At 73.2% G+C, this 57671-nt stretch carries 49 protein-coding genes, 1 rRNA gene and 2 pseudogenes; 39 read left to right on the forward strand and 13 right to left on the reverse strand.

Going from position 1 to position 57671, the window contains the following annotated elements:
• Positions 1-96: ribosomal RNA gene (gene rrf, locus IE94_RS37245) — 5S ribosomal RNA — on the forward strand; the annotation flags it as partial.
• Positions 97-217: 121 nt separating this feature from the next.
• Here rrf and IE94_RS40655 read toward each other — a convergent pair.
• The gene (locus tag IE94_RS40655; protein ID WP_157849370.1) at positions 218-1261 is read right to left on the reverse strand and encodes a hypothetical protein; all 1044 of its coding nucleotides are present in this window, start codon (positions 1259-1261) and stop codon (positions 218-220) included.
• A 66-nt stretch (positions 1262-1327) separates the two neighbouring features.
• On the opposite strand from IE94_RS40655, the gene IE94_RS40660 reads away from it, so the two are divergent.
• Complete coding sequence (locus IE94_RS40660; protein WP_209441081.1) at positions 1328-2065, forward strand: tetratricopeptide repeat protein; 738 nt, start codon at positions 1328-1330, stop codon at positions 2063-2065.
• Between the two features lie 79 nt (positions 2066-2144).
• On the opposite strand, the gene IE94_RS0123060 is transcribed toward IE94_RS40660, so the two are convergent.
• On the reverse strand, positions 2145-3437 hold the full coding sequence (locus IE94_RS0123060) for a DUF1015 domain-containing protein (RefSeq protein WP_030187453.1): 1293 nt from the start codon (positions 3435-3437) through the stop codon (positions 2145-2147).
• A 72-nt stretch (positions 3438-3509) separates the two neighbouring features.
• On the opposite strand from IE94_RS0123060, the gene IE94_RS0123065 reads away from it, so the two are divergent.
• The 4 genes from IE94_RS0123065 to IE94_RS0123080 all read left to right on the forward strand — a co-directional run bounded on the left by IE94_RS0123065 (position 3510) and on the right by IE94_RS0123080 (position 7615).
• On the forward strand, positions 3510-4541 hold the full coding sequence (locus IE94_RS0123065; protein ID WP_030187455.1) for an HAD hydrolase-like protein: 1032 nt from the start codon (positions 3510-3512) through the stop codon (positions 4539-4541).
• Positions 4542-4653: 112 nt separating this feature from the next.
• Complete coding sequence (locus IE94_RS0123070; protein ID WP_030187457.1) at positions 4654-5700, forward strand: FecCD family ABC transporter permease; 1047 nt, start codon at positions 4654-4656, stop codon at positions 5698-5700.
• 5 nt (positions 5701-5705) lie between these two features.
• Entirely contained in the window at positions 5706-6743 is a 1038-nt protein-coding gene (locus IE94_RS0123075; RefSeq protein WP_030187460.1) for a FecCD family ABC transporter permease, read from the forward strand.
• Positions 6740-7615 (forward strand): ABC transporter ATP-binding protein, encoded by an 876-nt coding sequence (locus IE94_RS0123080; protein ID WP_078606568.1) that lies wholly within the window; start codon positions 6740-6742, stop codon positions 7613-7615. Before IE94_RS0123075 ends, IE94_RS0123080 begins: the two co-directional genes overlap by 4 nt.
• On the opposite strand, the gene IE94_RS0123085 is transcribed toward IE94_RS0123080, so the two are convergent.
• Complete coding sequence (locus IE94_RS0123085) at positions 7599-7946, reverse strand: sterol-binding protein (protein ID WP_030187469.1); 348 nt, start codon at positions 7944-7946, stop codon at positions 7599-7601. The two genes, IE94_RS0123080 and IE94_RS0123085, sit on opposite strands and share 17 nt — an antisense overlap.
• Positions 7947-7988: 42 nt before the next feature.
• Between IE94_RS0123085 and IE94_RS0123090 the strand changes: the two genes are divergently transcribed.
• The 5 genes from IE94_RS0123090 (at position 7989) to IE94_RS0123110 (ending at position 13344) form a co-directional block, all read left to right on the forward strand.
• On the forward strand, positions 7989-8303 hold the full coding sequence (locus IE94_RS0123090; protein ID WP_030187473.1) for a hypothetical protein: 315 nt from the start codon (positions 7989-7991) through the stop codon (positions 8301-8303).
• A gap of 7 nt (positions 8304-8310) precedes the next feature.
• A complete protein-coding gene (locus IE94_RS0123095; RefSeq protein ID WP_030187476.1) occupies positions 8311-9126 on the forward strand; it encodes a hemolysin in 816 nt (271 codons plus the stop codon).
• Positions 9123-10028 (forward strand): NAD kinase, encoded by a 906-nt coding sequence (locus IE94_RS0123100; RefSeq protein ID WP_030187478.1) that lies wholly within the window; start codon positions 9123-9125, stop codon positions 10026-10028. Before IE94_RS0123095 ends, IE94_RS0123100 begins: the two co-directional genes overlap by 4 nt.
• A 140-nt stretch (positions 10029-10168) precedes the next feature.
• Positions 10169-11911 carry a DNA repair protein RecN gene (gene recN, locus IE94_RS0123105; RefSeq protein ID WP_030187480.1) on the forward strand — a complete coding sequence of 581 codons (1743 nt, stop codon included), beginning with the start codon at positions 10169-10171 and terminating at the stop codon, positions 11909-11911.
• A 275-nt stretch (positions 11912-12186) separates the two neighbouring features.
• Positions 12187-13344: a glycosyltransferase family 4 protein gene (locus IE94_RS0123110; RefSeq protein WP_030187483.1), complete on the forward strand. Its 1158-nt coding sequence runs from the start codon at positions 12187-12189 to the stop codon at positions 13342-13344.
• 24 nt (positions 13345-13368) lie between these two features.
• Here IE94_RS0123110 and IE94_RS0123115 read toward each other — a convergent pair whose 3' ends face one another.
• Both IE94_RS0123115 and IE94_RS0123120 read right to left on the reverse strand, forming a co-directional pair.
• Positions 13369-15015, reverse strand: coding sequence for a PucR family transcriptional regulator (locus IE94_RS0123115; RefSeq protein WP_030187485.1), 1647 nt, complete (start codon positions 15013-15015; stop codon positions 13369-13371).
• 101 nt (positions 15016-15116) lie between these two features.
• On the reverse strand, positions 15117-16919 hold the full coding sequence (locus IE94_RS0123120) for a glycoside hydrolase family 15 protein (protein WP_030187488.1): 1803 nt from the start codon (positions 16917-16919) through the stop codon (positions 15117-15119).
• A 582-nt stretch (positions 16920-17501) separates the two neighbouring features.
• Here IE94_RS0123120 and IE94_RS0123125 point away from each other — a divergent pair.
• The 12 genes from IE94_RS0123125 to IE94_RS0123180 all read left to right on the forward strand — a co-directional run bounded on the left by IE94_RS0123125 (position 17502) and on the right by IE94_RS0123180 (position 30940).
• Positions 17502-19151, forward strand: a complete 1650-nt coding sequence (locus tag IE94_RS0123125; RefSeq protein ID WP_030187490.1) for a CTP synthase — start codon at positions 17502-17504, stop codon at positions 19149-19151.
• 86 nt (positions 19152-19237) lie between these two features.
• Positions 19238-19873 carry an NUDIX domain-containing protein gene (locus IE94_RS0123130; protein WP_030187492.1) on the forward strand — a complete coding sequence of 212 codons (636 nt, stop codon included), beginning with the start codon at positions 19238-19240 and terminating at the stop codon, positions 19871-19873.
• 165 nt (positions 19874-20038) lie between these two features.
• The gene (locus IE94_RS0123135; RefSeq protein WP_030187493.1) at positions 20039-22066 is read left to right on the forward strand and encodes a tetratricopeptide repeat protein; all 2028 of its coding nucleotides are present in this window, start codon (positions 20039-20041) and stop codon (positions 22064-22066) included.
• A 141-nt stretch (positions 22067-22207) separates the two neighbouring features.
• A complete protein-coding gene (ald, locus tag IE94_RS0123140) occupies positions 22208-23323 on the forward strand; it encodes an alanine dehydrogenase (RefSeq protein WP_106977976.1) in 1116 nt (371 codons plus the stop codon).
• A gap of 387 nt (positions 23324-23710) precedes the next feature.
• Entirely contained in the window at positions 23711-24841 is a 1131-nt protein-coding gene (locus tag IE94_RS0123145) for a ParA family protein (RefSeq protein ID WP_078606569.1), read from the forward strand.
• Positions 24826-25395, forward strand: a complete 570-nt coding sequence (locus IE94_RS0123150) for a hypothetical protein (protein WP_078606570.1) — start codon at positions 24826-24828, stop codon at positions 25393-25395. Before IE94_RS0123145 ends, IE94_RS0123150 begins: the two co-directional genes overlap by 16 nt.
• 18 nt (positions 25396-25413) lie before the next feature.
• Complete coding sequence (locus IE94_RS0123155) at positions 25414-26592, forward strand: segregation and condensation protein A (RefSeq protein WP_030187503.1); 1179 nt, start codon at positions 25414-25416, stop codon at positions 26590-26592.
• Entirely contained in the window at positions 26589-27260 is a 672-nt protein-coding gene (gene scpB / locus IE94_RS0123160) for an SMC-Scp complex subunit ScpB (protein ID WP_030187506.1), read from the forward strand. Before IE94_RS0123155 ends, scpB begins: the two co-directional genes overlap by 4 nt.
• Positions 27260-28375, forward strand: coding sequence for a pseudouridine synthase (locus IE94_RS0123165; RefSeq protein ID WP_030187509.1), 1116 nt, complete (start codon positions 27260-27262; stop codon positions 28373-28375). Before scpB ends, IE94_RS0123165 begins: the two co-directional genes overlap by 1 nt.
• Positions 28376-28444: 69 nt before the next feature.
• Positions 28445-29164 carry an NUDIX hydrolase gene (locus tag IE94_RS0123170; protein WP_030187512.1) on the forward strand — a complete coding sequence of 240 codons (720 nt, stop codon included), beginning with the start codon at positions 28445-28447 and terminating at the stop codon, positions 29162-29164.
• Positions 29161-30183, forward strand: a complete 1023-nt coding sequence (locus IE94_RS0123175; protein ID WP_030187513.1) for an ADP-ribosylglycohydrolase family protein — start codon at positions 29161-29163, stop codon at positions 30181-30183. Before IE94_RS0123170 ends, IE94_RS0123175 begins: the two co-directional genes overlap by 4 nt.
• A gap of 4 nt (positions 30184-30187) precedes the next feature.
• Positions 30188-30940 (forward strand): nucleotidyltransferase domain-containing protein, encoded by a 753-nt coding sequence (locus IE94_RS0123180; RefSeq protein ID WP_030187515.1) that lies wholly within the window; start codon positions 30188-30190, stop codon positions 30938-30940.
• Here the strand turns inward: IE94_RS0123180 and IE94_RS0123185 are convergent.
• Positions 30866-31609 (reverse strand): nucleotidyltransferase domain-containing protein, encoded by a 744-nt coding sequence (locus IE94_RS0123185; protein WP_030187518.1) that lies wholly within the window; start codon positions 31607-31609, stop codon positions 30866-30868. The two genes, IE94_RS0123180 and IE94_RS0123185, sit on opposite strands and share 75 nt — an antisense overlap.
• A gap of 22 nt (positions 31610-31631) precedes the next feature.
• Positions 31632-32024, reverse strand: a complete 393-nt coding sequence (locus IE94_RS0123190) for a Rieske (2Fe-2S) protein (RefSeq protein ID WP_030187521.1) — start codon at positions 32022-32024, stop codon at positions 31632-31634.
• Positions 32025-32167: 143 nt separating this feature from the next.
• Here IE94_RS0123190 and aroH point away from each other — a divergent pair, with 143 nt between their 5' ends.
• The 5 genes from aroH (at position 32168) to der (ending at position 36820) form a co-directional block, all read left to right on the forward strand.
• On the forward strand, positions 32168-32530 hold the full coding sequence (gene aroH, locus IE94_RS0123195) for a chorismate mutase (protein WP_030187523.1): 363 nt from the start codon (positions 32168-32170) through the stop codon (positions 32528-32530).
• Positions 32527-33612: a prephenate dehydrogenase gene (locus IE94_RS0123200; RefSeq protein WP_030187525.1), complete on the forward strand. Its 1086-nt coding sequence runs from the start codon at positions 32527-32529 to the stop codon at positions 33610-33612. Before aroH ends, IE94_RS0123200 begins: the two co-directional genes overlap by 4 nt.
• 301 nt (positions 33613-33913) lie before the next feature.
• Positions 33914-34609: a (d)CMP kinase gene (cmk, locus tag IE94_RS0123205; RefSeq protein WP_030187526.1), complete on the forward strand. Its 696-nt coding sequence runs from the start codon at positions 33914-33916 to the stop codon at positions 34607-34609.
• Positions 34606-35268 (forward strand): lysophospholipid acyltransferase family protein, encoded by a 663-nt coding sequence (locus IE94_RS0123210; RefSeq protein ID WP_030187528.1) that lies wholly within the window; start codon positions 34606-34608, stop codon positions 35266-35268. The genes cmk and IE94_RS0123210 overlap by 4 nt, the downstream gene beginning before the upstream one ends.
• Positions 35269-35341: 73 nt before the next feature.
• Complete coding sequence (gene der, locus IE94_RS0123215) at positions 35342-36820, forward strand: ribosome biogenesis GTPase Der (RefSeq protein ID WP_030187531.1); 1479 nt, start codon at positions 35342-35344, stop codon at positions 36818-36820.
• A 67-nt stretch (positions 36821-36887) separates the two neighbouring features.
• Here der and IE94_RS0123220 read toward each other — a convergent pair whose 3' ends face one another.
• A complete protein-coding gene (locus tag IE94_RS0123220; RefSeq protein WP_030187534.1) occupies positions 36888-37181 on the reverse strand; it encodes a hypothetical protein in 294 nt (97 codons plus the stop codon).
• Positions 37182-37254: 73 nt separating this feature from the next.
• Entirely contained in the window at positions 37255-38052 is a 798-nt protein-coding gene (locus IE94_RS0123225) for a hypothetical protein (protein ID WP_030187545.1), read from the reverse strand.
• A gap of 409 nt (positions 38053-38461) precedes the next feature.
• On the opposite strand from IE94_RS0123225, the gene IE94_RS0123230 reads away from it, so the two are divergent.
• Together IE94_RS0123230 and IE94_RS0123235 are read left to right on the forward strand one after the other, a co-directional pair.
• Positions 38462-39307, forward strand: coding sequence for a hypothetical protein (locus IE94_RS0123230; protein ID WP_030187548.1), 846 nt, complete (start codon positions 38462-38464; stop codon positions 39305-39307).
• Between the two features lie 333 nt (positions 39308-39640).
• The gene (locus IE94_RS0123235; RefSeq protein WP_030187549.1) at positions 39641-39856 is read left to right on the forward strand and encodes an I78 family peptidase inhibitor; all 216 of its coding nucleotides are present in this window, start codon (positions 39641-39643) and stop codon (positions 39854-39856) included.
• A 12-nt stretch (positions 39857-39868) separates the two neighbouring features.
• On the opposite strand, the gene IE94_RS0123240 is transcribed toward IE94_RS0123235, so the two are convergent.
• Together IE94_RS0123240 and IE94_RS0123245 are read right to left on the reverse strand one after the other, a co-directional pair.
• Positions 39869-40888: a phosphatase PAP2 family protein gene (locus IE94_RS0123240; protein ID WP_030187552.1), complete on the reverse strand. Its 1020-nt coding sequence runs from the start codon at positions 40886-40888 to the stop codon at positions 39869-39871.
• Positions 40889-41126: 238 nt separating this feature from the next.
• Positions 41127-42308, reverse strand: coding sequence for a glycosyltransferase family 39 protein (locus IE94_RS0123245; RefSeq protein ID WP_030187555.1), 1182 nt, complete (start codon positions 42306-42308; stop codon positions 41127-41129).
• Positions 42309-42565: 257 nt separating this feature from the next.
• Here IE94_RS0123245 and IE94_RS0123250 point away from each other — a divergent pair, with 257 nt between their 5' ends.
• Both IE94_RS0123250 and IE94_RS0123255 read left to right on the forward strand, forming a co-directional pair.
• Positions 42566-44170: an MFS transporter gene (locus IE94_RS0123250; protein ID WP_030187557.1), complete on the forward strand. Its 1605-nt coding sequence runs from the start codon at positions 42566-42568 to the stop codon at positions 44168-44170.
• 305 nt (positions 44171-44475) lie between these two features.
• The gene (locus tag IE94_RS0123255) at positions 44476-45669 is read left to right on the forward strand and encodes an acyl-CoA dehydrogenase family protein (protein WP_030187559.1); all 1194 of its coding nucleotides are present in this window, start codon (positions 44476-44478) and stop codon (positions 45667-45669) included.
• Between the two features lie 48 nt (positions 45670-45717).
• Here the strand turns inward: IE94_RS0123255 and IE94_RS0123260 are convergent, their stop codons facing one another.
• Positions 45718-46155 carry a cell division protein SepF gene (locus IE94_RS0123260; protein ID WP_030187563.1) on the reverse strand — a complete coding sequence of 146 codons (438 nt, stop codon included), beginning with the start codon at positions 46153-46155 and terminating at the stop codon, positions 45718-45720.
• Positions 46156-46444: 289 nt separating this feature from the next.
• Here IE94_RS0123260 and IE94_RS0123265 point away from each other — a divergent pair, with 289 nt between their 5' ends.
• From IE94_RS0123265 to IE94_RS0123285, 5 genes and pseudogenes are all read left to right on the forward strand, one after another.
• On the forward strand, positions 46445-47635 hold the full coding sequence (locus IE94_RS0123265) for a DUF5685 family protein (protein ID WP_030187566.1): 1191 nt from the start codon (positions 46445-46447) through the stop codon (positions 47633-47635).
• 490 nt (positions 47636-48125) lie between these two features.
• A pseudogene (locus tag IE94_RS0123270) lies at positions 48126-48350 on the forward strand (F420-dependent methylene-tetrahydromethanopterin reductase); the annotation flags it as partial.
• A 3-nt stretch (positions 48351-48353) separates the two neighbouring features.
• Positions 48354-49200: pseudogene (locus tag IE94_RS35950) on the forward strand (DUF1684 domain-containing protein).
• Positions 49201-49407: 207 nt separating this feature from the next.
• Positions 49408-50310, forward strand: a complete 903-nt coding sequence (locus IE94_RS0123280) for a S1 family peptidase (RefSeq protein WP_030187571.1) — start codon at positions 49408-49410, stop codon at positions 50308-50310.
• A gap of 336 nt (positions 50311-50646) precedes the next feature.
• Positions 50647-51729, forward strand: coding sequence for a S1 family peptidase (locus IE94_RS0123285; RefSeq protein WP_030187574.1), 1083 nt, complete (start codon positions 50647-50649; stop codon positions 51727-51729).
• A 149-nt stretch (positions 51730-51878) separates the two neighbouring features.
• On the opposite strand, the gene IE94_RS0123290 is transcribed toward IE94_RS0123285, so the two are convergent.
• Positions 51879-52955, reverse strand: coding sequence for an ABC-2 transporter permease (locus tag IE94_RS0123290; RefSeq protein ID WP_030187576.1), 1077 nt, complete (start codon positions 52953-52955; stop codon positions 51879-51881).
• Positions 52956-53128: 173 nt separating this feature from the next.
• Here IE94_RS0123290 and IE94_RS0123295 point away from each other — a divergent pair, with 173 nt between their 5' ends.
• Complete coding sequence (locus tag IE94_RS0123295; protein ID WP_030187579.1) at positions 53129-56674, forward strand: DNA polymerase III subunit alpha; 3546 nt, start codon at positions 53129-53131, stop codon at positions 56672-56674.
• Positions 56671-57639, forward strand: a complete 969-nt coding sequence (locus IE94_RS0123300; protein WP_030187581.1) for a DNA polymerase Y family protein — start codon at positions 56671-56673, stop codon at positions 57637-57639. Before IE94_RS0123295 ends, IE94_RS0123300 begins: the two co-directional genes overlap by 4 nt.
• The last annotated feature ends 32 nt before the right edge of the window (positions 57640-57671 follow it).

Here is a 57671-nt window from a genome sequence, read left to right on the forward strand (position 1 = left end):
GAAACGCCCGGTTACATTTCGAACCCGGAAGCTAAGCCTTACAGCGCCGATGGTACTGCAGGGGGGACCCTGTGGGAGAGTAGGACGCCGCCGAACAATCTTTGGGAAGGACCCCTGGTCCCCAGCGTTCAGCTGGGGACCAGGGGTCCTTTCGTTTTTCCAGGGCGCACCGGGTAGCCGGCTGCGCGAGAATGACTTGCGGTACCGAAGACAGGAGTCACCGATGTCGACCAACTCTCCCGACGACCGACCGGAGCGCGATCAGCGGCGACGGGACAGTGGTGACCGCGGTGACCGCAGAGGTCAGCGCGGTGACCGTGACGGATTCCGTCGTGACGATCGCCGAGGCGATGCTCGTGGCGGCCAGGGTGGCGGCTTCCGCCGGGACGACCGGGACCGTGGGCCTCGCCGGGACGACCGCGACCGTGGTGGCGACCGGGGCTTCCGCCGTGATGACCGGGGCGGTGACCGTCCTCCCTTCCGGCGTGACGATCGCGGGGACCGTGGTGACCGTCCCTCGTACCGCCGGGATGACCGTCGTGACGACCGCCGTGATGACCGGGGTGGCGACCGTCCCCCCTTCCGGCGTGACGACCGTCGGGATGACCGCGGTGGCGAGCGCGCTCCCTTCCGGCGTGACGACCGTGGTGGGCAGCGCGGTGGTTTCCGTCGTGACGACCGCCGGGATGACCGCCGTGACGATCGCCGTGACGGTCGTCGTGAGGACAGCCGTGGCGGTGGCTACGGGCGTCGGGACGACCGGGATCGTGGGGGCGACCGTCCCTCGTTCCGGCGTGACGATCGCGGGGACCGTGGTGACCGTCCCTCGTACCGCCGGGATGACCGTCATGACGACCGCCGTGATGACCGGGGCGGTGACCGGCCGTCCTTCCGGCGTGACGATCGCGGGGACCGTCCCTCGTACCGCCGGGATGACCGTCGTGACGACCGCCGTGATGACCGGGGTGGCGACCGTCCCCCCTTCCGGCGTGACGACCGTCGGGACGAGCGGCGTGACGAGCGGCGTGACGAGCGTCCTCCCTTCCGGCGTGATGACCGTAGGGATGACCGCGGTGGCTTCCGGCGGGACGACAACCGGGGTGAGCGGGGCGGATTCGGTCGGCGTGACGACCGTCGGGACGACGGGCGCGGTGGCGACCGTGGTGGGTTCCGCGGGCGGGACGACCGTGGAGGCCGTGGTCCCCGTCGTGACGACCGGGGCGGGCGTCCCGGTGGGTACCGGGGGCGCGACGACCGGCACGGTGGCGGCGGTGGCCGCTTCCGTGAGGAGCGGGACCGTGACCGGGACCGCGAGCCGATCAAGCGCCTGCCGATCCCCGAGGAGGTCACGGGCGACGAGATCGACAAGGACGTACGGCAGGAGCTGCAGAGCCTGCCCAAGACGCTCGCGGAGGACGTCGCCAGGAACCTGGTGATGGTCGCGCGGCTGCTGGACGAGGACCCGGAGGGCGCGTACGGCTACTCCAGGGTGGCCCTGCGTCTGGCGTCCCGCGTCGCTGCCGTACGGGAGGCGGCCGGGTTCGCCGCGTACGCCAACCAGAAGTACGGCGAGGCGCTGGCGGAGTTCCGGGCCGCGCGGCGGATGACCGGGTCCGTGGAGCTGTGGCCGGTGATGGCCGACTGCGAGCGGGGGCTCGGGCGGCCGGAGAAGGCGCTGGACATGGCCGGCGCCCCCGAGGTGCACAAGCTGGACAAGGCCGGTCAGGTCGAGATGCGCCTCGTGGCGGCCGGCGCCCGGCGTGACATGGGGCAGCTGGACGCGGCCATCGTGACGTTGCAGAGCCCCGAGCTGGCCTCCAACTCCGTACAGCCGTGGACCGCGCGGCTGCGGTACGCCTACGCCGACGCGCTGCTGGCCGCGGGCCGGGAGCAGGAGGCGCGGGAGTGGTTCGCGAAGGCCGTGGAGTCGGACCGGGACGGCAGCACGGACGCCTCCGACCGGCTCGCCGAGCTGGACGGCGTGGAGTTCATGGACGCCCTGGACGAGGACGAGTCCGAGAGCGGCGGGGAGAGCCCCTCCACCGAGGACGGCGACAAGGACTGACGGTCTGACAGCGAGTCGAAAGGGGGCGGGCCGGTTCACCGGCTCGCCCCCTTCGGCGTGTCGTCAGGTCGGGGCCGTCTCAGGCGTCGAGTGTGCGCAGCACCAGGCCCGAGGCCGGTTTGGGGCCGAAGGACGTGGATTTGCGGGGCATCGTGACGCCCTGGCGGGCCAGGTCGCGGACGACCTCCTCGCGGACCGGGTGCATCAGCACCGCCGTACCGCCGTCGCGTTCCGCCTTCTCGACGGTGGCCGCCGTGTCGTGGATGTAGGAGAGGTGGACCGCCGAGTCGTCGGGGACGTGCCAGACGTGGGCGAGGAGCGTGGCGTGCAGGACGGTGGCGTCCAGGGTGCGCCAGGCCTCGGGTCGGTCGGTGGGGACCGTGCGGGCCAGCAGGCCGGGGTCCGGCAGGTCGACGAGGTGGAAGGCGCCGTCGCCGGCGAGGAGGAAGGCGTTGCCCGCGGCGGCCGCCTGCGCGAGGGTTTCCAGGGACGCGTCCAGCGGCGTGTCCAGGCGGCGGACGCGGAAGTGCCCGTCCAGGGCGGCCACGGCGTCGTGCACCGGGACGCCGTGCAGCAGCCGGTGGATGGCGCGGACGCGGAGCGGGTAGCGGGCCGTGTCGACGAGGAGGACCAGGCCGTGGTCCCACGGGCTGGGCGAGGGGTGTTCCGCGCGGAGGGTGCGGTAGGTGGCCCAGCGGTGGTGGCCGTCGGCGATCAGCGCCTGGTGCCGGGACAGTTCGGCCCGGACGCGGGCGACGGCATCCGGGTCGGTGACCGACCACAGGCGGTGGCTGTAGCCGTCCTCGGTGGTCGTGGACAGGAGCGGCGGACGCTCGGCGGTGCGTTCCACGAGGGCGGTGGTGGCCGGCGTCTCGCCGTCGCCGCGGTAGGTCAGCAGCAGCGGTTCGAGGTTCGCCCGGGTGGCCCGCATGAGTGCCGCGCGGTCGGCGACGACGTGGGGCATGACGTCCTCGTGCGGCAGGACCACCTGCTCGGCGGGGTCGGACACGCGCAGGGCGCCGATCACGCCGCGCTGGAGCATGCCGTCGCGGGCGCACTGTTCGTAGACGTACAGGCCCGGTTCGGGGTCGGTGGTCAGGACGCCCTCCGCCGTCCAGCGCCGGAGGGTGCGCGCGGCCTGCTCGTTGCGCGCCCCGGGCGTGGCGGCCTGCGGCAGGATCAGCCGGACGATGTTGTGCGGGTCGGCGGACTCGAGGTGGAGCAGGCCGTCGGGGCGGACCACGACGTCGTAGGGAGGGGAGGTCACGGCGGCCAGGCTGCCGACCCGGTCGGGGTCGTAGCGGAGGCCTCGGAACGGGGTGAGTTCCAGGCCCCGGCGGGCCGTTGCTTCCGGGTGACCTGCAGAGTTCATCCCGGCATCGTACGTGTGTCGGTGGCATGGGGGATGATCGGGGGAAAGGCGACGAACGAGGAGCGATGCGCGATGAGCCGGAGCGTCAGGACGAGGCCCGAGGGCAGTGGACGGGCTCTGCACGAGGCCTATGACACAGCGCTCCTCGACCTGGACGGCGTGGTGTACGCCGGGGGGAACGCGATCGCTCACGCCGTCGACTCCCTCGCCGCGGCCCGCGACGGCGGCATGCGCCTGGCGTACGTCACCAACAACGCGCTCCGGACACCCGACGCGGTGGCCGCGCACCTGACCGAGCTGGGTATACCGACGGGGGCCGAGGACGTCATCACGTCGGCGCAGGCGGTGGCCCGGCTGATCGCCGAGCAGCTGCCCTCGGGGGCGCGGGTGCTGGTGATCGGTGGTGAGGGGCTGCGCGTGGCGCTGCGTGAGCGCGGTCTCGAGCCGGTGGAGTCGGCCGAGGAGGACCCGGCGGCCGTGGTGCAGGGGTTCGGCGGTCCGGAGCTGCCGTGGGGCCGGTTCGCCGAGGCCTGCTACGCGATCGCGCGGGGTGTCCCCTGGTACGCCTCCAACACTGACCTGACCATCCCGGGCGCCCGCGGGATCGCCCCGGGCAACGGCGCCGCGGTGGAGGTCGTGCGGATCGCGACCGGCGCCGAGCCGCAGGTCGCGGGGAAGCCGTTGCCCCCCATGCACCGGGAGACGATCCTGCGGACCGGCGCCCGGCGCCCGTTGGTGGTCGGCGACCGGCTGGACACGGACATCGAGGGCGCGTTCAACGGGGAGGTCGACTCGCTGCTCGTCCTGACCGGCGTGACCGACGGGGCGCAGTTGCTGGCGGCCCCGCCGCAGCACCGGCCGACGTACGTGGACGCCGACCTGCGTGGGCTGCTCACCGGGCAGCCGGACGTCACCGGTGACGCCGAGGGAGGCTTTGGCTGCGGGGGTTGGACCGCGAAGGCCGGCGGGGAGCGGCTGGAGCTGGGCGGCGACGGTACGGCGCTGGACGGGCTGCGTGCGCTGTGCGCGGCGGCCTGGACGGCGGGCGGGGAGCGAGGCTGCGCACTGGACTCGGGGAAGGCACTGGCGCGGTTGGGGTGGTGACGGCGGCGGCTACGGAAGGGCGCCCGGTCACGGGTGGGACGGATGCGGGCAGGGGGCCTCTTGGCGGTCCTCGGGATCGTGATTGATTAGCAGGGTAGGCTAACCTAACTGCGTGTTGGTCGACAGTCCTCCCGAACAGCGCGCGGAGACCGCTTCCGCGCCGCCCTCCAAGCGCCGTGTCCTGCGCGCAGCGGGGCTGCCCGTCTCCGTGGCGGTCCTGGTGCTCATCGTGTTGGCGAGCATCGCGATCGGTGCGAAGGACCTGTCACTGGCGGAGGTCTGGCACGGCCTCTTCCACGGCTCGGGCACCTACGGCGACGTCGTGGTCGGTGAGCGGCTGTCCCGCACCGTCCTCGGTCTGCTGGCCGGCGCCGCCCTCGGCCTCGCCGGAGCCGTGCTCCAGGCGCTGACCCGCAATCCGCTGGCCGATCCCGGACTCCTCGGCATCAACGCGGGAGCCTCGGCGGCCGTCGTCACGGGCATCACCTTCTTCGGCGTCACCTCGCTGACGGGATACGTCTGGTTCGCCTTCGCCGGCGCGGCGGGGGTCGGCGCGCTGGTCTGGTTCCTGGGCGGCAGCCGGGGGGCCACACCGGTGCGGCTGGTGCTGGCAGGCACCGCGATCAGTGCCGCGCTCTTCGGCTACCTCCAGGCCGTCATGATCATGGACGACGCGGCGCTGGGCAGGATGCGCTTCTGGACGGTGGGCTCGCTGGCCTCGGCGACGACCGGCACCATCAAGGAGGTGCTGCCCTTCTTCGTGGTCGGCTCGGTCCTGGCGCTGGCGCTGGCCCGGCCGCTCAACGCCATGGAGATGGGCGACGACACCGCCAGGGCCCTCGGCGCCAACCTCAACCGCACCCGGGCGCTGTCCATGCTCGCCGCGACCGTGCTGTGCGGTGCCGCGACCGCCGCCTGCGGGCCGATCGTGTTCGTCGGGCTGATGATCCCGCACATCGTCCGCTCCTTCACCGGACCCGACATGCGCTGGATCCTGCCCTACGCCGCGATCCTGTCCCCGGTCCTGCTGCTGGGCGCGGACGTCCTGGGCCGGATCGTCGCCCGGCCCTCGGAACTCCAGGTCGGCATCGTCACCGCGGTCCTCGGCGGGCCGGTCTTCATCTTTCTCGTACGACGGCGGAGGACGGCCCAGCTGTGAAGACCGTGAAGACCAACCGTGCCGTGCGCAGCCGGGGCGGGCTGTCCTTCCGCCTGGACGTGCGGGCCGCCGTCGTGGTCGCGCTGCTGCTGCTCCTCGCGCTCACCGCGAGCGTGCTGCTGATCGGCACCGGCGACTTCGACATACCGCCCGCCGACGTGCTGAGGACCCTGGTCGGCCGGGGCAATGCCGGTCAGGAGTTCATCGTCAACGAGCTGCGGCTGCCGCGGGTCCTGGTCGGTCTGCTGGTCGGGGGCGCGCTCGGGGTCGGCGGCGCGCTCTTCCAGGCCATCTCCCGCAACCCGCTCGGCAGTCCGGACGTCCTCGGCCTCGGGCAGGGGGCGACGGCCGGTGCGCTCGTCATGATCGTCCTGTTCTCCGGCAGCTTGGCCCAGGTGACCGTCGGCGCGCTCGTCGGCGGCCTGGTGACCGGTCTCGCCATCTATCTGCTCGCCTGGAAGCGGGGCGTGCACGGATACCGGCTGGTCCTGGTCGGTATCGGCGTGTCCGCGATGGTCACGGCGGTCAACGGCTACCTGCTCACCCGTGCCGACATCGTCGACGCCTCCCGCGCCGTCGTCTGGATGACCGGCTCCCTCGACGGCCGCGACTGGGACCAGGTCTGGCCCCTGCTCGCCCTGTGCGCCGTACTCGTGCCGCTCGTGCTCACCAACGGACGGGCGCTGCGGATGATGGAGATGGGCGACGACATCTCCTACGCCCTCGGTGTACGCGTCGAGCGGGTGCGGGCGCTGCTGATGGTCGCCGCCGTCCTGCTCACCGCCGCCGCGACCGCCGCCGCCGGGCCGGTCAGCTTCGTGGCGCTCACCGCGCCGCAGCTCGCCCGGCGCCTGACCCGCTCGCCCGGCCCCAACCTGCTGCCGTCCCTGTGCATGGGCGCCGCCCTGCTGGTCGGCGCCGACTGGATCTCGCAGCGGGTCTTCGGCGCCGACCAGCTGCCCGTCGGCGTCGTCACCGGCGTGCTCGGCGGCGTCTACCTGCTGTGGCTGCTGGTCACCGAGCGCAAGGCGGGCCGGATATGAGCGCCGGCACCGGCCACCGCAGCGGGCCCGAGAACCAAAGGAGCAACGTGAACCGCCTGACCGCCGAGAACGTCACCCTCGCCTACGACCAGCGGGTCATCGCGGAGAAGCTGTCGGTGGCGATACCCGACAACTCCTTCACGGTGATCGTCGGTCCGAACGCGTGCGGCAAGTCCACCCTGCTGCGGGCCCTGTCACGGATGCTCAAGCCGAGCGAGGGCCGGGTCCTGCTCGACGGGTCGGTCATCCAGTCGATGCCCGCCAAGCAGGTCGCCCGGACCCTCGGCCTGCTCCCGCAGTCGTCCATCGCGCCCGACGGCATCACCGTCGGCGACCTCGTCGGCCGCGGCCGCTACCCGCACCAGGGCATCCTGCGCCAGTGGTCCACCGAGGACGAGCGGGTGGTGCAGGAGTCGATGGCCCGGACCGGCGTCGCCGAGCTGGCCGACCGCTACGTCGACGAACTCTCCGGCGGACAGCGCCAGCGCGTGTGGATCGCCATGGCGCTCGCCCAGCAGACCCCGCTGCTGCTCCTGGACGAGCCGACCACGTACCTGGACATCCAGCACCAGATCGACGTCCTCGACCTGTGCGCGGAACTCCACGAGGAGCAGGGCCGCACCCTCGTGGCCGTGCTGCACGACCTCAACCACGCCGCCCGCTACGCCACCCACCTCATCGCCCTGCGCGGCGGGGAGGTCATCGCCGAGGGCGCGCCGAAGGACATCGTCACCGCGGACCTGGTCGAGCGGGTCTTCGGGCTGCGCTGCCAGGTCATCGACGACCCGGAGACGGGTACGCCGCTGGTGGTGCCGGCCGCCCGCAAGGGACGTACCAGGCCGGCGGAAGCTGCCGCTACAGGAGCTTCCTGAGCCGGAACAGATCGCGCAGGCCCGCCTCCAGCCTCACCCGGCCCGAGCCCCACGCCCTGGCGAAGTTCAGTTCGCCCGCCACCAGGGCCACCAGGTCGTCGCCGGTCATCGCCAGCCTGATCTCGGCCTTCTCGCGGGGCGGACCCTCCAGGGTCTCGCGCACGTCGATGCGGCCGTCCGCCATGCGTCCGGCGAAGGTCACGTCCAGGTCGGTGATGTGGCAGCTCACCGAGCGGTCCAGCTCCGTGGCCGAGCGCACGTCCCCTTCGGCGTCCCGCATGCTGTCCGAGAGCTTGTCGAGTGCGGCACGGCACTCCTCAGTCGTCGCCATCGGGACCGACCGTACCCCAGCACCACGCGGTAGCGTCGGGGCATGAGCGACGCAGTACCGGAGCCGGTGTCCGAGCCCGAGGGACCCGAGGGGGCGGAGTCCGCGGCCCACCCGGACCCGGGGTACGAGCCGGCCGCCCCCGCCCCGCTGGACGTCCCCCGCACCCCCACCGGGAACGCCGAGGTCGACGCCCGGCTGGCGCGGCTGGCCGACGCCGACCACCTGGCCACCGACGGACACGTGGAGGTGTACGAGGATGTACACCGGGGGCTGCGCGACGCGCTCACCGCGCTCGACGCCCGCCCGGGACCACCGGGGCCCCCGTCAACGCCCTCACCGTACGAACACAGGAGCTGAACCGAACGTGGCAGGAGTCGCACGCCGCCGTCTCGACGCGGAGCTGGTGCGCCGCAAGCTGGCGCGCTCGCGCGAGCACGCGAGCCAGCTGATCGCCGCCGGGCGGGTCACCGTCGGCAAGACCGTCGCGACCAAACCCGCCACGCAGGTCGAGACCGCCGCGGCCATCGTGGTGACCGCCGACGACAGCGACCCGGACTACGTCTCGCGCGGCGGCCACAAGCTCGCCGGCGCCGTCGCCGCCTTCCTGCCGCAGGGCCTGCTCGTCGAGGGGCGGCGGGCCCTGGACGCCGGTGCCTCCACCGGCGGCTTCACCGACGTACTGCTGCGGGCGGGAGCCGCGCACGTCGTCGCCGTGGACGTCGGTTACGGACAACTCGCGTGGAGCCTCCGACAGGATGAACGCGTCACCGTCAAGGACCGTACGAACGTACGCGAGTTGACGCCGGAAGCGATCGATGGGGAGCCCGTGGACCTTGTCGTGGGGGATCTGTCCTTCATCCCGCTCGGACTGGTACTGCCCGCCCTGGTGCGGTGCACCCGGCCGGACGCCGACCTGGTGATGATGGTGAAGCCGCAGTTCGAGGTGGGGAAGGAACGGCTGGGCAGCGGGGGAGTGGTACGCAGCGCGCAGCTGCGGGCCGAGGCCGTGCGGGGGGTCGCGCACAGGGCCTGGGAGCTGGGGCTCGGTGTGAAGGGGGTCACCGCCAGTCCGCTGCCGGGCCCCTCCGGGAACGTCGAGTACTTTCTGTGGCTGCGGGCCGGGGCCGGTGCACTGGACCCGGCCGATGTTGACCGTGCAGTGGCGGAGGGGCCGCGTTGACACAGAACCGAGCGCGAACTGTTTTCCTGCTCGCCCACACCGGGCGCCCCGCTGCCATCCGCAGCGCCGAGCTGGTGGTCAAGGGGCTGCTGCGGGCCGGGATCGGCGTCAGGGTCCTGGAGGCCGAGGCGCGGGATCTGCCGCTGCCGGGTGAGGTGGAGCTGGTCGGCGAGGCCACTCCGCAGTGCCTGGACGGGTGCGAGCTGCTCATCGTGCTCGGCGGGGACGGCACGCTGCTGCGCGGCGCCGAGTTCGCCCGCGCCTCGGGCGTGCCCATGCTCGGGGTCAACCTCGGCCGGGTCGGCTTCCTCGCGGAGGCCGAGCGCGACGACCTCGACAAGGTCGTGGACCGGGTGGTGAACCGGGCCTACGAGGTCGAGGAGCGGATGACCGTCGACGTCGTCGTGCACCGCAACGGCGACATCGTGCACACGGACTGGGCGCTGAACGAGGCCGCGGTGCAGAAGGCCGGCGCGGAGAAGCTGCTGGAAGTCGTGCTGGAGATCGACGGCCGGCCGGTGACCGGGTTCGGCTGCGACGGCATCGTGCTGTCGACGCCGACCGGGTCGACGGCGTACGCCTTCTCGGCCGGGGGGCCGGTGGTGTGGCCCGAGGTGGAGGCCCTGCTGATGGTGCCCATCAGCGCCCACGCGCTGTTCGCGAAGCCGCTGGTGACCTCGCCGGACTCGGTGCTCGCGGTGGAGGTGCTGCCGCACGTCCCGCCGGGGGTGCTGTGGTGCGACGGGCGGCGGACGGTGGAGCTGCCGCCGGGCGCGCGGGTGGAGGTGCGGCGGGGGGCGGTACCGGTACGGCTGGCCCGGTTGCACCATGCGTCGTTCACGGACCGGCTGGTGGCGAAGTTCGCGCTGCCGGTGTCCGGATGGCGCGGGGCGCCGCACTAGCGGTCTCGAAGGGGTGGTTCCGGTGCGGCGCGGGACGCGGTGCGTTGTGGCTGGTCGTGGCGGTCCCCGCGGCCCTGACGGCACAACCCGTCCCGGCGTGACAGGGGCGGCCTGTGTGCGCTTTCCGGCCTCGACCTCGTATGGTCGTGTCCGTGCTTGAGGAGATGCGGATACGGTCGCTCGGGGTCATCGACGACGCCGTGGTCGAGCTGTCGCCCGGGTTCACCGCTGTCACCGGTGAGACGGGTGCCGGCAAGACCATGGTGGTCACCAGCCTGGGGCTGCTGCTGGGCGGACGCGCGGACGCGGCGCTCGTGCGGATCGGGGCGAAGAACGCGGTCGTCGAGGGGCGCATCGCCGTGCCCGGCGACGCCGCGGTGGCCGTCCGGGCCGAGGAGGCCGGGGCCGAGCTGGACGACGGGGCGCTGCTGATCAGCCGTACCGTTTCCGCCGAGGGGCGCTCGCGCGCGCATCTGGGCGGGCGCTCGGTGCCGGTGGGGATGCTCGCCGAGCTGGCCGACGAGCTGGTGGCCGTGCACGGGCAGACCGACCAGCAGGGGCTGCTCAAGCTGAACCGGCAGCGGCAGGCCCTGGACCGGTACGCGGGCGACGCGGTCGCCGGACCGCTCGCCAAGTACGCCGAGGCGTACCGCCGGCTGCGGGCCGTCACCGCGGAGCTGGAGGAGATCACCACGCGCGCGCGTGAGCGCGCCCAGGAGGCCGACCTCCTGCGCTACGGCCTCGACGAGATCGCGGCCGTCGAGCCGCGCGCCGGTGAGGACGTGGAGCTGGCGGAGGAGGCGGAGCGGCTGGGACACGCCGAGGCGCTCGCGTCGGCCGCCACGGTCGCCCACGCCGCCCTGGCGGGCAACCCGGAGGACCCCGAGGGCGTCGACGGCTCCACGCTCGTCGCGGGCGCGCAGCGGGCCCTGGACGCCGTACGGTCCCACGACCCGGCGCTGGCCGCGCTCGCCGAGCGGATCGGTGAGGTGGGCATCCTGCTGCGGGACGTGGCCGGGGAACTCGCCGGGTACGCGGACGACCTGGACGCCGACCCGCTGCGGCTGGCGGCGGTCGAGGAGCGCCGGGCGGCGCTCACCGCGCTGACCCGGAAGTACGGCGAGGACATCGGGGCCGTGCTGAGCTGGGCCGAGCAGAGCGCCGCGCGGCTGACGGAGCTGGACGGGGACGACGAGCGGATCGGCGAGCTGACCGCCGAGCGGGACGCGCTGCGGGCGGAACTGGGCGGGCTCGCCCAGGCGCTGACCGACGCGCGCACCGAGGCCGCCGAGCGGTTCGCCGCCGCGGTGACCGCCGAACTGGCCTCGCTCGCCATGCCCCACGCCCGCGTGTCGTTCGAGATCCGGCAGGCCGAGGACCCGGAGGGCGTCGAGGTCGGCGGGCGGACGGTCGCCTACGGGCCGTCGGGCGCCGACGAGGTGGAGCTGCTGCTCGCCCCGCACCCCGGCGCGCCGCCGCGGCCGATCGCCAAGGGCGCGTCCGGTGGTGAGCTCTCGCGCGTGATGCTGGCCGTGGAGGTCGTCTTCGCGGGCACCGATCCCGTGCCGACGTACCTGTTCGACGAGGTCGACGCCGGGGTCGGCGGCAAGGCGGCGGTGGAGATCGGGCGGCGGCTGGCGCGGCTGGCGAAGAGCGCGCAGGTCGTGGTCGTCACGCATCTGCCGCAGGTGGCCGCGTTCGCCGACCGGCAGCTGCTGGTGGAGAAGACGAACGACGGCTCGGTCACCCGCTCCGGCGTGAAGGTCCTGGAAGGCGAGGAGCGCGTCCGGGAGCTGTCCCGGATGCTCGCCGGCCAGGAGGACTCGGAGACGGCCCGTGCCCACGCCGAGGAACTGCTGGAGACGGCCCGGGCCGACCGGTAGGGATCAGGCGCCGGGCGGGCGTACTTGGCGGGTCTCCCGGGCGTGTGCCGCGGGTGTCGGGGCGACGGCGCGATGTTCACTCGTACGAGTGAGGCGGTTCCGTGTCGTTGCCCCGTCGGCCGTCCGGTGGCGGCGGTCGTCGTTGCCGGAACACCCGTGCGGCCTGGCATCCTTGACGGAGCGGCGCACCGGAATCCGCCCGGCGCGCCCCGTCCGCACCATCCTTCTGTACGTTCTTCGTGACCGTCCCCCGCCGATCCAGGAGCCGCGGCCAGGTGACCCCCGTGAGCAGCCACTCACCGCACGGCCAGGCGCCGCTGCGCACCGTGCAGGTGCTGGGCGGCGGCAACGCCGGCAGCAGCGCGCACGTGCGCTCGCTGGCCGCGGGGCTCGTCGCGAGGGGCGTGAAAGTGACGGTGTGCGCCCCCTTTGATGCGGAGCGCACCTACGACTTCACGGGCGCCGGGGCCGACCACGTGCACGTGCCGCGCAGCAGCGATCCCGTCTCGGTGGCCGCGCTGCGGACGGTGTGCGCAGAGGCCGACCTGGTGCACGCGCACGGACTGCACGCCTCCTTCCGCGCCGCCCTGGCCCTGGGCGGGCGGCGGGTGCGCACACCGCTCGTCGTCACCTGGCACGACCGGGTGCACGCGCAGGGAGCGCGCGGGCAGTTGCTGCGCGTGCTGGAGCGGCGGGTGATGAAGGCCGCCACCGTCGTGCTCGGCGCCACCTCGGAGCTGGTCGACGGGGCGCGGCGGACGGGCGCGCGGGACGCCCGCCTCGGCCCCGTCGCGCTCCCAGCCCGGCCGGACCGGCCGGACCGGCCGGCCGGTCCCGAGGACCCCGACCGGCTGCGCCCCAAGCTCCGGGCCGAACTCGGCGCCGTCGACCGCCCGTTGCTGGTCGCCGTCGGTTCCCTGGAGCCGCACCGGGGGTACGACGTCCTGCTCGACGCCGCGCGCGTGTGGCGCCGCCTCGATCCGGAGCCACTGGTCGTGGTCGCCGGGGAGGGGCCGCTGCGCGGCGAGTTGCAGGCGCGGATCGAGGAAGAGGGACTGCCGGTGGTGCTCGTCGGCAGCCGCGACGACGTGCCCGACCTGCTCGGGGCGGCCGACCTGGCGCTGCTGCCCAGCCGCCGGGAGCCGGGGCGTTCCGTCCTCGCCCAGGAGGCGCTCCACGCCGGTGTGCCGCTCGTCGCCGGTGCCGTCGGCGGCGTCCCCGAGCTGGTGGGCGACGCCGCCGAACTCGTACCGCCCGGAAACGCATGGGCCCTCGCCGACGCCGTGGTCCGGCTGCTCGCCGACCCCGCGCGGCGGGACGAGCTGCGGGAGCGCGGAGCACGGCAGGCGGCCACCTGGCCGACCGAGGACGAGACCGTCGCCCAGGTGCTGAGCATCTACGACGAGTTGACGCAGCCCACGCCGTTGCTCTAGGCACCCGCCTCGGGGCCCGCGCCGCTACGGCACGTGCCGGCGGGCGCGCAGGGCCAGGCTCAACGCCAGTACGGTCTGCGGGTCGTCCAGGTCCGTGCCCAGCAACTCCCCGATCCGCGCCAGCCGGTTGTAGAGCGTCTGCCGGTTGAGGTGGAGTTCGCGCGCCGTCTCCGCCTTGCGGCCGGCGTGGGCCAGGTACGTCTGGAGGGTGGGCAGCAGAGGCGGCTTCGAGCGGTCGTCGTGGTCCCGCAGCGGGCCGATCGCCCGGTCCACGAACGCCGCGAGGTCCGGGTGTTCGCGCAGCCGCCACAGCAGCAGGTCGATGTCCAGGCGCCGGGCGTCGTACCAGGGCCGGTCGGTCAGGCCCTGCGCCGCGGTCGCCGTCTCCGCCGCGTGCCTGAGACCCGCCGAGGCCGCCGCCCAGCCGCCGGACACCCCGACGACCACGACCGGCGGTTGCGCCCCCGGCCGCCGCATCCCGGCCCGTTCCACGCCCGCCCGCAGCGCCGCCGCGACCCGGTCCGCGACCGCCGCCCGCTCCGACTCCGAGCGCAGCCCCAGCAGCAGCGGGACCCGGCCCTCCACCGGCCGTACGCCCAGCAGGACCGGTACCCCCACCGAGGCCAGTTCCTCGGCGACCGCGCGTGCCAGCACCGCCCAGCCGCCGCTCGCGGGGGACAGGGCGTCCCCCAGCCGCATCACCACCGGCAGCAGGGGTCCCGAACCCGGTTTGAAGCCCAGGACCCGGGCCTGCGCCGGGGCGTCCCCGGCGGTGATCCGGCCCTCGGCGAGGTCGGTGAGGAAGTCGCCCCGCCCGCGCGCCGCCAGCTCCTCCTCCTGCCGTGCCTGCATCAGCACGACGGCGAGGATGCCGGCCGCCCGCTCCGCCGCCATCCGGTGCAGCGGCGCCAGCGGGGACCGTACCGGCAGCAGGACAAGCCGGGCCCGGACCGACCCCGCGCCCGGCCCGCCGCCGGGGACGTCCACGAGGACCGAGCCCGCCGGGGGCGGCGCCTCCTTGTGCGGGTCCCGCAGGCCCTCCCAGACCTGGAGGGGGTCGGCACCCTCGGGCCCGGACCCGGCGGCGTACAGCAGGCGGCCGTCGGTGGTCTCCAGGAAGACCGGGTTGCCGGCGGAGTCGGCCAGGACGGCGAGGACCTGGGGCACCCCGCCGCCGCCCAGCAGCGCCTCGGTGCAGCGGCGGTGGACCTCCTCGGCACGCTGGAGCAGCGCGTAGTGGCCGTTGACGATCTCGGTGTGGATCTCCTCGGTGACCGTCACGAACGGCACCTCGCGGTGCAGCTGCACCAGCGGCAGCCCGGCCGCGCGGGCCGTGTCGACCAGGGCCGCCGGGAGCCGGGCGAAGCGCGGGCCCAGCTCCACGACGAGCGCCGCGATGCCGCGCTCGGCCAGCGTGCGCACGAACGCCCGCTGCTCGGCGGGGCGGGTGCCGAGGCCGTACCCGGTGGTCAGCAGCAGTTCGCCGCCCTTGAGCAGCGAGGCGATGTTGGGCACCTCACCGGCGTGCACCCAGCGCACGGTGCGCTGGAGGCGGTCGGCGCCCGCCAGGATCTCCGGCAGACCGCTGCGCAGCCCGGGCAGCTCCAGTGCCCGGCGCACGGTGATCCCGGCGCCCTGGGTGTCGAATCCGCTGCTCGTGCCGCTGTCCATGAGCCGGACGCTACCCGCAGCGGCCCCGCCCGGGACATCCACCCGACCTCCCCGGGCCGGCGGTGCCGCCGGTCAGGCGTCCCTCGCCCCGTGCCCCGTGCTCAGCCCCCGTACGCCCCGCTCGCCGTCAGCCTCAGTGCCGTGTCGATCAGGGGGACGTGGCTGAAGGCCTGCGGGAAGTTGCCGACCTGGCGTTGCAGGCGGGGGTCCCACTCCTCGGCCAGGAGGCCCAGGTCGTTGCGCAGGGAGAGGAGCTTCTCGAACAGCTTGCGCGCCTCGTCGACCCGGCCGATCATCGCAAGGTCGTCGGCCATCCAGAACGAGCAGGCCAGGAAGGCCCCCTCGTCGCCCGGCAGACCGTCGACGCCCTCGTCCTTGCCGTCCGTCGGGTAGCGCAGGATGAAGCCGTCCGAGGTGGACAGCTCGCGCTGGATGGCCTCGATGGTGCCGATGACCCGCTTGTCGTCCGGCGGCAGGAAACCCATCTGCGGGATCAGCAGCAGGGAGGCGTCCAGCTCCTGGGAGCCGTAGGACTGCGTGAAGGTGTTGCGCTCCTTGTCGTAGCCCTTCTCGCACACGTCCCGGTGGATGTCGTCGCGCAACTCCTTCCAGCGCTCCAGCGGGCCGTCCGCGTCGCCGGACTCGATCAGCTTGATGGTGCGGTCGACGGCCACCCAGGCCATCACCTTGGAGTGCACGAAGTGGCGGCGCGGGCCGCGCACCTCCCAGATGCCCTCGTCCGGCTCGTTCCAGTGGTCCTCCAGGTAGCGGATCAGCTTGAGCTGGAGCACCGAGGCGTAGTCGTTGCGGGCCAGGCCCGTCATGTGGCCCAGGTGCAGGGCCTCGGTCACCTCGCCGTAGACGTCCAGCTGGAGCTGGTGCGCCGCGCCGTTGCCGACCCGCACCGGCGACGAGCCCTCGTAGCCCGGCAGCCAGTCCAGCTCCGCCTCGCCCAGCTCCCGCTCGCCGGCGATGCCGTACATGATCTGCAGGTTCTCTGGGTCGCCGGCGACCGCGCGCAGCAGCCACTCGCGCCAGGCGCGGGCCTCCTCGCGGTAACCGGTGCGCAGCAGCGAGGACAGGGTGATCGCCGCGTCGCGCAGCCAGGTGTAGCGGTAGTCCCAGTTGCGGACGCCGCCGATGTCCTCCGGCAGGGAGGTGGTGGGCGCGGCGACGATGCCGCCGGTGGGGGCGTACGTCAGGGCCTTCAGCGTGATCAGGGAGCGGACCACGGCCTCGCGGTAGGGACCGTGGTACGTGCAGTGCTCGACCCACTCGCGCCAGAAGTCCTCGGTGGCCACCAGCGACTGCTCGGGCTCCGGCAGCGCCGGCGGCTCCTTGTGCGAGGGCTCCCACGAGATCGTGAACGCGATCCGGTCACCCGGCGCGACCGTGAAGTCCGCGTACGTGGTCAGCGCCTTGCCGTAGGTCTCCGCCTCCGTGTCGAACCACACGGAGTCCGGGCCCGCGACGGCCACCGTGCGGCCGTCCTGCTTGCGCACCCAGGGGACCACCCGGCCGTAACTGAAGCGCATCCGCAGCTCCGAGCGCATCGGCACCCGGCCGGAGACGCCCTCCACGATCCGGATCAGCTGCGGCGCGCCGTCGCGCGGGGGCATGAAATCGATCACCCGGACGGTGCCGCGCGGGGTGTCCCACTCGGACTCCAGGATCAGCGAGTCGCCGCGGTAGGACCGCCGGGCCGAGGTGGGCGGTTCGGCGCCGGGCGCGTAGGCGGGCCCGAGCCGCCAGAAACCGTGTTCCCCGGTGCCCAGCAGGCCGGCGAAGATGGCATGCGAGTCGAAGCGGGGCAGGCACAGCCAGTCGACTGTGCCGTCCCGGCAGACCAGGGCAGCGGTCTGCATGTCTCCGATGAGTGCGTAGTCTTCGATGCGCCCGGCCACGTGCAACTCCAGTCGAACGGCCACGTCACCCCGCATGGGGGCGGTCGCTAGTGCGGTCAGCGGTCAAGGGTGGGTCAGGGGGTGTGTCAGGAAATGTGTGTCGAGGATGTCTGTCCTGCGTGCCATGCCTCGTTGAGCCATGAAGCAAAGCAGCCGTCCGGCCGTGCAGCCAAACGTGTGCCCCGAACGACAATTGTCGCTCAACGAACTGACGAGCTCTCGTTGTTCCGGCGCTGACGGGCGAGGGGTGGTGCCGTGTCGCCGGGCGGGCTCGGCAGCGAACGTCCGAGCAGGATACGACGCACGTAGATGATCTGTGTGCCGCTCCGGGCAACCCGGGTCCGCCGAACGGGTGACCATCGGGTGAGGAAACGGTGACGGTCCCACCTGCGTGTCCGGGCGTGCGCGGAGGGTGGCCGGACGCCATCGCCCCGAGGCGCTGATACGCTGGTAGCCCGTGGACCGGTGGGAGAAAAACCCCGGAACCGCAGCGACGGCGCCGCCGACGACACCCGGTACGACCGGGGCGGAGGACGAACGCACCGCACCCCAGACCGCGACCACGGGAGCCCCCTCTTGGCCATGCCGCCCAAATCCTCGACGACCAAGCACATCTTCGTCACCGGGGGTGTCGCCTCCTCGCTCGGCAAGGGGCTCACCGCCTCCAGCCTCGGCATGCTGCTCAAGGCCCGGGGCCTGCGCGTCGTGATGCAGAAGCTCGACCCGTACCTGAACGTCGACCCCGGCACGATGAACCCCTTCCAGCACGGTGAGGTGTTCGTCACCAACGACGGCGCCGAGACCGACCTGGACATCGGCCACTACGAGCGCTTCCTCGACCGCGACCTCGACGGCTCGGCCAACGTCACCACCGGCCAGGTGTACTCCACGGTGATCGCCAAGGAGCGGCGCGGCGAGTACCTGGGCGACACCGTCCAGGTCATCCCGCACATCACCAACGAGATCAAGCACCGCATCCGGCGCATGGCGACGGACGAGGTCGACGTCGTGATCACCGAGGTCGGCGGCACGGTCGGCGACATCGAGTCGCTGCCGTTCCTGGAGACCGTCCGCCAGGTCCGGCACGAGGTCGGCCGGGACAACGTGTTCGTGGTGCACATCTCGCTCCTGCCCTACATCGGTCCCTCGGGCGAGCTGAAGACCAAGCCGACCCAGCACAGCGTCGCCGCGCTGCGCAACATCGGCATCCAGCCGGACGCGATCGTGCTGCGCTGCGACCGCGAGGTGCCGACCGCGATCAAGCGCAAGATCTCGCTGATGTGCGACGTCGACGAGGCGGCCGTGGTGGCCTGCCCCGACGCCCGCTCCATCTACGACATCCCCAAGGTCGTGCACGCCGAGGGCCTGGACGCCTACGTCGTCCGCAGGATGGACCTGCCGTTCCGCGACGTGGACTGGACGACCTGGGACGACCTGCTCGACCGCGTCCACAAGCCCGAGCACGAGATCACCATGGCGCTGGTCGGCAAGTACATCGACCTGCCCGACGCCTACCTCTCGGTCACCGAGGCGCTGCGCGCCGGCGGCTTCGCCAACAGGGCCCGCGTGAAGATCAAGTGGGTCACCTCCGACGACTGCAAGACGCCGGCCGGCGCCAAGGCGCAGCTGGGCGACGTCGACGCGATCTGCATCCCCGGCGGCTTCGGCGAGCGCGGCGTGACCGGCAAGGTCGGCGCGATCAAGTACGCCCGGGAGAACCGGATCCCGCTGCTCGGCCTCTGCCTCGGCCTGCAGTGCATCGTCGTCGAGGCCGCGCGCAACCTGGCCGGCATCGCGGACGCCAACTCCACCGAGTTCGACCCCGCCACCGGCCACCCGGTCGTCTCCACCATGGCCGAGCAGCTGGACATCGTGGCCGGCGAGGGCGACATGGGTGGCACCATGCGGCTCGGCATGTACCCGGCGAAGCTGGCCGAGGGTTCCATCGTGCGCGAGGTCTACGACGGCAAGGAGTACGTCGAGGAGCGGCACCGCCACCGCTACGAGGTGAACAACGCCTACCGCGCGGAGCTGGAGAAGAAGGCCGGCATCCTCTTCTCGGGCACCTCCCCGGACGGCAAGCTCGTCGAGTACGTCGAGTACCCGCGCGAGGTCCACCCCTACCTGGTCGCCACCCAGGCCCACCCGGAGCTGCGCTCGCGCCCGACCCGCCCGCACCCGCTCTTCGCCGGGCTGGTCAAGGCCGCGGTCGAGCGGAAGACGTCGAAGTAGCACACCAGTTGTACGGTGGCCGGGGCGCGCGCATCCAACGGCGCGGGCCCCGGCTTTCGCGTACGTCTGGAAGGGCAGGTCAGGCAATGACGGGCAGCACGATCAAGGACACTCCCGAGGAGTGGGAGATCCGGGGCAGCCAGACCCCCTTCCGGGGCAAGAAGACCTCGGTCCGCACGGACGACGTGGTGATGCCCGACGGCTCCGTGGTCTCCCGCGACTACCAGGTGCACCCCGGCTCGGTGGCCGTCCTCGCCCTGGACGGGGAGGGCCGGGTGCTGGTCATCCGGCAGTACCGGCACCCGGTGCGCGAGAAGCTGTGGGAGATCCCGGCCGGCCTGCTCGACGTCCCCGGTGAGAACCCGCTGCACGCCGCCCAGCGCGAGCTGTACGAGGAGGCGCACGTCAAGGCCGAGGACTGGCGGGTGCTGACCGACGTCTACACCACCCCCGGCGGCTGCGACGAGGCCGTACGGATCTTCCTCGCCCGGGATCTGTCCGAGGCCGTGGGGGAGCGCTTCGACGTGGAGGACGAGGAGGCCGACATGGAGCTGGCCCGGGTGCCCGTCGCCGACCTGGTCCGGGGAGTGCTCGCGGGGGAGCTGCACAACAACTGCCTGGTCGTGGGCGTGCTCTCGCTGGTCGCCGCCGAGCGGGGTGAAGGACTCGACGCGCTCCGTCCGGCCCAGGCGCCGTGGCCGGCCCGTCCGTTCGAGGCCTGAGCGCGGCCTCGGAGCCCCCGCCCGGTGTGACCATCGGCTGATCCGATCGGGGGACGTGCCCGCCGCGCTCCACCGGGAACGTCGCAGAGCGTGAACTAGGCTCTCAAACGCCCGAACCGGGCTTCCGGCGGGCACCGGCGTGCGGTGGGATCGGGAGTGTGGCCCGTGACGGATCAGGCGGTGGACACGGACGGCGCAGGCCTGTCTCAGGACCCTGCTGCGCAGAGCGCGTTCCTGGGCCGCACCCGGGAGCTGAAGGAGCTGCGCGCCGACATCGAGCGCGCCGGCCTCGACACCCTCTCCGGCCGCAAGGCCCCTCGCGCGCGCGTGCTGCTCATCGCGGGCCGTCCCGGCTCGGGGCGCACCGCGCTCGCCGAGGAACTGGCCGCGCGGGTCGCGCACGACTACCCGGACGGCGTGCTGCGGGCCCGGCTGAGCGAGCCGGACGGCACCCGCGTCCCGGTCGAACGCCTCGCCCGGGAGCTGCTCGCCGAGCTGGACCGCACCGAGCCGCCGGGGGCCGACGAGGACGACCTCACCGAGGCGCTGCGCGCCGCGCTCGCCGACCGCAGGGTGCTGCTCCTGCTCGACGCGGTCGCCGACGCCGAGCAGGTCGACGCGCTGCTGCCGGACACCCCGGACTGCCTGGCCGTCGCCGTGGCCGAGGGACCGCTGACCGGCATCGCGGACGTCCGCCCGTGCACGCTGGGCGGCCTGGACACCAAGTCGGCAGTGGAGCTGCTCTCCCGCCACACCGGATCGGTCCGCATCACCGTGGATCCCCGGGCCGCCGAACAGCTGGTCGAGCTGTGCCAGGCCCAGCCCGCCGCGCTGACCCTGGCCGGCGGCTGGCTCGCGGCCCGTCCCCAGGCGGCCGTCGCCGACCTGGCCAAGCACGTGCACGCGGAGAGCGACGAGGGGAGCGCGCTCGACCGGGTCTTCCGGCTCGTCTACGCCTCACTGCCCGGCGCCGCCGCCCGCATGCTGCGGCTGCTCTCCCTCGCCCCGGCGGGCCTGGTCGACCCGCACACCGCCTCCGCGCTGGCCGGCTGCTCGGTGAGCGGCGCCCGCACCACCCTGGACGACTTCGTCGCCCTCGGACTGCTGCGCGCCGCCGACTCGCCGCTGCCCGAGTACGAGGTCCCCGGGTGCCTGCACGGCTGGCTGAGCGCCCTCGCCCGCAAGCACGACCGGCCGGCCGAGCTCCAGCTGGCCCGCGCCCGCATGCTGGAGCGCACCGTGCGGCTGCTCCAGACCTGCCGGGCGGTCACCGAGACCGACAGTCCGCAGGCCCGCGAGAAGCTCCTCGCCACGCCGCGCGACCTGCGCTTCCCGCACCCCAGGGCCGCCGCCGACTGGCTGCGCGCCCGGCGCCCCGCCCTGCTGGCCGCGGCCCGCCTCGCGGTGGCCGACGGCGAGCTGGACACCCTGGCCCGCAGACTGATGTCCCAGCTGGTGCGGGCCATGGTGGCCCACTTCGGGACCCGGGCCGCGGCCCCCGACCTGTACGGGATCCACCGGCTCGTCCTCGACGTGGCCGAGCGCCGCGCACTGCCCCGGGAGAAGGCGGCGGCCCTGCTGAACCTGGCCGACCTGGACGCCCGCACCGGCCGCACCCCCGAGGCGCTGGTGCGCTACCGGGCCGCGCTGGACGCCGGACGCGAGGCGAACGACCCGTACGCGACCGGCCGCGCGATGGAATCCGTCGGCGGCGCCCACCTGGAGCTGGGGGACTACGACCGCGCCGCCGACTGGTTCGGCCGGGCCCTGGCCCAGCACCTCGCCCGGGACGAGCGCGCCGACGCCGCCCGGCTCTACGGCCGGGTCGCCACCGCCCACACCTACGCCGGACGCTACGGCGAGGCGGTGCGTTCCTGGCGGGCGGCGATCGCCGGGTACCGCAAGAGCGGCGACGTGGGCGCGCACGCGCGTGCGCTGTCCGAGCTGGCCCGGGTCCAGGAGTACGCCGGGCGCCCCGAGGAGTCGCTGCGCACCTGCCAGGAGGCCGTCGACCGGGCCCGCCGGGCCGAGGACGTACGGCTCCAGGCCGCGCTGCACCTGCGGCTCGCCGACACGCTGGACCGGCTCGGCGACCCCACCGCGGCGGGCCTGGAGCGGAGCGCGGCCGAACGGATGTTGAGGGAAGAACCGGCGGACGCCTGCGAAATCCGCAGCACATCGTCTGAAGATTAATGCTTTGAAAGGCTAGACAGAGGGAACACCTTCATTAAACTGGCTCTGCCGCACGTTCTCTGCGGTCTCTCCCGGTGTGCCCGCGCTTGAGCGGGTATGCCTTGTAATAGCCCATTCTCTGAGCCAAGGACCGTGATCCACGTGAAGGTCGGCATCCCCCGCGAGGTCAAGAACAACGAGTTCCGGGTGGCCATCACCCCCGCCGGCGTGCACGAGCTGGTGCGCCACGGTCACCAGGTCGTCGTCGAGCGCGGCGCCGGCGTCGGCTCCTCGATCCCCGACGAGGAGTACGCCGCGGCCGGCGCGCGGATACTCGACACCGCCGACGAGGTGTGGGCCACCGCCGACCTCCTCCTGAAGGTCAAGGAGCCGATCGCGGAGGAGTACCACCGCCTGCGCAAGGACCAGACGCTCTTCACCTACCTGCACCTGGCCGCCTCCAAGGAGTGCACGGACGCGCTCGTCGAGTCCGGCACCACCGCCATCGCCTACGAGACGGTCGAGCTGCCCGGCCGCGCGCTGCCGCTGCTGGCTCCGATGTCCGAGGTCGCGGGCCGGATCGCCCCGCAGGTCGGCGCTTACCACCTGATGGCCCCCAACGGCGGGCGCGGCGTGCTGCCCGGCGGCGTGCCCGGCGTGACCCCCGCCAAGGCCGTCGTCATCGGCGGCGGCGTCTCCGGCTGGAACGCCACCCAGATCGCCGTCGGCATGGGCTTCGACGTGACCCTGCTCGACCGCGACATCAACAAGCTGCGCGAGGCCGACAAGATCTTCGGCACCAAGGTCAAGGCCGTCATGTCCAACTCCTTCGAGCTGGAGAAGGCGGTCCTCGACGCCGACCTGGTCATCGGTGCGGTGCTGATCCCGGGCGCCAAGGCCCCGAAGCTGGTCACCAACGAGCTGGTCTCCCGCATGAAGTCGGGCAGTGTCCTTGTCGACATCGCGATCGACCAGGGCGGCTGCTTCGAGGACTCGCACCCCACCACGCACGCCGAGCCGACCTTCAAGGTCCACAACTCGGTCTTCTACTGCGTGGCCAACATGCCGGGCGCGGTGCCCAACACCTCCACCAACGCGCTCACCAACGCCACGCTGCCCTACATCGTCGAGCTGGCCGACCGCGGCTGGGTCGAGGCGCTGCGCCGCGACCCCGCGCTGGCCAAGGGCCTCAACACCCACGACGGCAAGGTGGTTTACCGCGAGGTCGCCGAGGCGCACGGCCTGGAGTACGTCGACCCGGCGACCCTGCTCGCCTAAGTCGGCAAACGGCAAAGGCGATACGTCAACAGCCGTCGTCAACCCCGCACGCCCGGCCGGACCTTGCCCGACAAGGTCCGGCCGGGTGTGTGTATGGTCACTTTGCGATTCTCTGTCAACTCGCCTCGAACGTAACGCTTCAACCGATTCGCGCACCGGTGAAACCTGCTGTGCGACGGCCGTACGCCCTTGACAGAGGGATGTTTCATTGCCGACACATCGGGCCGGGTCCGGCGGATTGTGTTGCTGCGGACGGCCGACACGCCATAGAGTCGCCGAACGTCGGCATGGTGCCACGCTGACCTGTCTAGAAGTTCCCTGGTCACCAAGGAGGTAAGACGACTTGTGAATGAGTCGACATTTACTCCCGGGGGTGGTCAACCAGGAATGCCGGCACGGACCCACGGTCCCGGGCGCCTCGAGGCCGTCGGCTCCGTAGCTGTACGCACCTCCGCAGCCGACCACCACAGTCCGCAGGCAACTCGGACAGCACACATGAGTATGGATGGCCAACACGTGAACGCCATGGCCGGCGACGGAAGTGGCGCGCCACGCAACCACTTCGCCGACTACGACGAACTGCCCGAGGGGCACTTCTACGACCCGGACGCGGAGTACGAGCCGGATCCCGAGTACGCCGCCACGCTCGCGCCCGACGCGGCCCGACAGCGCCGTGAGCGCATCGGTCCGACCGGGCGCCCGCTGCCGTACTTCCCGATCCCGGGTCCGCTGACCGAGCACGGCCCCGCCAAGATCATCGCGATGTGCAACCAGAAGGGCGGCGTGGGCAAGACCACGTCGACCATCAACCTGGGTGCCGCGCTCGCCGAGTACGGGCGCCGGGTGCTGCTCGTCGACTTCGACCCGCAGGGCGCGCTGTCGGTCGGACTCGGCGTCAACCCGATGGAGCTCGACCTCACCGTCTACAACCTGCTCATGGAGCGGGGCATGGCGGCCGACGAGGTGCTGCTGAAGACCGCGGTCCCCAACATGGACCTGCTGCCCAGCAACATCGACCTGTCGGCGGCCGAGGTGCAGCTGGTGAGCGAGGTGGCGCGCGAGTCGACGCTGCAGCGGGCGCTCAAGCCGCTGATGGACGACTACGACTACATCGTGATCGACTGCCAGCCCTCGCTCGGCCTGCTCACGGTCAACGCGCTCACCGCCGCGCACAAGGTGATCGTGCCGTTGGAGTGCGAGTTCTTCGCGCTGCGCGGTGTGGCCCTGCTGACCGAGACGATCGAGAAGGTCCAGGAGCGGCTCAACCCCGACCTGGAGCTCGACGGCATCCTCGCCACGATGTACGACTCGCGCACGGTGCACAGCCGTGAGGTGCTCGCACGGGTCGTCGAGGCGTTCGACGACCACGTCTACCACACGGTCATCGGGCGCACGGTCCGCTTCCCGGAGACCACGGTCGCCGGTGAGCCGATCACCACGTACGCGTCCAACTCCGTCGGTGCCGCCGCCTACCGCCAGCTCGCCAGGGAGGTGCTCGCCCGGTGTCACGCCGAGTGAGTCTGCCGGGGGCCGACGAACTCTTCCGTACGACAGGGGGAACGGCGCTCCAGGCGTCCACCCCGCGGCGACCGGCGGGCGGCGAGGCCCGGGTGCCGGCCCCGGCGGGGGAGAGCGACCAGGCCGCCGCCGAGGACGCGCCGCAGTCGGTGCCCGCGCAGGGCGGGGACGGCGAGGGCGCCGAGCACGCCGCGGCGGACGCGGAGCCGGGCTCGGCGGGCGAGCCGCACACGCGGGGCACGGAGCGCTCCGCACGGGCCTCCGGGCCCGGTACGGGCGCGCAGGAAGGTTCTGCCGCCGACCGGCCCCGCAAGCGCGGCAGGGCCGCCGCACGGCGCCCCAGCGGGCGTGAGCGCCACGACGAGAAGATCACCGTGTACGTCTCCGCCGAGGAGCTGATGGACCTGGAGCACGCCCGCCTGGTGCTCCGGGGCGAGCACGGCCTGGCCGTGGACCGCGGCCGTATCGTCCGCGAGGCCGTGGCCGTGGTCCTGGCCGACCTGGAGACCCGCGGGGACGCCAGCATCCTCGTACGACGGCTGCGCGGACGGTAGCGGTAGCCTGCGGGGGCCATGACCTCGAACGACGCCCCCCACCCCGGCCGCGGCCCGCGCGCCGCCCACCGGCGTGCGCTGGGCAGGGGCCCGCAGGGGTCGGCGGCCGCGGTGGAGCCCGCGGAGCCCGCCCCCGCCCCGGCCGAGGGGCCCGGAGACCCGGAGCGGGTCCCGGAGACGGCACGACCGGACGAGGACGGACGGGACCGGGAGGCCGCCGCGCGGACCGAGTCGAGGTCGCGGGCGGGCGCCGCGCCTCGCAGCGTCATCGTCCCGGAGCCGCCCCCCGTGCCCGCCCAGGCCCCCGGGGAAGCCGACCGGGTTCGCGGGGAGGACCCCGAGGGAGCGTCCCAGGAGCCCTCCGGGGAGGCTCCCGACGCGGCGGACGACGGTGTCTTCAAGGTGCGGCTCGCCAACTTCGAGGGGCCGTTCGACCTGCTGCTCCAGCTGATCTCCAAGCACAAGATGGATGTCACCGAGGTCGCGCTGTCGAAGGTGACCGACGAGTTCATGGCGCACATCCGGGCCATGGGGCCGGACTGGGACCTCGACCAGACCACCGAGTTCCTGGTGGTCGCGGCCACCCTGCTCGACCTGAAGGCGGCCCGGCTGCTGCCCGCCGCCGAGGTCGAGGACGAGGCGGACCTCGCCCTGCTCGAAGCCCGCGACCTGCTCTTCGCCCGCCTGCTCCAGTACCGCGCGTACAAGCGGATCGCGGAGATCTTCAACGAGCGGCTGGAGGGCGAGGCCCGCCGCCACCCCCGGACCGTCGGCCTGGAGCCGCACCACGCCGAGCTGCTGCCCGAGGTCGTCATCAGCATCGGCCCCGAGGGCTTCGCCAAGCTCGCCGTGAAGGCGATGCAGCCGAGGCCCAGGCCGCAGGTGTACGTCGAGCACATCCACGCGCCCCTGGTCAGCGTGCAGGAGCAGGCCGGGATCGTCGTCGCCCGCCTGAGAGAACTGGGCGAGGCCAGCTTCCGCGTACTGGTCCAGGACACCGAGGACACCCTGACCGTCGTCGCCCGCTTCCTGGCCCTGCTGGAGCTGTACCGGGAGAAGGCCGTCGAGCTGGACCAGGAGAGGGCCCTCGGCGACCTGCTGGTGCGCTGGACCGGCGGTGACGGTGCGGCGCAGCCGGTGGTGACCGACGAGTTCGACCGGCCGCCCGAGGCCCCGAAGGAGGAGCAGAAGGCGTGAGAGAGAAGACCACCGAGGTCGAAGCGAGCACCGGGGCTCCCGACGGGCCCGACGGCGTGGCCGGACTCGACCTCAAGCCCGCCCTCGAAGCCGTCCTCATGGTCGTCGACGAGCCCGCGACCGAGGAGCGGCTGGCGAAGATACTGCAACGGCCCCGGCGACGGATCGCGGACGCTCTGCGCGAGCTGGCCGACGAGTACGCCGTCCAGGGCCGCGGCTTCGAGCTGCGGCTGGTCGCCGGGGGCTGGCGCTTCTACAGCCGGCCCGAGTACGCCGCGGCCGTCGAGGGCTTCGTCCTGGACGGCCAGCACGCCCGGCTCACCCAGGCCGCCCTGGAGACCCTCGCGGTCGTCGCCTACCGCCAGCCGGTCAGCCGCAGCCGGGTCTCCGCGGTGCGCGGCGTGAACTGCGACGGCGTGATGCGCACCCTCCTCCAGCGGGGGCTGGTCGAGGAGTCGGGCACGGAACCCGAAACAGGTGCGATCCTGTACGTGACGACGAACTACTTCCTGGAGCGAATGGGCCTGCGCGGCCTGGACGAGCTCCCGGAGCTCGCGCCCTTCCTCCCGGAGGCGGAGGCGATCGAGGCCGAGACGCTGGAAGCGGTCCCGTCGTTCGATCCGGACGCCCCGGATTCCGAGGGCGCACACGACAAGACGGAATTTTGATGCGAAGCAGCAGCGGCAGGAACAGCAGCGGAAACAACGGCGGGAGCCGTGGTGGCAACAGCGGCGGCCGCGGCGGGAGTGGCGGTGGCCGCGGCAACTACCGCGGCGCCGGCAACGACCGCGACGACAAGCAGGGCGGCCGTCCCAAGAAGCCGCGCCCGGAGGAGCGGCGTTACGACGTGGGCCCCGGCGCCACCAAGGACGGCCCGAAGTCGGGCCGCGGCCCCTCGGCCCGCGGTGGTGCCAAGGGCGGCCCGAAGCGGCCCCAGCAGCGCGGCCGCAGCGCCCCGGCCACGTCCCGCGAGTACGAGACGCGGGCCGAGGAGCGCAACCGCGAGCGGTACGCGGGCAAGAAGGAGGCCAAGCTGCCCAAGACCTTCCCGGGCGCCGAGCAGGAGGGCGAGCGCCTGCAGAAGGTCCTCGCGCGCGCGGGCTACGGCTCCCGGCGCGCCTGCGAGGAGCTGATCGAGCAGGCCAGGGTCGAGATCAACGGCGAGATCGTGCTGGAGCAGGGCCGCCGCGTCGACCCGGAGAAGGACGAGGTCAAGGTCGACGGCCTGACCGTCGCCACGCAGTCGTACCAGTTCTTCTCGCTCAACAAGCCCGCCGGTGTCGTCTCCACCATGGAGGACCCGGAGGGCCGCCAGTGCCTCGGTGACTACGTCACCAACCGCGATACCCGCCTCTTCCACGTGGGCCGGCTCGACACCGAGACCGAGGGCGTCATCCTGCTCACCAACCACGGCGAGCTGGCCCACCGGCTGACCCACCCCAGGTACGGCGTGAAGAAGACCTATCTCGCGCACATCGTGGGCCCGATCCCGCGCGACCTCGGCAAGCGCCTCAAGGACGGCATCCAGCTGGAGGACGGGTACGCGCGCGCGGACCATTTCCGGGTCGTCGAGCAGACCGGCAAGAACTACCTGGTCGAGGTGACCCTGCACGAGGGCCGCAAGCACATCGTGCGCCGGATGCTGGCGGAGGCGGGCTTCCCCGTCGACAAGCTGGTGCGCACCGCCTTCGGTCCGATCACGCTGGGCGACCAGAAGTCGGGCTGGCTGCGCCGCCTGTCCAACACGGAGGTCGGGATGCTGATGCAGGAGGTCGAGCTCTAGGCCTCCGAGGGTTGTTCCGAGCGCCCGCCGTCTTTATAGTCGTAGTGACTATTAAGGGGGTGGGCGTTCGTGCGCGGCTACGACAAGCACGCTTTCGAACCCTTCGCCGTCACCGTCGACCTCGCCGTCCTCACCCTGCGCGCGGGCGCGCTGCACGTGCTGCTCGTCGAGCGGGGACAGGAGCCGTACGCGGGCCGCTGGGCGCTCCCCGGCGGTTTCCTGCTCCCCGAGGAGTCGGCGGAGACGGCCGCCCGCAGGGAGCTGGCCGAGGAGACCGGCCTGGCGGACGTGACCGGGCTGCACCTGGAGCAGCTGCGGACCTACAGCGAACCCGCCCGCGACCCCCGCATGCGGGTCGTGTCCGTGGCCTTCGCCGCCCTGCTGCCGAACCCGCCCGAACCGCGCGGCGGCGGTGACGCGGCCGAGGCCCGCTGGGTGCCGTACGACAAGGCCCAGGGCCTCGCCTTCGACCACGACCGGATCCTGGCCGACGCCCGGGACCGCGTCGGCGCCAAGCTGGAGTACACCTGCCTGGCCACCGCCTTCTGCCCGGCCGAGTTCACCCTCGGCGAGCTGCAAGGGGTCTACGAGACGGTGTGGGGCACGGCCCTGGACCGGCCCAACTTCCGCCGCAAGGTCCTCGCCACCCCCGGTTTCGTCGAGCCCGTCCCGGGCGCCGCCCGCCTGACCGGAGGCCGCGGCAAGCCCGCCGCCCTGTACCGCGCGGGCCCCGCCACCAGCCTGCACCCGCCCCTGCCGCGCACCCCTCGGGAAGGACGCCCCGCATGACCACCACCACCGGCACCAAGCGCGCCGCCACCGGAGCGCTCACCGGCCTCGCCCTCGGCGACGCGCTGGGTTTCCCGACCGAGTTCAACGACGTCCCGGCGATCCTCGCCAAGTGCGGCCCCTGGCGGGAGATGGCGCTGCCCCGGCCCGCGATCGTCACCGACGACACCCAGATGACGCTGGCGCTGGGCAGGGGGCTGCGGGCGGCCATGGACCGGGGCGTGCTGGCACCCGAGAGCATGACCGGGCCGGTACGGCAGGAGTTCATCGCCTGGAACCGCTCACCGGACAACAACCGGGCCCCCGGCAACACCTGCATCAGGGCCTGCGACCTGCTGGAGCGGGCCGAGAGCCCCTGGCAGGAGGCCAGCCAGATCCACTCCAAGGGCTGCGGCGCCAACATGCGGGTCGCACCGGTCGGCCTCGTGCCCGGCCTCAGCGACGAACAGCGCGCGGGCGCCGCCCAGTTGCAGTCCGCGCTCACCCACGGCCACCCCACCGCGCTCGCCGCCTCCGACCTCACCGCGTACGCCGTACGGCTGCTCGCCGAGGGCGCCGAGCCGACCGGCCTCGTCGGGCGGCTGCGCTCGTACGCCTACGACAACCGCACCCGCTACCACGAGCGCTGGCTCGGCGACCTGTGGACCCGCGCCCAGGACCCGACGCCCGAGCACTTCATCGCGCGCGGCTGGGACGAGTGCCTGGCCACCCTCGACCGGCTCCAGGAGGCGGTGCGTACCGTCTCGCCCGAGACCGACCCCTGCCGGGCCGTCGGCGAGGGCTGGATCGCCGAGGAGGCCATGGCGGCCGGGCTGCTCTGCTTCCTGCTCTTCGTCGACGAGCCGCTGACCGCCCTGCGGCGCGGCGCCTGCACCTCCGGCGACTCCGACTCCATCGCCTGCCTCGCGGGCGCCTTCGCGGGCGCGCACCTGGGGGCCGACGCCTGGCCGGCCGACTGGGCGGACCGCGTCGAGTACCGGGGCGACCTGCTGGCCCTCGGAGCGCTCTGGGACGCTTGAGCACATGATCGACGCCCTGGACATCGACCTGGCGCCGGTGGTGGCCGAACAGCCCTTCCCGGTGCTGTTCGCCACCGTCTCCGGCGCCCACCTCTACGGCTTCCCCTCCCGCGACTCCGACGTCGATCTGCGCGGCGTCCACCTGCTGCCCGCCGCCGACCTGGTCGGGCTGCGCGAGCCGGAGGAGACCCGGTCGCGGATGTGGGACCGGGACGGCGTCGAGATGGACCTGGTCACCCACGACCTGCGCAAGTTCGTCCGGCTGATGCTCCGCCGCAACGGCTACGTGCTGGAGCAGCTGCTGTCGCCGCTGGTCGTGCACACCACCGAGGCGCACCGGGAACTGGCCGGACACGCGCCGGGCGTCCTCACCCGCCACCACGCCCACCACTACCGGGGGTTCGCACAGACCCAGTGGCGGCTGTTCGAGAGGACCGGCCAGCTGAAGCCGCTCCTGTACACCTTCCGGGTGCTGCTCACCGGCATCCACCTGATGCGCACCGGAGAGGTGCAGCCGCACCTGCCCACCCTCGTCGAAGCGGTGGACGCCGCCCCCGCCTACCTGCCCGAACTGGTCGCCGCCAAGGCCGCACACGAGCACGGGGTCGCCGACGTCGACCACGCGCGCGTGCGGGCCGACGTGGAGCGGCTGCACGCCGTGCTGGACGAGGCGCAGGCCGCGTCAGCCCTCCCCGACGCGCCGACCGCGTACGACGCCCTGCACGACTTCGTCGTACGGACCCGGCTGGAGCGCTGAGGCGCGGCGGGTGCGGACCAGGAAGTCCTCGACGCGGCGCCGGTCCGGCTCCTCGGGCAGGGGACTGCGTGCGGCGGCCTCCTCGCCCTCCCGCACCAGGCGGTTCATCCGCGCCTCCACCTCGGGCCAGGGCACCTCGCCGCGCTTCACGGCGAGCAGGGTGTCACGGTCCTCGCCGACGTCGATCGTCAGGGCGCCCGTGCGCAGCAGGTCGCGGGCGCTCGTCAGGAGCCGCAGCAGATGCATCGCGTGCTTCCAGCGCGGGGCGCCGTGGACGCGCACATCGGCGTCCAGCTTGCGGCGCTGGCCGTGCGCGTACCGCGTGAACGTCTCGTGCACCCGGCGGGAGAGGAACGCCCCGCGCAGGGCGAGCAGTTCGCGGCCCGTGTCGTCCACCCGCTCCACGAAGGGGGAGTGCAGGCATTCCAGGATGTTCGGGTTCGCCCGCAGGGCCAGCTCGCAGAAGCGCTCCAGCTCCCAGCTGAACCGCTCCTCGCCGGGGCCCTCCACATGCGTCGGCGGCTTCTCGAAGCGCCAGAACAGCGCGGTCGGCGCGAGGAAGACCCCCCGCCGGTCCGTGTCGCTGTCCTCCGTCGCCAGACCGAAGGCGCGCGAACCCATGACACAGGCGTAGATCGTGTGGTCGCGGACCAGGGTCTCGGGGCGCATGGCCGGAGCGTACGCGGGCGGCTCAGGCCAGGCGGACCGAATTTCCCTCCACCGTGATCCGCTTCCCGGGCAGCGGCTTTGTGGCCGGACCCCGCACCACCGAGCCGTCGGCCACGGCGAACCTGCTGCCGTGGCAGGCGCAGTCGATGGTGCCGTCCCGCACGTCCGACACGATGCAGCCCTGATGGGTGCAGACCGCCGAGAACGCCTTGAACTCGCCCTTCCGCGGCTGGGTCACCACGATCCTCTCCTCGGTGAGGACCTTGCCGCCGGCGACCGGGATGTCGCCCGTGGACGCCAGTTCCTGCCCCGAGGAGGCGGCCGAGGAGTCGCCGTCACCGCCCCCGCACCCCGCGCAGAGCGCCGCCGCGCCCGCGCAGCGAAGGACCGTACGGCGGCTCGGGGTGTGGGTCATCTCACGACTCCGGGGGGAGGTTGAAGGGGCCGCCGCCAGCGTCTCAGGAGACGGGCGCCGCGGGCCGGTACCCGGCGGGCTGACTAGGCTGGACGGACCAAGAACCGATACACGCGTCAGCAACGTCAGCAAGGAGCATCGCCGTGGCGGTACGAGCGGTCCGGGGCGCCGTCCAACTGGAGCGGGACGAGGCGGGGCACATGGACGAGCAGGTCGCGGCCCTGCTGACCACCCTCATGGAGCGCAACGGCCTGGCGGTCGACGACCTGATCAGCCTGTGGTTCACCGCCACCCCCGACCTGCACAGCGACTTCCCGGCCGCCGCGGCCCGCGGGCTCGGCATCACCGACGTGCCGCTGATCTGCGCCCAGGAGCTGGACGTCGAGGGCGCCATGCCCCGCGTGGTGCGTGTCCTCGCCCACATCGAGTCCGACCGGCCCCGCACCGAGATCGCCCACGTCTACCTCGGCGCCGCCGCGGCCCTGCGCAAGGACATCGCCCAGTGAGAACCGCACTCGTCATCGGCACCGGCCTCATCGGCACCTCCGCCGCCCTCGCCCTCACCGCCCGGGGCGTCACCGTCCACCTCGCCGACCACGACCCCGGGCAGGCCCGTACCGCCGCCGCGCTCGGCGCCGGCACCGACGAGGCGCCGGGCGGCCCGGTCGACCTCGCGATCGTCGCCGCCCCGCCCGCCCTGGTGGCCGACGTGCTCGCCGACGCCATGGCCCGCGGCGCCGCCCGCGGCTACATCGACGTGGCCAGCGTCAAGGGCGGCCCCCGGCGGGAGCTGGAGGCGCGCGGCGTCGACCTGTCGGCGTACATCGGCACCCACCCCATGTCCGGCCGGGAGAAGTCCGGCCCGCTGGCCGCCACGGCCGACCTCTTCGAGGGACGCCCGTGGGTGCTGACCCCGACCCGGGACACCGACACCGAGGTGCTGAACCTCGCCCTGGAGCTGGTCTCGCACTGCCGCGCGGTGCCCGTGGTGATGGACGCCGACGCCCACGACCGCGCCGTGGCCCTCGTCTCCCACATGCCCCACCTGGTCTCCAACATGGTCGCCGCGCGCCTGGAGCACGCCGAGGAGGCCGCCGTACGGCTGTGCGGGCAGGGCATCCGCGACGTGACCCGGATCGCCGCCTCCGAGCCCCGGATGTGGATCGACATCCTCTCCGCCAACCCCGGGCCGGTCGCCGACCTGCTCACCGACGTCGCCGCCGACCTGGAGGAGACGGTGCGGGCCCTGCGCGCCCTGCAGTCCTCCGACGAGGACAAGCGCCGCGAGGGCGGCAACGGCATCGCCGAGGTGCTGCGGCGCGGCAACGCCGGACAGGTCCGCGTCCCGGGCAAGCACGGCTCGGCCCCGGGCGTCTACGAGACGGTGGCCGTCCTCATCGACGACCAGCCCGGCCAGCTGGCCCGCATCTTCGCGGACGCGGGGCGCGCCGGGGTCAACGTCGAGGACGTACGGATCGAGCACGCGACCGGGCAGCAGGCGGGTCTGGTGCAGCTCATGGTCGAGCCGAAGGCCGCCGCCGTGCTCACCGCGGCCCTGAAGGAGCGGGGCTGGGCGATCCGCCAGTGATGGCGGGCGGCACGGCGCCGCGGGAGCGTCATAGGGCTGTAAGAGGTGCCCGGCGGGCCCGGTAACCTAGGGCCTGTCTGATGGTTCCTGCCCGGCGACGCCTGGCACGCACGCTCGCCGCGTTGCCGAAACGCCCGCGTGGCTCCGCCACAGGGCGCTCCGGCGCCTTGCGATCGCACGTACCGGACACCGCCGGGGCCGCCCTCCGGGCGGGCGACGGGAATCGCCGGACAGGCCCTGTGCGGGACGCGCTCGCGTCCCGCGCACCACCCACCGCACCGCACCAGGAAGGTGTCCCCTCGTGGAAAACGGCGCCGCCCCGACCGTCCCGGCCGTGATTGTCGCCATCGACGGCCCCTCCGGCACGGGCAAGTCGAGCACGTCGAAGGCCGTGGCCGCACAGCTCGGCCTCAGCTACCTGGACACCGGTGCCCAGTACCGGGCGATCACCTGGTGGATGGTGACCAACGGCATCGACACCGACGACCCGCACGCCGTGGCCGCCGCGGCCGGCAAGCCCGAGATCGTCTCCGGCACCGACCCGGCCGCCCCGACCATCACGGTCGACGGCGTGGACGTGGCCGGCCCGATCCGCACCCAGGAGGTCACCTCCAAGGTCAGCGCGGTCAGCGCCGTGCCGGAGATCCGCGCCCGCATCACCGAGCTGCAGCGCTCCATCGCCGCCGCCGCGCCGCTCGGTATCGTCGTCGAGGGCCGCGACATCGGCACCACCGTGCTGCCCGACGCCGACCTGAAGATCTTCCTCACCGCGTCGGCCGAGGCCCGCGCCGCCCGCCGCAGCGGCGAGCTGAAGGGCGCCGACGTCAACGCCACCCGCGAGGCCCTGATCAAGCGGGACGCGGCCGACTCCAGCCGCAAGACCTCCCCGCTGGCCAAGGCCGGCGACGCGGTCGAGGTGGACACCACCGCCCTCACCCTCCCGCAGGTCATCGAGTGCGTCGTCACTCTCGTCGAGGAGAAGCGGGCGGGGAAGTGACCGCATCCTCCACAGCGCCCGTCCCCTCCGAGAAGGGCGCCGAGGTCGGCCGGCGCATCGGCGTCGGCCTGATGTACGGGCTGTGGAAGCCGCGCGTGCTCGGCGCCTGGCGGGTGCCCGCCACCGGCCCGGTGATCTACGCCGTCAACCACGCGCACAACATCGACGGCCCGATGGTCATGGGGGTCGCTCCCCGGCCGACGCACTTCCTGATCAAGAAGGAGGCCTTCGTCGGCCCGCTCGGACGGTTCCTGACCGGCATCGGCCAGCTGAAGGTGGACCGCCACTCCACCGACCGCGCTGCGATAGGACAGGCGCTCGGCGTGCTGGCGGACGGCGGGGTCCTCGGCATCTTCCCGGAGGGCACCCGGGGCGAGGGCGACTTCGCCTCGCTGCGCGCCGGGCTCGCGTACTTCGCGGTGCGCAGCGGCGCGCCGATCGTCCCGGTCGCGGTGCTGGGAAGCACGGACCGTCCCGGACGGTTGATAAAGGCGCTGCCCCCGCTGCGCTCCCGCGTCGACGTCGTCTTCGGCGACCCGTTCGACGCGGGCGACGGCAGTGGGCGGCGCACCCGCAAGGCCCTGGACGAGGCAACCGAACGCATCCAGAAGCAGCTCACCGCGCACCTGGAAAACGCCAGGCGCCTCACCGGGCGCTGAGTGACACTTGAGTAGTGGATCACCCGGTACAGGGTGCGCCACCGATCACCACGATGAACGAGGTACGGACTTCATGAACGACCACATCCACTCCGAGGGCTCGGGCGAGGAGCACGACCACGGGGCGCTCGGCGACGCCGAGTACGCGCAGTTCATGGAGCTGGCCGCCGAAGAGGGCTTCGACATCGAGGAGGTCGAGGGCGCGATCGAGGAGGCCGGGCACGGCCCGCTGCCCGTCCTCGCCGTCGTCGGCCGCCCCAATGTCGGCAAGTCGACCCTCGTGAACCGCATCATCGGTCGCCGCGAGGCCGTCGTCGAGGACAAGCCCGGCGTCACCCGCGACCGCGTCACCTACGAGGCCGAGTGGGCGGGCCGCCGCTTCAAGGTCGTCGACACCGGCGGCTGGGAGCAGGACGTCCTCGGCATCGACGCCTCCGTGGCCGCGCAGGCCGAGTACGCCATCGAGGCCGCCGACGCGGTCGTCTTCGTCGTGGACGCCAAGGTCGGCGCCACCGACACCGACGAGGCGGTCGTCCGGCTGCTGCGCAAGGCCGGCAAGCCCGTCGTGCTGTGCGCCAACAAGGTCGACGGCCCGAGCGGCGAGGCCGACGCCTCCTACCTGTGGTCGCTGGGCCTCGGTGAGCCGCACCCCGTCTCCGCGCTGCACGGCCGCGGCACCGGCGACATGCTGGACAGGGTCCTGGAAGCCCTGCCCGAGGCCCCGGCCCAGACCTTCGGCACCGCCGTCGGCGGCCCGCGCCGCATCGCCCTGATCGGCCGCCCCAACGTCGGCAAGTCCTCGCTGCTGAACAAGGTCGCCGGCGAGGAGCGCGTCGTCGTCAACGAACTGGCCGGCACCACCCGCGACCCGGTCGACGAGCTGATCGAACTGGGCGGCGTCACCTGGAAGTTCGTCGACACGGCGGGCATCCGCAAGCGCGTGCACCTTCAGCAGGGCGCCGACTACTACGCCTCGCTGCGCACCGCCGCCGCCGTCGAGAAGGCGGAGGTTGCCGTGATCCTCATCGACGCCTCCGAGTCCATCTCGGTCCAGGACCAGCGGATCGTCACCATGGCCGTCGAGGCGGGCCGCGCGATCGTCGTCGCCTACAACAAGTGGGACACCCTCGACGAGGAGCGCCGCTACTACCTGGAGCGGGAGATCGAGACGGAGCTGGGCCAGGTGGCCTGGGCGCCGCGGGTCAACGTCTCGGCGCAGACCGGCCGGCACATGGAGAAGCTCGTCCCCGCGATCGAGACCGCCCTGGCGGGCTGGGAGACCCGGGTCCCGACGGGCCGGCTGAACGCCTTCCTGGGTGAGCTGGTCGCCGCCCACCCGCACCCGGTGCGGGGCGGCAAGCAGCCGCGGATCCTCTTCGGCACCCAGGCGGGCACCAAGCCCCCGCGGTTCGTGCTCTTCGCCTCCGGCTTCATCGAGGCGGGCTACCGGCGCTTCATCGAGCGCCGGCTGCGTGAGGAGTTCGGCTTCGAGGGGACGCCGATCCACATCTCGGTGCGGGTCCGCGAGAAGCGCGGCGCGAAGAAGAAGTAGGACCACCCCGGTGATGGGTGAGGGGCGCCCCGGCCGGGGCGCCCCTCACCCATCACCGGGCCTGCGGTCAGGTGCCGGACCGCCGGGCCGGAGGCAGCGCCGCCGGTACGTGGTGCGAGCCGCCGACGCGCTGCCACACCGACTGCTGGCCGACGCGGGCGCTCTGGGCCCCCGTGCTGTAGGCGCTGTAGCCGCCTCTGCCGCGCGGGATGCTCCGGAAGGCCGTGAATCCGAGCTCCTCCTCACCGCTGCGATCGCCCGGCAGCGATCGGAAGGACCTGACGTACTCCGCGTAGAGCGCGTCGTAGATCGGCGTGGTCGAGGGGCCGCCGTGGCGGTGGAAGGCGTCGTATGCGTACACGTATGTCCAAACGACCCCGCGGTGGAAGGGATGCGGCCCAGGTGACGGCCGTCCGGCAGCGGCGTGGACCGGCTCAGGTCCCCGCCAGCGGCAGCGCCGCCGCGACCAGCTGTCCGTTCGCCGCCGCCTTGTCCAGCGCGTCCCGCAGCAGGTCCTCGCGCGGCTGCCGGCCGATCGACCCGACGGGCGCCGCGAACATCAACACCTGCTGGTGCTTGTTGGCCGCCGTGCGCCAGCCCTCGGTGACCTGGAGCGGCTGGTGCGCCTGCCACCAGGCGACCGGCCGGCCGCCGTTCGTCCCGGGCTGGAGCACCGCGTGCAGCTGGCCCATCGCCAGCAGGACCGACCAGCCGTGCAGCACGGCCGGCGCGGACACCAGCTCGGTGACCGGCATGAAGCCCTGCTCGATCAGCAGCGGCAGGAAGTCGTCGCCGGAGCCGGCCGTGCCGGGCCGGGCGATGGGCGCGGTCGGCTCCACCACGAGGGCCGGGTGCAGCTCCCCGGCGATCAGGATCAGCCCGCTGGTCACACCGAGCACGGCCTGCTCGGGCGCAGCCTTCTCCGGGGCGGCGGGAGCGGGCTCGGAGCGGGCCTGGTCGGCGCTGATGGAGCGCACCGCGCCCTGGAGCTGCTCCTCGGTGACCTTGACGACCTGCGAGGGCAGGCAGCCCGCGTGGGCGAAGGCGAGCACGGCGGTCTCGTCCCCGATGAACAGGACGGTGCTGGTGCGTTCCTGCTCGCAGTCGCCCGGGGTGCGGCAGGACGTGCAGTCGTAGCTGCCCGGGGCGGACTCCCCGGCCAGCAGGCGGTCGGCTTCTTCATCGCCGATCTCGGCGCGTACGTCGTCGCTGACGTCGAGCATGCGCGGCACGGGTGGCTCCCTCGGGATGCGGTGCGTGGCCGGACCGGGTGGCTCCCGGGCCGTGGTCCGGGCGGGTCCCCGGCTCATGCAAGGACAACGGGGGACCGGTGGCGGGAGTCACGCCCCATGGCCAACGGAATCGAACCAGGCGACGCCCGCGCCCGCCCGAGCACCGCGATCGTCGCCGTAGGCCCAAGTGGGCTGCTCCGCATGGAGGTTGAGCCGCCGGGACAGGGTGACCGGCCCGGCCCGCGAGTCGACAAATCATGAAATCAGCGAATGAACTGGGTGACTGGAAACAGTCGTCACCAGGCGCTCGTCCCCGTCGTGACCACATCGCAATCGGACACGAACAACCAGAAGGCAGGGTTCCGGGTCTAACCGGACGACGAGAAGCCCAGGGGAGGAACCGCACCGCATGACGCCGCAGGCCCCACCGGCCGCCCTGCTGCGCGCCGACTGCATCGGCGACTCCGCGGGCGGTCTGACGTTCGACGTGGCCGCGCGCCGGAGCACCGGGGCGGCCCTGCTCGTCCTGCGCCGCCGCGTCGGGGACGCCGACGCCACCGCCGACGCGGACACGGTCAGCCTGCCGCTGGCCCCGGCGGCGGAGGGCCGGCTGCGCGCCGCGCTGCCCAGCAGCGTCTCCCTGCCCGAGGGCCGCTGGGACGCCTACGCCCGCCTGTCCGACGGCCGACCGCGGCGCCTGGTGCCCGGCGTCACCGATCTGCGCTCCCTGGCCGAGCGCACCCCCAGCGGGCTGCTCGGCCACGTCGCCGTCCGCATCCCCTACGCCACCCGGCAGGGCAACCTCACCGTCCGCAGCTGGCTGCGCGCCCCGCACGCGGAGGCGGTGGACCTGCGGCACGCGAGCGGCGCCCTGACCGTACGGGGACGCCTGTACGGCACCCGGCTCGTGCCCGGCGCGGACGTCGAGCTGCGCGCCCGGCCCGGGCAGGGAGAGGGTGGCGCGGACGGCTCCGGAGTGCGCCGGGTGGACGTCACCGCCGAGCGGACGGAGTTCGCCTTCACCGTGCCCTACGACGGCCTGGCGCCGGGCCTGTGGGACCTGTGGCTGCGGCCCTCCGGGGAGGCCGGTCCGGTGGTGCGCCTCGCACGGCTGCTGGACGACGTCGCCGACAAGAACCCGGTCTTCACGTTTCCCCGCGCCCGGGTGCGGACGCCGTACGGCCCCGTGGAGGCCGGGCCGTACTACACCCGGGACAACGACCTGTCGCTCGCCGTCGCCCCGGTGCAGGCCTGACCGCGTGTCCGTTGTTTGATTCGCGTAAGTGATTCGGGGCTCTTCCGCAGAGGTGCGCGCACGTCCGTTCGGGAGTGTTCGAATGCGGAATGCGGGGCGTCGCCGGCGGGACCCGAACGCCTTTTGCGTCCACTTATTCGATGGAGTGCCGCGACATGCGGGAATTCACCTCGGCCGTCTGCGGAACGGGCGCGAATCCATCCGTCCGTGTGAACGGGTTCCAGTAAAACGCGCAGCATGATCCTGTGACAGAAATGTGACCGTAGGTGCATCTGCGGCCCGTGTTACCGGCTCGGGCTTCCCCCCTCCCGGAGCAGGGCATAGCGTGGCGGCATGGCACCGATTCCGACACCCCCGGCCGAGCCCCAGGACACTCCGGACACCTACGTCGGCCTCGATTCCGACGCGGCCGAGCGGCTGGCGCGGCAGCGGGGCTGGTCGACGGTGCGGTCCCTGGCGCCCGGCACGATCATCACCATGGAGTACCGCGTGGGCCGCCTCAACTTCGAGGTGAAGGACGGCCGCGTGTCCCGCGCCTGGAAGGGCTAGCGCCGGGTGCGGTCAGCCGCCCGACAGCGGGCGTGCGGCCGGGGCCGTGTTGCGCGGGTGGCGGTCGGCGTGCGGCGGCCGGCGACTGCCGGCCGGGGTCACCGGCGTACGGTCCGAGCGGGCCGTGTGCGGGCCCGGAGCCAGATACACCGGCGCCCGGGTGGTGCGCGGCGCGGCGATCGGCTCGCGGGCCGGGGTCCCCGGCCGGCCGGAGCCCGCCGGGGCGACGGGCACGGGACGGCCGACCGGCCGCTTCGCCGTCCGCCGGCGGCCGAGGTGGGCGTACCAGCGGTCGCGCAGGCCGAGGATCCAGGCCTCCGCCCGGGTGATCAGCGGCTCGAACCAGGGGAGCGCCAGCAGGATCAGCAGCCCCGCCGTCCAGCCGAGGAGCACGTCGCTGAGCCAGTGAGTACCGAGGTAGACGGTGGACATGCCCACCCCGAGCGAGGTGACCGCGGACAGTGCGGACAGCCAGCGCCGGGCCCGGTGCGTCGAGGCCAGGTAGGCGAGGATGCCCCAGGTCACGACGGCGTTCGCGGTGTGACCGCTCGGAAATATATCGCCGCCGAGCCACATCTCGTTGGCGCCGATCGTGGTCGCGTAGTGCGGTCCCAGCCGGCCCATGCCGTACTTGGCGGCGCCGACCGTGATGTTCAGCAGGAGCAGTGAGACGCCGAGCGCCAGCAGCGGGCGCAGGGTGTGCTGCCGCCAGGAGCGCCAGCCGAGCCAGGCCGCGACCATCACGGCGGTGGGGCCGCGCTGGCCGAGCACCACGTAGTAGTCGACGAACGCGTGGATCTCCGGCCACTGCTGGTAGGGCCTGAAGAACATGACCTGCCAGTCGAGCCGGACCAGCCACGAGGTGATCACCACGGCCCAGACGATGGCGAGGTAGAACGCGAGGGTCCCGGCGAACAGCGCGAACCTGTGCCGGGACATCTCCGGCACGTCCAGGAGCTCCGGTCGTTCCGGCTCCCGGTCCAGTCTCGCGAACACCCGGTCCAGACGGGTGGGCTTCCGTTCGGTACGCACCCAATCGACGTTACAGCGAGTGAGGAGTGATCCCCGACGAATCAACCGCTTTGTGATGACGATGTGATGTGGGATTCCTCTCAGGAGACGGCTTATTCCGAGGTAATCCGCAATGCCTGCCGACTGCGGACTTCAATTCTTTTGATCAGCCCGGCCGACGGTTTTATCGTGCTTATGAATGCGTTCACCGAATGCTGGTGCGGAATTGTCCCGGCGGTCATCGGGCGGCCCCCGCCCCTCAGGGCGGGCCGGAGCCGTTCAGCCAGAAGGCCCCGTAGGCCGCCGACGCCGCCGCGACGGCGCACACGAGCGTCGCCGCCCCGGCGGTGCGCAGCCGGGCCAGGGCCACGGCCGGGGGGAACAGCAGGGGGAACGCGGGCAGCAGCAGCCGGGGCTTGGAGCCGAAGTAGCTCGACGCGCACAGGGCGAGCACGACGACGACCCCCGCGTACACCAGCAGCGGCAGCGGCTGGCGCCGGCGCACGCAGACCACGTACAGCCACACCAGCAGCGCGACCCCGACGATCAGCCCGACGCCCGCCAGGGCCGCCGGGAACGACGTGAACTTCGCCCCGACGAAACGGGCGAAGGCCGCGCCCCCGTCGAAGCCGTTGCGCCAGCCGGCCTGGACGTCGAGATAGCCGAGCGGGCCCGTGCCGGTGCGGTGGCCGACCCACAGCACGTAACCCGCGGCGCCCAGGGGCGCGAGCAGCATGCCGAGCACGTGCCGCACGCCCGGGGCGCCCTCGGTGCCGTCCTCGCCCCGGCCCCGCACCAAGGCCGCGACCACCGCCACCCACACCGCCGCCGTCACCGCGAGCCCGACCGGGCGGGTCAGCCCGGCCAGCGCGGCCAGCACCCCCGCCGTCACCCAGCGGCCGGTCAGCACCGCGTACAGCGACCACGCGGCCAGCGCCGTGAACAGGGACTCGCTGTACGCCATCGACTGCACGATCCCGACCGGCAGCACGGCCCACAGCAGCGCCGCGCACACCCCCGCACGGCGGCCGTACGCGTGGTCCGCCACCGCGAAGATCCCCCAGGCCGCGGCGAGCGAGGCGAGCAGGGAGACGACGAACCCGGCGTCGGCGTACGACAACGGCGTCACCGCCGCGCCGAGCCGCTCCAGCCAGGGCAGCAGCGGAAAGAAGGCCAGGTTGGAGTGCACGTCACCGTTCGGCAGCCGCACCTCGTAGCCGTACCCCAGCGCGGCGACCCTGGTGTACCAGAGGGAGTCCCAGCGGGCCGTCAGCAGCGTGTACGCGCTCTTGTCGCGCGCCGCGCTCCACAGGGCCAGGGCGAGCAGGCCCAGGGCGCGCACGGCCGCGTAGCCGAGGAGCGCCGGGGCGGCCCGGCGCAGGGCACCGGACGGACCCCGGGCGGCGGGGCGGCCCGCGGTGCGCGTTTCAAGATCGGTCACGGGCTCGATTATCTGCCGTGCGCCGGGGCGGCCGTCCCGGCGGGGCGGGCGGGACGGCGCCCGCAGTGGCGCACGCCACACGAGTGACGCGGGATGTGTGAGGCCCGCCACGGGTGCGGTGCGCGCTCTCGCGTACTCTGGCGAGTCACTCGCGTTCCGTTGCACGGCCCGGAGCCCCCCGCTCCTCTCCGGCCGAGCCGCCGGGGAGTCCCCACCCCGGCCCGCCGGGCGCGAGGGAACATCTTGGAGGTACGTACATGTCCGGGACGACCACGGCCGCCGCCGCGCCGCGCCGTCGGGCGGCCGGAGCCGGTGCCAACCGCTGGGTGGTCCTGGTCGTCCTCTGCGTCAGCCTGCTGCTCGTCGCCGTCGACGCGACCGTGCTGCACGTGGCGGTCCCCGCCGTCACCGAGGACCTCCGGCCCGGTGCCATCGAACTGCTCTGGATCGTCGACGTCTATCCGCTCGTCTGCGCCTCGCTGCTGATCCTCTTCGGCACGCTGGGCGACCGGGTGGGCCGCAGACGGATCCTCCTGCTCGGCTACGCCCTGTTCGGCGTCGCCTCCGCGCTCGCGGCGCTCGCCGAGGGCGCCCAGGTGCTGATCGCGGCCCGCGCGCTGCTCGGCGTCGGCGGGGCCATGATCATGCCGGCGACCCTGTCGATCCTGCGGCAGGTCTTCCCCGACCGGCGGGAGCGGGCGCTGGCCATCGGCATCTGGAGCGCCGTGGCCGCGGTCGGCGCGGCGGTCGGTCCGCTGCTCGGCGGACTCCTGCTGGAGCACTTCTGGTGGGGCTCGGTCTTCCTCGTCAACATCCCGCTGATGCTGGTCAGCCTGCCGGTCGGACGGCTGCTGCTGCCCGAGTCGAAGGGCGACGGCCGCGGGCCCTGGGACGTGGTCGGCGCGCTGATGGCGGCGGGCGGCCTGTTCGGGGTCGTCCTGGGCGTGAAGCGGCTGGGTGGCGGGGAGCCGGTGGTGAGCCTGCTCACCGTGCTGCCGCTGCTGCTGGGCGCGGCGCTGCTGGCGGGCTTCGTACGGCGGCAGCGCAGGCGGACGTATCCGCTGGTGGACCTCACGATGTTCCGGCGGCCGGCGTTCAGTACGTCGGTGGGGTGCATCGTGCTGGCCATGCTGGCGCTGGTGGGGCTGGAGCTGATCGCGGCGCAGTACCTGCAACTGGTGCTCGGGCTGTCGCCGCTGGAGACCGGGCTGCGGCTGCTGCCGCTGACCTTCGCGGCCATGGCGGCGGGGCTCGCGGGGGCGCGGCTGCTGCGGCGCTTCGGGCCGCGGCGGATGGTGTGCGCGGGGTTCTGCCTGACCGCCTTCGCGGTGGTGCTGCTGACGGCGATGGGCCGGGCGGACAACGGCGCGCTGCTGCTGACCGGGTTCGTGCTGCTCGGCTTCGGCCTGGAGACGACGCTGTTCGGGGCGTACGAGTCGATGCTCAGCGAGGCGCCGCAGGAGCAGTCGGGCGGGGCGGCGGCGATCGGCGAGACCTCGTACCAACTGGGCGCCGGGATCGGCATCGCCCTGCTGGGCAGCGTGATGAACGCGGCGTACGCGCCCGGGCTGACCGGGGGCGTGCCGGGGGTGCCGGCGTCGGCCTCGGTGGCGGCGGGGCATTCGCTGGGGGAGGCGTACGAGGTCGCCGCGCAGCTCGGGGGGCCCGCGGGGGTGGCGTTGCGGCGGGCTGCGGGGGACGCGTTCGTGCACGGGCTGCATGTGACGCTGGTGGTGAGTGCGGGGTTGTTGCTGCTGGGGGCGGTGATGGCGTTGCGGTTGCCGCGGGTGATGCAGTGCGAGGAGGTCTCCGTGCCCGCGCCGCGGGAGGCGGTGGAGTCCCAGTCCCGCGTCTCGGTGTGAGCGCGTCGCCTGTGGGTGGTTGAGGAGCGGTGGCGGCTGCGGGCCGTTTTCGTGGGTCTCCCACCCGCCCACGCGCCACCCGTTCGCCGTCGGGAACGGGGTGGGCGTTTCCCGTGGGTGGTTCAAGAGCGTTGGCGGCCGCAGGTCGTTCTTCGTGGGTCTCCCGTCCACGTGGCACCCGTTCGCCGCAGGTGATGCGTGGGTGGGAGACGGGCATGGTGGACGTGCGGAGCGCCGCATCGTAACGTCGGCAGCGAGAGTCGTGACTAGCGGCGCTAGTTTTTAAGAGTCCCGGAGGGTGTCCCATGGCCGCGTCCCCCAAGTTGCCCGCGTTCGACCCCGCCGACCCCCTCGGCATCGACGACCTGCTGGAGCCGGAGGACCTCGCGGTCCGGGACACCGTGCGCGGCTGGGCCGCCGACCGCGTGCTGCCGCACATCGCGGACTGGTACGAGAAGGGCGAGCTGCCCGGCATCCGGGAGCTCGCCCGGGAGCTCGGGGGCATCGGCGCGCTCGGCATGTCGCTCGAGGGGTACGGCTGCGCCGGGGCGAGCGCCGTCCAGTACGGGCTGGCCTGTCTGGAGCTGGAGGCGGCCGACTCCGGCATCCGCTCCCTGGTCTCCGTGCAGGGCTCCCTCGCCATGTACGCCATCCACCGCTTCGGGAGCGAGGAGCAGAAGGAGGCGTGGCTGCCCCGCATGGCCGCCGGTGAGGTCATCGGGTGCTTCGGGCTGACCGAACCCGATCACGGGTCCGACCCGGCGCACATGCGCACCCGTGCCAAGCGGGACGCCGGTGGCGAATGGGTGCTCAACGGACGCAAGATGTGGATCACCAACGGGTCGGTGGCCGGTGTCGCCGTCGTGTGGGCGCAGACCGAGGAGGGCATCCGCGGGTTCGTCGTGCCGACCGACAGCACGGGCTTCTCCGCTCCCGAGATCAAGCACAAGTGGTCCCTGCGGGCCAGCGTCACCAGCGAGCTGGTGCTGGACGACGTACGGCTGCCCGCCGACGCCGTACTGCCGGAGGTCACCGGGCTGCGCGGGCCGCTCAGCTGTCTCTCGCACGCCCGTTACGGCATCGTCTGGGGCTCCATGGGTGCGGCCCGCAGCTCCTTCGAGGCGGCCGTGGAGTACGCGAAGTCGCGGGAGCAGTTCGGAAGGCCCATCGGGGGCTTCCAGCTGACCCAGGCCAAGCTCGCCGACATGGCGGTGGAACTGCACAAGGGGATCCTGCTCGCCCACCACCTCGGGCGGCGCATGGACGCCGGCCGCCTGCGTCCCGAGCAGGTCAGCTTCGGCAAGCTCAACAACGTCCGCGAGGCCATCGACATCTGCCGTACGGCCCGCACGATCCTCGGTGCCAACGGGATCTCGCTCGAATACCCCGTGATGCGGCACGCGACGAACCTGGAATCGGTGCTCACCTACGAGGGCACCGTCGAGATGCACCAGTTGGTCCTGGGCAAGGCGCTCACCGGACTCGACGCCTTCCGCTAGGAGGCGGCCCGGCGAGCGGGGGGCGGGGCCGTGGTGTGCGGCCCCGCCTCAGCTCTGGTTGAAGAAACCGTCGGAACGGTGCGCGGCGGACTCGCCGCTGATGACCTGGGTGTCGGCCGGGCTCAGCAGGAACACCCGGGTGGACACCCGCTCGATCGAACCGCGCAGGCCGAAGATGAGCCCGGCCGCGAAGTCGACCACGCGCTTGGCGTCGGTGCCCTCCATGGCCGTCAGGTTCACGATGACCGGGACCCCGTCCCGGAACAGCTCACCGATGGCCCGTGCGTCCCGGAAGCTGTCCGGGGTGACCGTCGCGATGCGGCGGCCCTTCTCCTCGGCCACGTCCGAAGCCACCTTGACCCGCGGGTCCGTGACCCAGGCGTCCCCGGGCTCGGTGCCCTCGGAGTAGTCGTCGTCGTAGTAACGCTCGTCATCGTTGTCGTCGACGAGGCCGAGCCACGCACTCGCCTTGCGTACCGATCCCATGGACGCCTCCTCTCACAGCGGGCTTTCGTGCTTCCGCATCCCTATGGTCATCCATGATGCGGACGTCGCGCCAAGTGGATAGACGCCGCGCGGGGGGTTTGTGACGGTACTGGTGCACAGCGGATCCGTCGAGAGTCCTTGTGTCCCAAGGGTCGTTTCCCAAACGGCTGCTGACTGTGAGTGAAATATGATTCTTCACGGCACACGGGTGAGAGCGGGTGCGGACGGGTGAAGGCGACGGTCGGTACGATGCCGCAGCTCAGGGTCGTACCAACCACGGGGGAGCGTCGTGTTCGGAATCGTCAGGCCGTGCAGGCACCGGCTCGGAGAGAGCCTCACGAGCCAGTGGATGGCTCATTTGTGCGGGTTGTGCCTCGCGCTGCGCAAGGACCACGGGCAGTTCGCGCGCATCGTGACGAACTATGACGGGCTGCTCATATCGGTTCTGACGGAGGCTCAGGCCGAGCGGGGCGGTGCGGGCGCCGGGCGGCGCACCGCGGGGCCCTGTCCGCTGCGCGGGATGCGCACCGCGTCCGTCGCGCACGGCGAGGGCGCCCGCCTCGCCGCGGCCGTCTCCCTCGTGCTGGCCTCGGCCAAGGTGCGCGACCACGTCGCCGACGGGGACGGCCTGCTGGCCCGTCGGCCGGTGGCCCTCGCCGCCCGCCGGATCGCCACCGGCTGGGACGCGGCGGGGGCGCGCGGCGGCAGCGCCGTCGGCTTCGACACCGCCGTACTGGTCGACGCCGTGGACCGGCAGGGCGGCATCGAGGCCCTCGCCGGGCCGGGGACGCCCCTGCTCACCGTCACCGAACCGACCGAGACGGCGACCGCCGCCGCCTTCGCGCACACCGCGCACCTCGCCGGGCGGCCGCACAACGCCGCGCCGCTCGCCGAGGCCGGGCGGCTCTTCGGCCGGCTCGCCCATCTCCTGGACGCCGTGGAGGACCGGGAGGCCGACGCCGCGTCCGGCGCCTGGAACCCGCTCACCGCCACCGGGACGCCGCTCACCGAGGCCCGCCGGCTCGCGGACGACGCCGTGCGCGGGGTGCGGCTGGCCCTGCGGGAGGCCGAGTTCACCGACGGGCGGCTGGTGCACCGGCTGCTCGTGCACGAGCTGGGCAGTGCCGTGGACCGCGCGTTCGGCACCGTCTCGTGCGCCCACGGCAGCCATCCGTACGCCCCTCCCGGCGCGCCCGGCACCCCGGGCGCCCCCGGTGGGCCGACGCCCCCGGAGCCGCCGCGTCGCGACCGGCGCGGGCTGCTCGCGGGCTGCGCCGTGTGGCTGGGGCTGGCCTGCACGTGCCAGATGTGCTGCGGCACGTTCGAGGACCCCTGGAGCGGGCAGCGCAGGGAAGGGCTCTGCTCCCAGTGCGACTGCGGCAACTGCTGCGACTGCTGCGACTGCTGCAGTAATTGCTGCGGCGACGACGGGTGCGGCTGCGACGGCTGCGACGGCTGCGACTGCGGGTGCAGCTGCTGAGGAGCCGTCATCCCCGGGGGCTCTCCCGGTCGTCAGGTCTTCAGCTCCGGGGGTGGGATCTCGGACTTCGCCCTCGCCGACTCCGTCGTGCCCACTTCTTCAGGAGGCGGGTCGACGTCCTGGCCGGTCAGCGTCTTGCGGAGGGGGCACCGGAGCCGCACGCCGTGAGTAGCGGGGCGGCCGAGGTGATCGGGGCGAAAGGGGTGAAGAGTCGTTTTCGGGCATGCGGCGGCGTGCGCATCGTCGGTGGTCTCCTGAGAGCGAAGGCTTGGGGCGACGCGAGAGGGGTGTGCGCGTGTGAAGGCGGGTCGGCGGCGGGCCGGACCCGAGGAGGCCCCGACGGGATCAGGCGATCAAGCGATCAAGCGATCAGGCGATACGGGTGAGCACGTGAGCACGCGATCGGGGCGGGCAGGGGGTCGGCTGAACAGGCACAGGACCACACTCGACCGAAGTCGATGTGGGAGCGCGTGACCAGCCACCGCTGTGGTTCGTGGGCACGCCCGAGGAGGTCGCCGCCGAACTGACGGAGTTCGTGGCGCGGGACGCCGCCGACGGCTTCGTCCTCGTCCCGCATCTGACCCCGGGCGGGCTGGACGAGTTCGTGGACCGGGTGGTCCCGTTGCTCCAGGAGCGCGGCGCGTTCCGTACCCGGTACGAGGGTGCCACCCTGCGCTCCCACCTCGGTCCGGCCGAACCGGTGCGGAAGGCTTGAAGCATGACCATGGGCTCACCGGGCGACGCGCCGGACAAGGCGCTGCGCACCGCGTCCGGCGAGGGGCCCGGCGATGCGTCCGACGCGTGGCAGCGCCGGCACGCCGAGCGCGTCGCCACGGTCTCGGCGCCCTACGGACCGCTCGCGCCGACCGGCACACACTGGCTGGAGGACCATCCGGACGGGCAACTTCCGGACATCCCCGGGCGGTGGACGACGGACGGCGAGGCGGTGCCGCTGACGGCGGGCCGCGCGGCCGGGCTCACCGTGGACGGGCGGCCCCTCGACGGCGAGGTGCGGCTCACGTCCGACCCGGGTCCGGCGGGCGGCGCCCGGGTGGCCCGCGGCGAGCGGCGGCTGGTCGTCCTGGTCCGCGAGGGGCTGTGGGGCGTCCGGGACTTCGACCCGGCCGCCCCCGCACGGCGGGCGTTTCGCGGTATCGCGGCCACGCCGTACGACCCGCGCTGGTCGGTGCCGGGCCGCTTCACCCTGTACGAGGCGGGTCCGCGCAGCGTGCGGGTGTCGAACGCGGACGGACGGGAGCGCGGGCCGGCGCTCGGCGGGGGAACTGGCCTTCGAGCCGGCCGGGCGGCACCACACGCTCCAGGTGGGCGTCGAGGGCGACGGTTCGCTGTGGGCCGTCTTCGCCGACGCCACCAGCGGGGACACCAGTTGCCGCTTCCGGTTCCTGCGCCCGGCCGTGCCGGACGCCGAGGGGCGTACGACGGTCGACCTCAACCGTGCCGTGCCGCCGCCGTGCGCGTGCGCCGACCACTTCGTCTGTCCCTTCCCGCCGCCGGGGAACACCCTGGAGGCCCACGTCGCCGCGGGGGAGCGCGAACTGCGTTGAGCCCGAGCGGGGTTTGGTAAAGGCCGTTCAAAGGCGGACGACCGAAAGGCACTCTTGCGCCGACCGGTCGTTCGGCCGAGACTTCAACCTCAGCGCTTGTCAGGGGCACGACGTATCCGGGAATCCGGAGGTCCGTCCCTGGCTGCGCCTCACGGGCCCCCACCCCCACGAGAGGGGCCCCCGACTTCCCCTGTGGAGGAACGAAAAGTGAGGATCAAGCGCACCACCCCCCGCAGCGGCATCACGAGACGGACTCGGCTGATCGCCGTGTCCACCGGCCTCGTGGCCGCCGCCGCCGTCGCGATCCCCAGCGCGAACGCGGCACCCACCCCGGCCGCCTTCAGCGCCGCCGAGCTGAGCAGCGCCAGCAACGCGGTACTCCAGGCCGACGTCCCCGGCACCGCCTGGGCCGTCGACACCAAGACCGGCCAGGTGCTCGTCACCGCCGACAGCACCGTCTCCCAGGCCGAGATAGCGAAGATCAAGGAGCAGGCCGGCGACAAGGCCGACGCGCTCACGATCAAGCGCACCCCCGGCAAGTTCAACAAGCTCATCCAGGGCGGCGACGCCATCTACGCGAGCAGCTGGCGCTGCTCCCTCGGCTTCAACGTCCGTGCCAGCAACGGCACCGAGTACTTCCTGACCGCCGGACACTGCACCGACGGCGCCGGCGCCTGGCGCGCCAGCTCCGGAGGCACCGTCATCGGGCAGACGACGGGCTCCAGCTTCCCGGGCAACGACTACGGCATCGTGCAGTACACCGGGTCCGTCGCCCGGCCCGGCACCGCCAACGGCGTGGACATCACCCGCGCCGCCACCCCGAGCGTGGGCACCACCGTCATCCGTGACGGCTCCACCACCGGCACCCACAGCGGCCGGGTCACCGCCCTGAACGCCACCGTCAACTACGGCGGCGGCGACATAGTCTCCGGCCTGATCCAGACCACGGTCTGCGCCGAGCCCGGCGACTCCGGCGGCTCGCTCTACGGCAGCAACGGCACCGCGTACGGTCTGACCTCCGGCGGCAGCGGCAACTGCTCCTCGGGCGGGACGACGTTCTTCCAGCCGGTGACGGAGGCCCTGAGCGCCTACGGCGTCAGCGTCTACTAGTCGGCGGTCCGTCAGTACCCCAGCACGTCGTACGTCACGTCACGTCACGTATCGAGCGCAGCCGGCAGCGCGCCGAGCCCCCGCACACCGCAGCGACGGTGTGCGGGGGCTCCTCCGTGTTCCCCGGGGTGTCCGCCGGTGCGCCCGGCGCGGATCCTGCGGGAAGAGGCGTGAAGGGTGAAGGCGGTGTGACCGCGCTGAAGTTGTCGTGCGCACGTCCTGATGTCGACCTTGTGTGCGGCCTGTGGAGTCGGAAGAGTCAACGCTCGTCAACCAGCCTTCCGGTCCGCGAGGTCCCCACAACCTCCGGGCCGACCCCCCACAGGAGGACGTGAGTTGAAGCACCGACGCATACCCGGGCGGCGGGCCGCCGTGGTAGGTGCGGGAATCACCGCACTGGTCGCCGCGGGAGTCACCTTCCAGAGCGCGAACGCCAGCGAGGCCCCGAAGACCGCCGCCCCCGAGGCCCTGTCCGTCGCGGCGGCCGGGAAGCTCGCCTCCACGCTGCTCGGCGACCTCGGCGCCGACGCGGCCGGCACGTACTACGACGCGCAGGCCAGGAGCCTCGTCGTCAACGTGCTCGACGAGAGTGCCGCGCGCACCGTCGAGGAGGCGGGCGCCGAGGCGAGAGTCGTCGAGAACTCGCTCGCCGATCTGAAGAGCGCGCGCACCGCCCTCGCGAAGGACGCGACCATCCCGGGCACGTCCTGGGCGACCGACCCGACCACCAACAAGATCGTCGTCACCGCCGACCGCACGGTCTCCGCGGCCGAACTGTCCCGGCTGACCAAGGTGGTCGACGGGCTGGGCGCCAAGGCCGAGCTCAAGCGCACCACGGGCGAGTACAGGCCCTTCGTCGCGGGCGGCGACGCCATCACCGGAGGCGGCGGGCGCTGCTCGCTCGGCTTCAACGTGACCAAGGGCGGTGAGCCGTACTTCATCACCGCCGGACACTGCACCGAGTCCATTTCGAGCTGGTCGGACTCCTCCGGGAACGTCATCGGCGAGAACGAGGCGTCCAGCTTCCCGGACAACGACTACGGCCTGGTCAAGTACACCGCCGACGTGGACCACCCGAGCGAGGTGAACCTCTACAACGGGTCCTCGCAGGCCATCTCGGGCGCCGCCGAGGCCACCGTCGGCATGGAGGTGACCCGCAGCGGTTCCACCACCCAGGTGCACGACGGGACGGTGACCGGCCTGGACGCCACCGTGAACTACGGCAACGGCGACATCGTCAACGGCCTGATCCAGACCGACGTCTGCGCCGAGCCCGGCGACAGCGGCGGCTCGCTCTTCTCGGGCGACAAGGCCATCGGCCTCACCTCCGGCGGCAGCGGCGACTGCACCTCGGGCGGGGAGACCTTCTTCCAGCCCGTGACGGAGGCCCTGTCGGCCACCGGTACGCAGATCGGCTGAGCCGTACCCGCACACCTGTGAAGTCCCGTCCCGCGCGCGAGGGGCGGGACTTCCGCGTGCCCGCCCAGGGGTCCGCGTGCCGCCCGGGGAACCGCGTGGCCCGCCCGGGGATCCGAGTGCCCGCCCGGGCTTCCGCGTCCGTACGGCGGTCAGTCGGCCCGCGCGGGGGGCAGTTCCGCCTCCGGCCGGCCGCGGCGGGGCAGCGCGGCCGCCAGCATGGTGATCACCGTCCCCGCGACCGCCCACGCCCACAGCACCAGCAGGGAGGCGGTCACGTCGTTCCCCTTGAAGTAGGCGATCGAGCGGGCCGTCCAGGTGCCGGCGCCCGGGGGCAGTGCCGGGCCGATCGCCTTCCAGAACGGCGGCAGCAGCGGCAGCGGGAAGGCGCCGCCCGCGCTCGGGTTGCCCGCGATCACCACCAGCAGGATCGCCAGACCGATGCCGACGATCCCGAAGACGCCCTGGAGGGCGAGCGTGGCGGCGCCCACCGCGAAGGTGATCAGCGCGCCGAGCCCCCACAGGTCCAGCACGCCGCCGGGCAGCGCGCCCAGGACCGGCCCGATGATCACCGCGCCGCCGAGCCCGCCGACGATCGAGACCAGCGCCATCACGATCAGCCGGATCGCCGCCCGGCGCGGGTTGGCCGGCCGGGCGCCGGTGCTGATCGCGAGGATCGAGGCGCACAGGTAGCCGCCGACGCACCAGCCCACGACCAGGTAGAAGGACGACAGCCCGTCGAAGTCGTGGGACGAGGCCGGAGCCACGTCGACCACCCGCACCGCGCGTCTTTCGGCCTGCTCCACCTTGCCGACGATGCCCTCCAGGGTGGTGGCGAGGACGGTGCCGCCGCCGGAGGCGACCAGCAGGGTGTCGGTGCGGCCGGAGGGGTCGACGACCAGGGCACCGTCGATCTCCCGGTCCATGATCTGCCGCCGGGCGCCCGCCTCGTCGGCCACCGCGCGCGGGTCCAGCGGGGAGCCGGGCAGTCCTTCCAGCCGGTCCACCGTCTGCCCGGCGGCCGCCCCGGGGGCGACCACCCCGAAGGGCACGTCCTTGGGTCTCGGATCGTGCAGCGCCCCCACGTAGGAGGCGATGAACAGCAGCTGGAGCGCGATCACGCCGAGCACCAGCAGGGTGGCCCGCGGGGTGACGGCGTCCTTCACCTCACCGAGGAAGGAGCCGCTTCGCGTGCCGCTTCGCGTGCCGGGGCCCGGTGTGTGTGACATGTCCCCACAGTCCTGGTCGGGGAGCGTTTGCGCAGGTGGGGCGGGGCCGAACGGATGTCGCACATACATTCGAGGATGAGGGTATGGTGGGTGGAGTAGTTGGGAACAGGCGTTCGATAATGGCGTTCGGGTCTCCATGGGTATGCGTCGGTTCATGAGTCGGGAGGTGCGTGATGCCGGGTTTCACGCACCTGCACACCGTCTCCGGGTTCTCCGCCCGTTACGGCGCCTCCCACCCGGAGCGGCTGGCCGGGCGCGCCATCGAGCGGGGCATGGACGCCCTCGCCCTCACCGACCGCGACACCCTCGCTGGCACGGTCCGCTTCGCCAAGGCCTGCGCGAAGGCGGGCGTCCGCCCCCTGTTCGGCGCGGAGCTGGCGGTGGCGGCCCCCGAGCCCGAGCCCGAGGCCGACCGCACGGACACCTCGGTGCGCCGGGACCGGTGCCGCACCCCCGTGCGCGGCGGCGCCTTCGTCGACGAGTCGGCCCCGCGGGTGACCTTCCTCGCCCGCGACGGCGCCCGCGGCTGGGCCGACCTGTGCCGTCTGGTCTCCGCCGCCCACACGGCCGAGGGCATCCCGCTGCTGTCCTGGCCCGACAACCACGCCGACGGTCTGACCGTCCTGCTCGGCCCCGACTCCGACGTCGGCCGCGCCCTCGCCGCCGGGCGTCCCGACCGCGCGGCGCGGCTCCTCGCCCCCTGGCGGGAGGTCTACGGCGACGCCCTGCGCCTGGAGGCCGTCTGGCACGGCCGCGAGGGCACCGGCCCCGGCTCCCTGCGGCTGGCCTCCCGCACCGTCGGCTTCGCCGCCGAGCAGGGCGTGCGGCCGGTGCTCTCCAACGCCGTCCGCTACGCCGACCCCGGCCAGGGCGAGGTCGCCGACGTCCTGGACGCCGCTCGCCGGCTGGTCCCGATCGACGCCACCGGGGAACTGGACTCCGGCGAGGCCTGGCTCAAGGACGCCGGTGCCATGCGGCACGCCGCCGAGCGGATCGTCGAGTCCGCGGGCTTCCGGCGCGACACCGCGCACCGCCTGCTGGAGCAGACCCGGGCCACGGCCGCCGAGTGCCTGGTCGACCCCGAGGACGACCTCGGCATGGGCGCCGTCCACTTCCCCGAACCGCACCTCGTCGGCGCCGGCCGCCGCACCGCCCAGCGGACGCTCGCCTCCCGGGCGGCGGCGGGCATGGTGCGGCACGGCTACGACCGGCGCCGGGACCACCGGGAGTACTGGGAGCGGATGCACCACGAGCTGGACATCATCGCCCACCACGGCTTCGCCTCGTACTTCCTCACCGTCGCCCAGGTCGTGGACGACGTACGGCACCTGGGCATCCGGGTCGCCGCGCGCGGCTCCGGCGCGGGCTCGCTCGTCAACCACCTGCTCGGCATCGCACACGCCGACCCGGTCGAGCACGGGCTGCTGATGGAGCGCTTCCTGTCCAAGGAGCGGGTCGTGCTGCCCGACATCGACATCGACGTGGAGTCCGCGCGCCGGCTGGAGGTCTACCGCGCGATCATCGGCCGGTTCGGCACCGAGCGGGTCGCCATGGTCGCCATGCCGGAGACCTACCGGGTGCGCCACGCCATCCGCGACGTGGGCGCCGCCCTGTCCATGGACCCGGCCGAGATCGACCGGGTCGCCAAGTCCTTCCCGCACATCCGCGCCCGCGACGCCCGCGCGGCCCTGGAGGAGCTGCCCGAACTCAAAGCGCTGGCGGGGGAGCAGGAGCGGTACGGCAGGCTCTGGGGCCTGGTGGAGGGCCTGGACGCCCTCCCGCGCGGTGTCGCCATGCACCCCTGCGGCGTCCTGCTGTCCGACGCCTCCCTGCTCTCCCGTACGCCGGTCATGCCGACCAGCGGTGAAGGCTTTCCGATGGCCCAGTTCGACAAGGACGACGTGGAGGACCTCGGGCTGCTCAAGCTGGACGTGCTCGGGGTGCGGATGCAGTCGGCGATGGCGCACGCGGTCGCCGAGGTGAAGCGGGCCACGGGCGCCGAGGTCGACCTGGACGCCGTACCGGAGGGCGACCCGGCGACGTACCGGATGATCCGGTCCGCCGAGACGCTGGGCTGCTTCCAGATCGAGTCGCCGGGCCAGCGGGACCTGGTGGGCAGGCTCCAGCCGTCGACCTTCCACGACCTCGTGGTCGACATCTCGCTCTTCCGGCCGGGACCGGTCGCCGCCGACATGGTGCGGCCGTTCATCGAGGCCCGGCACGGACGGGCGCCGGTGCGCTACCCGCACGAGGACCTGGCGGAGCCGCTGGCGGGGACGTACGGGGTCGTCGTCTTCCACGAGCAGATCATCGACATCGTCGCCATCATGACCGGCTGCGGACGCGGCGAGGCGGACCGGGTGCGGCGCGGTCTTTCCGACCCGGAGTCGCAGGGGCGGATCAAGGTGTGGTTCGCCCAGCACGCGACAGCGAACGGCTATGACGCGGAAACGATTCAGCGGACCTGGGAGATCGTCGAGGCGTTCGGCAGCTACGGCTTCTGCAAGGCGCACGCCGTCGCCTTCGCCGTGCCGACCTACCAGTCGGCCTGGCTGAAGGCCCATCACCCGGCCGCCTTCTACGCGGGGCTGCTCACCCACGACCCCGGCATGTACCCCAAGCGGCTGCTGCTGGCGGACGCGCGGCGGCGCGGGGTGCCGATCCTGCCGCTGGACGTGAACAAGTCCGGGGTCGCACACAGGATCGAACTGGTGTCTGAATCACGGTCACGGAAGCCCGCCACCTGGGGTCTGCGCCTCGCCCTCTCGGACGTGCACGGCATCAGCGAGGCGGAGGCGGAGCGGATCGCCGAGGGGCAGCCCTACGCCTCCCTGCTCGACTTCTGGGAACGGGCCCGCCCCAGCAGGCCGCTGGCCGGACGGCTCGCCCAGGTCGGCGCGCTGGACGCGTTCGGCGCCAACCGCCGCGACCTGCAACTGCACCTGACCGAACTGCACCGCGGCGCCCGGGGCGGACGCGGCGACCAGCTCCCCCTGTCCGGCGGACGCCGGACCGCCTCCGCCGGACTGCCCGACCTCACCTCGGCGGAGAAGCTCAGCGCCGAACTCGGCGTGCTCTCCATGGACGCCTCGCGCAACCTGATGGACGACCACCGCACCTTCCTGCGCGAGCTGGGCGTGGTGTCGGCCAAGCGGCTGCGCGAGGCACGGCACGGGGAGACGGTGCTGGTCGCGGGCGCCAAGGCGGCCACCCAGACCCCGCCGGTCCGCTCCGGCCGCCGGGTCATCTTCTCCACCCTCGACGACGGCTCCGGCCTGGTCGACCTCGCCTTCTTCGACGACTCCCACGACGCCTGCGCGCACACCGTCTTCCACTCCTGGCTGCTGCTGGTGCGCGGAGTGGTGCAGCGGCGCGGCCCGCGCAGCCTCAGCGTGGTCGGCTCCGCCGCCTGGAACCTCGCCGACCTGCTGGAGGTGCGCCGGGACGAGGGCCTGGAGGGCGTCGCCGCCCGGCTGACCGCAGCGGGCGGAAGCCGGGAGGGCGACGACCCCGAGGGCGGCCCGGCGCGCCGCCGCCTCGCCGGTTCGGACGGACGGCCCGCGCCGGCCGGGTCCGCGGCCCAGTACCCGATGGAGCAGCGGAAGATCCGCATGTCCACCGGGTACGAGATGCACCCCTGGGCCGATCTGCGCCCCGCGGGCGAAGGGCCCGCGGTCGGAAGGAAGTTGTGGCACCAGAGTCCGGGGAGTGCGGGATGACGATTCTCTGCGTACGTTTCCAGCCGCCGCCGACGTACGAGGCGGCCCTGCCCCAGCTGCTGGGGCTGTTGGAGGAGTTCACCCCGGTCGTCGAGGCGCTGCCGCCCGACGGAGCGCTGGCCGACCTGCGCGGCGCCGAACGGTACTTCGGGCGGGACGCCGTGGAACTGGCCTCGGTGATCCGGGTCCGCGCCCTCGCGCTGTACGGCGTGGACTGCGTGATCGGCGCCGGGCCCGGCCCGATGCTGGCCCGCATGGCGCTGCGCGACGCCCGGCCGGGACTGACCCGCGCGGTGCCCGGCGGCGAGGAGCGGGACTTCCTCGCCGGCAAGCCCGTCGCCGCGCTGCCCGGCGTCGGCACCGCGACCGCCCGCACCCTGTGCGAGTACGGCCTCGACACCCTCGGCCGGGTCGCCGCCGCACCGCTGTCCACGCTCCAGCGCCTGGTCGGCGCGAGGACCGGCCGCGAGGTGCACGAGAAGGCCCAGGGCGTCGACCGGGGCCGGGTCGTCCCCAACGGCGTCTCCCGGTCCCTGGCCGCCGACCGCCCCTTCGACCGCGACGAACTCGACCCCGACCGGCACCGCCGCGCCCTGCTCTCGGCCGCCGGGGAACTGGGCGCCCGGCTGCGCGCCGTGGACAAGGTCTGCCGCACCCTGACCCTCACCGTCCGCTACGCCGACCGCTCCACCACCACCCGCAGCCGCACCCTGAAGGAGCCGACCGCGCACTCGGCGGCCCTGACCCGGACCGCGCACGAGATGTACGAGGCACTCGGGCTCCAGCGCGCCCGGGTCCGTACGGTCGCCCTGCGCGCCGAAGGGCTCACGTCCGCCGAACAGGCCTCCCACCAGCTCACCTTCGACCCCGTGGACGAGAAGGTCCGCCGGATCGAGGAGGTCGCGGACCGCGCGCGGGCGAAGTTCGGGCCGAGGGCGGTGATGCCGGGGTCGCTGGCGGCGTGAGGCCCCCGCGGGTCGGGTGGCCCACGGGGGAG

The sequence above is a fragment of the Streptomyces violaceorubidus genome (assembly GCF_000717995.1).
Taxonomy (GTDB): domain Bacteria; phylum Actinomycetota; class Actinomycetes; order Streptomycetales; family Streptomycetaceae; genus Streptomyces; species Streptomyces violaceorubidus.

Coding starts and splice junctions, on each gene's coding strand:
- IE94_RS0123060 (WP_030187453.1), bottom strand. CDS start 3,437: ATGAACTCTGCAGGTCACCCGGAAGCAACGGCCCGCCGGGGCCTGGAA.
- IE94_RS0123065 (WP_030187455.1), top strand. CDS start 3,510: ATGAGCCGGAGCGTCAGGACGAGGCCCGAGGGCAGTGGACGGGCTCTG.
- IE94_RS0123080 (WP_078606568.1), top strand. CDS start 6,740: ATGAGCGCCGGCACCGGCCACCGCAGCGGGCCCGAGAACCAAAGGAGC.
- IE94_RS0123085 (WP_030187469.1), bottom strand. CDS start 7,946: ATGGCGACGACTGAGGAGTGCCGTGCCGCACTCGACAAGCTCTCGGAC.
- IE94_RS0123090 (WP_030187473.1), top strand. CDS start 7,989: ATGAGCGACGCAGTACCGGAGCCGGTGTCCGAGCCCGAGGGACCCGAG.
- recN (WP_030187480.1), top strand. CDS start 10,169: ATGGTCGTGTCCGTGCTTGAGGAGATGCGGATACGGTCGCTCGGGGTC.
- IE94_RS0123115 (WP_030187485.1), bottom strand. CDS start 15,015: ATGGACAGCGGCACGAGCAGCGGATTCGACACCCAGGGCGCCGGGATC.
- IE94_RS0123125 (WP_030187490.1), top strand. CDS start 17,502: ATGCCGCCCAAATCCTCGACGACCAAGCACATCTTCGTCACCGGGGGT.
- IE94_RS0123130 (WP_030187492.1), top strand. CDS start 19,238: ATGACGGGCAGCACGATCAAGGACACTCCCGAGGAGTGGGAGATCCGG.
- IE94_RS0123145 (WP_078606569.1), top strand. CDS start 23,711: ATGCCGGCACGGACCCACGGTCCCGGGCGCCTCGAGGCCGTCGGCTCC.
- IE94_RS0123155 (WP_030187503.1), top strand. CDS start 25,414: ATGACCTCGAACGACGCCCCCCACCCCGGCCGCGGCCCGCGCGCCGCC.
- IE94_RS0123165 (WP_030187509.1), top strand. CDS start 27,260: ATGCGAAGCAGCAGCGGCAGGAACAGCAGCGGAAACAACGGCGGGAGC.
- IE94_RS0123175 (WP_030187513.1), top strand. CDS start 29,161: ATGACCACCACCACCGGCACCAAGCGCGCCGCCACCGGAGCGCTCACC.
- IE94_RS0123180 (WP_030187515.1), top strand. CDS start 30,188: ATGATCGACGCCCTGGACATCGACCTGGCGCCGGTGGTGGCCGAACAG.
- IE94_RS0123185 (WP_030187518.1), bottom strand. CDS start 31,609: ATGCGCCCCGAGACCCTGGTCCGCGACCACACGATCTACGCCTGTGTC.
- IE94_RS0123190 (WP_030187521.1), bottom strand. CDS start 32,024: ATGACCCACACCCCGAGCCGCCGTACGGTCCTTCGCTGCGCGGGCGCG.
- der (WP_030187531.1), top strand. CDS start 35,342: ATGAACGACCACATCCACTCCGAGGGCTCGGGCGAGGAGCACGACCAC.
- IE94_RS0123230 (WP_030187548.1), top strand. CDS start 38,462: ATGACGCCGCAGGCCCCACCGGCCGCCCTGCTGCGCGCCGACTGCATC.
- IE94_RS0123235 (WP_030187549.1), top strand. CDS start 39,641: ATGGCACCGATTCCGACACCCCCGGCCGAGCCCCAGGACACTCCGGAC.
- IE94_RS0123250 (WP_030187557.1), top strand. CDS start 42,566: ATGTCCGGGACGACCACGGCCGCCGCCGCGCCGCGCCGTCGGGCGGCC.
- IE94_RS0123255 (WP_030187559.1), top strand. CDS start 44,476: ATGGCCGCGTCCCCCAAGTTGCCCGCGTTCGACCCCGCCGACCCCCTC.
- IE94_RS0123260 (WP_030187563.1), bottom strand. CDS start 46,155: ATGGGATCGGTACGCAAGGCGAGTGCGTGGCTCGGCCTCGTCGACGAC.
- IE94_RS0123290 (WP_030187576.1), bottom strand. CDS start 52,955: ATGTCACACACACCGGGCCCCGGCACGCGAAGCGGCACGCGAAGCGGC.
- IE94_RS0123295 (WP_030187579.1), top strand. CDS start 53,129: ATGCCGGGTTTCACGCACCTGCACACCGTCTCCGGGTTCTCCGCCCGT.
- IE94_RS0123300 (WP_030187581.1), top strand. CDS start 56,671: ATGACGATTCTCTGCGTACGTTTCCAGCCGCCGCCGACGTACGAGGCG.